Source organism: Mucilaginibacter sp. 320_HR (assembly GCF_059691875.1).
This window is the reverse complement of record NZ_JCAWAI010000005.1, coordinates 115,344-173,014: the sequence shown is the minus strand read 5'-3', so window position 1 is coordinate 173,014 and position 57,671 is coordinate 115,344. Positions and strand designations below refer to the sequence as shown.

General features: G+C 44.7%; 58 protein-coding genes (2 of these 58 cut by a window edge). 25 read left to right on the top strand and 33 right to left on the bottom strand.

Features of this window, described 5'->3' with window-relative positions; translation table 11 throughout:
• Window positions 1-731 carry the 5' end (the start) of a mechanosensitive ion channel family protein gene (locus AC59GT_RS18120; protein ID WP_497238953.1) on the bottom strand. The gene continues 1,117 nt to the left of window position 1, outside the view, so 731 of the gene's 1,848 nt are visible here — the first part of the coding sequence; the start codon lies at window positions 729-731; its stop codon lies off the left edge, out of view.
• 149 nt (window positions 732-880) lie between these two features.
• On the opposite strand from AC59GT_RS18120, the gene AC59GT_RS18115 reads away from it, so the two are divergent.
• Window positions 881-1,774, top strand: coding sequence for a DMT family transporter (locus tag AC59GT_RS18115; RefSeq protein ID WP_497238952.1), 894 nt, complete (start codon window positions 881-883; stop codon window positions 1,772-1,774).
• A gap of 1,057 nt (window positions 1,775-2,831) precedes the next feature.
• Here the strand turns inward: AC59GT_RS18115 and AC59GT_RS18110 are convergent.
• Together AC59GT_RS18110 and AC59GT_RS18105 are read right to left on the bottom strand one after the other, a co-directional pair.
• The gene (locus AC59GT_RS18110; RefSeq protein WP_497238951.1) at window positions 2,832-5,546 is read right to left on the bottom strand and encodes a PAS domain-containing protein; all 2,715 of its coding nucleotides are present in this window, start codon (window positions 5,544-5,546) and stop codon (window positions 2,832-2,834) included.
• Between the two features lie 109 nt (window positions 5,547-5,655).
• Window positions 5,656-6,774: a sensor histidine kinase gene (locus AC59GT_RS18105; protein WP_497238950.1), complete on the bottom strand. Its 1,119-nt coding sequence runs from the start codon at window positions 6,772-6,774 to the stop codon at window positions 5,656-5,658.
• A 545-nt stretch (window positions 6,775-7,319) separates the two neighbouring features.
• On the opposite strand from AC59GT_RS18105, the gene AC59GT_RS18100 reads away from it, so the two are divergent.
• From AC59GT_RS18100 to AC59GT_RS18085, 4 genes are read left to right on the top strand one after another with little or no spacing between them, the layout of a single operon-like run.
• Window positions 7,320-8,114: an alpha/beta fold hydrolase gene (locus AC59GT_RS18100; RefSeq protein WP_497238949.1), complete on the top strand. Its 795-nt coding sequence runs from the start codon at window positions 7,320-7,322 to the stop codon at window positions 8,112-8,114.
• Between the two features lie 6 nt (window positions 8,115-8,120).
• Window positions 8,121-9,572 carry a sensor histidine kinase gene (locus AC59GT_RS18095; protein ID WP_497238948.1) on the top strand — a complete coding sequence of 484 codons (1,452 nt, stop codon included), beginning with the start codon at window positions 8,121-8,123 and terminating at the stop codon, window positions 9,570-9,572.
• Between the two features lie 56 nt (window positions 9,573-9,628).
• Complete coding sequence (locus tag AC59GT_RS18090) at window positions 9,629-10,783, top strand: acyl-CoA dehydrogenase family protein (protein ID WP_497238947.1); 1,155 nt, start codon at window positions 9,629-9,631, stop codon at window positions 10,781-10,783.
• Between the two features lie 20 nt (window positions 10,784-10,803).
• Entirely contained in the window at window positions 10,804-12,297 is a 1,494-nt protein-coding gene (locus AC59GT_RS18085; protein ID WP_497238946.1) for a sensor histidine kinase, read from the top strand.
• Window positions 12,298-12,375: 78 nt separating this feature from the next.
• Here the strand turns inward: AC59GT_RS18085 and AC59GT_RS18080 are convergent, their stop codons facing one another.
• Window positions 12,376-13,566, bottom strand: coding sequence for a GAF domain-containing sensor histidine kinase (locus AC59GT_RS18080; RefSeq protein WP_497238945.1), 1,191 nt, complete (start codon window positions 13,564-13,566; stop codon window positions 12,376-12,378).
• Window positions 13,567-14,175: 609 nt separating this feature from the next.
• On the opposite strand from AC59GT_RS18080, the gene AC59GT_RS18075 reads away from it, so the two are divergent.
• The 13 genes from AC59GT_RS18075 to AC59GT_RS18015 all read left to right on the top strand — a co-directional run bounded on the left by AC59GT_RS18075 (window position 14,176) and on the right by AC59GT_RS18015 (window position 24,745).
• Window positions 14,176-15,033, top strand: a complete 858-nt coding sequence (locus tag AC59GT_RS18075; RefSeq protein WP_497238944.1) for a helix-turn-helix domain-containing protein — start codon at window positions 14,176-14,178, stop codon at window positions 15,031-15,033.
• A 72-nt stretch (window positions 15,034-15,105) separates the two neighbouring features.
• Window positions 15,106-15,927 carry a phosphotransferase gene (locus AC59GT_RS18070; protein WP_497238943.1) on the top strand — a complete coding sequence of 274 codons (822 nt, stop codon included), beginning with the start codon at window positions 15,106-15,108 and terminating at the stop codon, window positions 15,925-15,927.
• Window positions 15,928-15,970: 43 nt separating this feature from the next.
• Complete coding sequence (locus AC59GT_RS18065; protein WP_497238942.1) at window positions 15,971-17,170, top strand: alpha/beta hydrolase-fold protein; 1,200 nt, start codon at window positions 15,971-15,973, stop codon at window positions 17,168-17,170.
• Between the two features lie 22 nt (window positions 17,171-17,192).
• Window positions 17,193-18,491, top strand: a complete 1,299-nt coding sequence (locus AC59GT_RS18060) for a serine hydrolase (protein WP_497238941.1) — start codon at window positions 17,193-17,195, stop codon at window positions 18,489-18,491.
• A 78-nt stretch (window positions 18,492-18,569) separates the two neighbouring features.
• Window positions 18,570-18,776 carry a hypothetical protein gene (locus tag AC59GT_RS18055; RefSeq protein ID WP_497238940.1) on the top strand — a complete coding sequence of 69 codons (207 nt, stop codon included), beginning with the start codon at window positions 18,570-18,572 and terminating at the stop codon, window positions 18,774-18,776.
• Complete coding sequence (locus AC59GT_RS18050) at window positions 18,773-19,675, top strand: NAD(P)/FAD-dependent oxidoreductase (protein WP_497238939.1); 903 nt, start codon at window positions 18,773-18,775, stop codon at window positions 19,673-19,675. The genes AC59GT_RS18055 and AC59GT_RS18050 overlap by 4 nt, the downstream gene beginning before the upstream one ends.
• A 9-nt stretch (window positions 19,676-19,684) precedes the next feature.
• Window positions 19,685-20,278, top strand: a complete 594-nt coding sequence (locus tag AC59GT_RS18045) for a short chain dehydrogenase (protein WP_497238938.1) — start codon at window positions 19,685-19,687, stop codon at window positions 20,276-20,278.
• On the top strand, window positions 20,275-21,447 hold the full coding sequence (locus AC59GT_RS18040) for a sensor histidine kinase (protein WP_497238937.1): 1,173 nt from the start codon (window positions 20,275-20,277) through the stop codon (window positions 21,445-21,447). Before AC59GT_RS18045 ends, AC59GT_RS18040 begins: the two co-directional genes overlap by 4 nt.
• A complete protein-coding gene (locus AC59GT_RS18035; RefSeq protein WP_497238936.1) occupies window positions 21,440-22,135 on the top strand; it encodes a LytR/AlgR family response regulator transcription factor in 696 nt (231 codons plus the stop codon). The genes AC59GT_RS18040 and AC59GT_RS18035 overlap by 8 nt, the downstream gene beginning before the upstream one ends.
• A 116-nt stretch (window positions 22,136-22,251) precedes the next feature.
• Window positions 22,252-22,914, top strand: coding sequence for a porin family protein (locus tag AC59GT_RS18030; protein WP_497238935.1), 663 nt, complete (start codon window positions 22,252-22,254; stop codon window positions 22,912-22,914).
• Window positions 22,911-23,549, top strand: a complete 639-nt coding sequence (locus AC59GT_RS18025; protein ID WP_497238934.1) for a DUF4386 domain-containing protein — start codon at window positions 22,911-22,913, stop codon at window positions 23,547-23,549. The genes AC59GT_RS18030 and AC59GT_RS18025 overlap by 4 nt, the downstream gene beginning before the upstream one ends.
• A complete protein-coding gene (locus AC59GT_RS18020) occupies window positions 23,521-24,369 on the top strand; it encodes a CPBP family intramembrane glutamic endopeptidase (protein ID WP_497238933.1) in 849 nt (282 codons plus the stop codon). The genes AC59GT_RS18025 and AC59GT_RS18020 overlap by 29 nt, the downstream gene beginning before the upstream one ends.
• Complete coding sequence (locus AC59GT_RS18015; protein ID WP_497238932.1) at window positions 24,344-24,745, top strand: DoxX family protein; 402 nt, start codon at window positions 24,344-24,346, stop codon at window positions 24,743-24,745. The genes AC59GT_RS18020 and AC59GT_RS18015 overlap by 26 nt, the downstream gene beginning before the upstream one ends.
• Window positions 24,746-25,585: 840 nt before the next feature.
• On the opposite strand, the gene AC59GT_RS18010 is transcribed toward AC59GT_RS18015, so the two are convergent.
• From AC59GT_RS18010 to AC59GT_RS17930, 17 genes are all read right to left on the bottom strand, one after another.
• Window positions 25,586-26,488, bottom strand: coding sequence for an alpha/beta fold hydrolase (locus AC59GT_RS18010; RefSeq protein ID WP_497238931.1), 903 nt, complete (start codon window positions 26,486-26,488; stop codon window positions 25,586-25,588).
• Window positions 26,489-26,535: 47 nt separating this feature from the next.
• Entirely contained in the window at window positions 26,536-26,889 is a 354-nt protein-coding gene (locus AC59GT_RS18005) for a GIY-YIG nuclease family protein (RefSeq protein ID WP_497238930.1), read from the bottom strand.
• A 49-nt stretch (window positions 26,890-26,938) separates the two neighbouring features.
• Window positions 26,939-27,370 carry a MarR family winged helix-turn-helix transcriptional regulator gene (locus AC59GT_RS18000; protein WP_497238929.1) on the bottom strand — a complete coding sequence of 144 codons (432 nt, stop codon included), beginning with the start codon at window positions 27,368-27,370 and terminating at the stop codon, window positions 26,939-26,941.
• Between the two features lie 206 nt (window positions 27,371-27,576).
• Window positions 27,577-28,485, bottom strand: a complete 909-nt coding sequence (locus tag AC59GT_RS17995) for an NAD(P)/FAD-dependent oxidoreductase (protein WP_497238928.1) — start codon at window positions 28,483-28,485, stop codon at window positions 27,577-27,579.
• A 239-nt stretch (window positions 28,486-28,724) separates the two neighbouring features.
• Window positions 28,725-29,648 carry a DMT family transporter gene (locus AC59GT_RS17990; RefSeq protein ID WP_497238927.1) on the bottom strand — a complete coding sequence of 308 codons (924 nt, stop codon included), beginning with the start codon at window positions 29,646-29,648 and terminating at the stop codon, window positions 28,725-28,727.
• Between the two features lie 70 nt (window positions 29,649-29,718).
• Window positions 29,719-30,888, bottom strand: a complete 1,170-nt coding sequence (locus tag AC59GT_RS17985) for a DJ-1/PfpI family protein (RefSeq protein WP_497238926.1) — start codon at window positions 30,886-30,888, stop codon at window positions 29,719-29,721.
• 97 nt (window positions 30,889-30,985) lie between these two features.
• The gene (locus tag AC59GT_RS17980; RefSeq protein ID WP_497238925.1) at window positions 30,986-31,900 is read right to left on the bottom strand and encodes a GlxA family transcriptional regulator; all 915 of its coding nucleotides are present in this window, start codon (window positions 31,898-31,900) and stop codon (window positions 30,986-30,988) included.
• Between the two features lie 111 nt (window positions 31,901-32,011).
• Complete coding sequence (locus AC59GT_RS17975) at window positions 32,012-34,288, bottom strand: multicopper oxidase domain-containing protein (RefSeq protein WP_497238924.1); 2,277 nt, start codon at window positions 34,286-34,288, stop codon at window positions 32,012-32,014.
• Window positions 34,289-34,302: 14 nt separating this feature from the next.
• Window positions 34,303-34,797: a DUF3347 domain-containing protein gene (locus tag AC59GT_RS17970; RefSeq protein WP_497238923.1), complete on the bottom strand. Its 495-nt coding sequence runs from the start codon at window positions 34,795-34,797 to the stop codon at window positions 34,303-34,305.
• A gap of 86 nt (window positions 34,798-34,883) precedes the next feature.
• Window positions 34,884-35,612, bottom strand: a complete 729-nt coding sequence (locus AC59GT_RS17965) for a heavy-metal-associated domain-containing protein (protein WP_497238922.1) — start codon at window positions 35,610-35,612, stop codon at window positions 34,884-34,886.
• An 86-nt stretch (window positions 35,613-35,698) separates the two neighbouring features.
• Window positions 35,699-36,256: a helix-turn-helix domain-containing protein gene (locus tag AC59GT_RS17960; RefSeq protein ID WP_497238921.1), complete on the bottom strand. Its 558-nt coding sequence runs from the start codon at window positions 36,254-36,256 to the stop codon at window positions 35,699-35,701.
• Window positions 36,257-36,265: 9 nt separating this feature from the next.
• Window positions 36,266-36,667: a DUF6010 family protein gene (locus tag AC59GT_RS17955; protein WP_497238920.1), complete on the bottom strand. Its 402-nt coding sequence runs from the start codon at window positions 36,665-36,667 to the stop codon at window positions 36,266-36,268.
• Window positions 36,668-36,685: 18 nt separating this feature from the next.
• A complete protein-coding gene (locus tag AC59GT_RS17950; RefSeq protein ID WP_497238919.1) occupies window positions 36,686-37,114 on the bottom strand; it encodes a DUF2147 domain-containing protein in 429 nt (142 codons plus the stop codon).
• A 7-nt stretch (window positions 37,115-37,121) separates the two neighbouring features.
• Entirely contained in the window at window positions 37,122-37,475 is a 354-nt protein-coding gene (locus AC59GT_RS17945; protein ID WP_497238918.1) for a hypothetical protein, read from the bottom strand.
• A gap of 20 nt (window positions 37,476-37,495) precedes the next feature.
• On the bottom strand, window positions 37,496-38,668 hold the full coding sequence (locus tag AC59GT_RS17940; RefSeq protein WP_497238917.1) for a DJ-1/PfpI family protein: 1,173 nt from the start codon (window positions 38,666-38,668) through the stop codon (window positions 37,496-37,498).
• 257 nt (window positions 38,669-38,925) lie between these two features.
• Complete coding sequence (locus AC59GT_RS17935; RefSeq protein ID WP_497238916.1) at window positions 38,926-40,092, bottom strand: serine hydrolase domain-containing protein; 1,167 nt, start codon at window positions 40,090-40,092, stop codon at window positions 38,926-38,928.
• Between the two features lie 204 nt (window positions 40,093-40,296).
• Window positions 40,297-40,461: a hypothetical protein gene (locus AC59GT_RS17930; RefSeq protein ID WP_497238915.1), complete on the bottom strand. Its 165-nt coding sequence runs from the start codon at window positions 40,459-40,461 to the stop codon at window positions 40,297-40,299.
• A 709-nt stretch (window positions 40,462-41,170) separates the two neighbouring features.
• Here AC59GT_RS17930 and AC59GT_RS17925 point away from each other — a divergent pair.
• A complete protein-coding gene (locus tag AC59GT_RS17925) occupies window positions 41,171-41,581 on the top strand; it encodes a PaaI family thioesterase (protein ID WP_497238914.1) in 411 nt (136 codons plus the stop codon).
• 28 nt (window positions 41,582-41,609) lie between these two features.
• The gene (locus AC59GT_RS17920) at window positions 41,610-42,404 is read left to right on the top strand and encodes an isocitrate lyase/PEP mutase family protein (RefSeq protein ID WP_497238913.1); all 795 of its coding nucleotides are present in this window, start codon (window positions 41,610-41,612) and stop codon (window positions 42,402-42,404) included.
• 108 nt (window positions 42,405-42,512) lie between these two features.
• Here AC59GT_RS17920 and AC59GT_RS17915 read toward each other — a convergent pair whose 3' ends face one another.
• From AC59GT_RS17915 to AC59GT_RS17905, 3 genes are all read right to left on the bottom strand, one after another.
• Entirely contained in the window at window positions 42,513-42,902 is a 390-nt protein-coding gene (locus AC59GT_RS17915; RefSeq protein WP_497238912.1) for a GNAT family N-acetyltransferase, read from the bottom strand.
• 146 nt (window positions 42,903-43,048) lie between these two features.
• Window positions 43,049-44,125, bottom strand: coding sequence for a branched-chain amino acid aminotransferase (locus AC59GT_RS17910; protein WP_497238911.1), 1,077 nt, complete (start codon window positions 44,123-44,125; stop codon window positions 43,049-43,051).
• A complete protein-coding gene (locus AC59GT_RS17905; protein WP_497238910.1) occupies window positions 44,122-45,120 on the bottom strand; it encodes a GNAT family N-acetyltransferase in 999 nt (332 codons plus the stop codon). The genes AC59GT_RS17910 and AC59GT_RS17905 overlap by 4 nt, the downstream gene beginning before the upstream one ends.
• A gap of 66 nt (window positions 45,121-45,186) precedes the next feature.
• Here AC59GT_RS17905 and AC59GT_RS17900 point away from each other — a divergent pair, with 66 nt between their 5' ends.
• The 3 genes from AC59GT_RS17900 to AC59GT_RS17890 all read left to right on the top strand — a co-directional run bounded on the left by AC59GT_RS17900 (window position 45,187) and on the right by AC59GT_RS17890 (window position 48,119).
• Entirely contained in the window at window positions 45,187-46,599 is a 1,413-nt protein-coding gene (locus AC59GT_RS17900; RefSeq protein ID WP_497238909.1) for an aminotransferase-like domain-containing protein, read from the top strand.
• Between the two features lie 10 nt (window positions 46,600-46,609).
• Entirely contained in the window at window positions 46,610-47,446 is an 837-nt protein-coding gene (locus AC59GT_RS17895) for a helix-turn-helix domain-containing protein (protein WP_497238908.1), read from the top strand.
• A 100-nt stretch (window positions 47,447-47,546) separates the two neighbouring features.
• Window positions 47,547-48,119 (top strand): DUF1572 family protein, encoded by a 573-nt coding sequence (locus AC59GT_RS17890; protein WP_497238907.1) that lies wholly within the window; start codon window positions 47,547-47,549, stop codon window positions 48,117-48,119.
• A gap of 232 nt (window positions 48,120-48,351) precedes the next feature.
• Here the strand turns inward: AC59GT_RS17890 and AC59GT_RS17885 are convergent, their stop codons facing one another.
• The 6 genes from AC59GT_RS17885 to AC59GT_RS17860 all read right to left on the bottom strand — a co-directional run bounded on the left by AC59GT_RS17885 (window position 48,352) and on the right by AC59GT_RS17860 (window position 53,274).
• The gene (locus AC59GT_RS17885; protein WP_497238906.1) at window positions 48,352-48,954 is read right to left on the bottom strand and encodes a DJ-1/PfpI family protein; all 603 of its coding nucleotides are present in this window, start codon (window positions 48,952-48,954) and stop codon (window positions 48,352-48,354) included.
• A 222-nt stretch (window positions 48,955-49,176) separates the two neighbouring features.
• Window positions 49,177-49,707 (bottom strand): GNAT family N-acetyltransferase, encoded by a 531-nt coding sequence (locus AC59GT_RS17880; RefSeq protein WP_497238905.1) that lies wholly within the window; start codon window positions 49,705-49,707, stop codon window positions 49,177-49,179.
• A gap of 4 nt (window positions 49,708-49,711) precedes the next feature.
• Window positions 49,712-50,254 (bottom strand): YbhB/YbcL family Raf kinase inhibitor-like protein, encoded by a 543-nt coding sequence (locus AC59GT_RS17875; protein WP_497238904.1) that lies wholly within the window; start codon window positions 50,252-50,254, stop codon window positions 49,712-49,714.
• Between the two features lie 79 nt (window positions 50,255-50,333).
• A complete protein-coding gene (locus AC59GT_RS17870; protein WP_497238903.1) occupies window positions 50,334-51,785 on the bottom strand; it encodes an amino acid permease in 1,452 nt (483 codons plus the stop codon).
• A complete protein-coding gene (locus AC59GT_RS17865; protein WP_497238902.1) occupies window positions 51,782-52,711 on the bottom strand; it encodes a ketopantoate reductase family protein in 930 nt (309 codons plus the stop codon). Before AC59GT_RS17865 ends, AC59GT_RS17870 begins: the two co-directional genes overlap by 4 nt.
• An 83-nt stretch (window positions 52,712-52,794) precedes the next feature.
• Window positions 52,795-53,274 carry an acyl-CoA thioesterase gene (locus AC59GT_RS17860; protein WP_497238901.1) on the bottom strand — a complete coding sequence of 160 codons (480 nt, stop codon included), beginning with the start codon at window positions 53,272-53,274 and terminating at the stop codon, window positions 52,795-52,797.
• A gap of 113 nt (window positions 53,275-53,387) precedes the next feature.
• Here AC59GT_RS17860 and AC59GT_RS17855 point away from each other — a divergent pair, with 113 nt between their 5' ends.
• Window positions 53,388-54,836 carry an aminotransferase-like domain-containing protein gene (locus AC59GT_RS17855; protein ID WP_497238900.1) on the top strand — a complete coding sequence of 483 codons (1,449 nt, stop codon included), beginning with the start codon at window positions 53,388-53,390 and terminating at the stop codon, window positions 54,834-54,836.
• On the opposite strand, the gene AC59GT_RS17850 is transcribed toward AC59GT_RS17855, so the two are convergent.
• Window positions 54,820-55,197: a RidA family protein gene (locus AC59GT_RS17850; protein WP_497238899.1), complete on the bottom strand. Its 378-nt coding sequence runs from the start codon at window positions 55,195-55,197 to the stop codon at window positions 54,820-54,822. The genes AC59GT_RS17855 and AC59GT_RS17850 overlap by 17 nt on opposite strands.
• 5 nt (window positions 55,198-55,202) lie before the next feature.
• On the bottom strand, window positions 55,203-55,757 hold the full coding sequence (locus AC59GT_RS17845) for an aspartate/glutamate racemase family protein (RefSeq protein WP_497238898.1): 555 nt from the start codon (window positions 55,755-55,757) through the stop codon (window positions 55,203-55,205).
• A 322-nt stretch (window positions 55,758-56,079) separates the two neighbouring features.
• Here AC59GT_RS17845 and AC59GT_RS17840 point away from each other — a divergent pair, with 322 nt between their 5' ends.
• A complete protein-coding gene (locus tag AC59GT_RS17840; protein ID WP_497238897.1) occupies window positions 56,080-56,613 on the top strand; it encodes a GNAT family N-acetyltransferase in 534 nt (177 codons plus the stop codon).
• A gap of 272 nt (window positions 56,614-56,885) precedes the next feature.
• On the opposite strand, the gene AC59GT_RS17835 is transcribed toward AC59GT_RS17840, so the two are convergent.
• On the bottom strand, window positions 56,886-57,671 hold the 3' end of the coding sequence (locus tag AC59GT_RS17835; RefSeq protein ID WP_497238896.1) for an NACHT domain-containing protein. 3,510 nt of this gene lie beyond the right edge of the window; only the last 786 of its 4,296 coding nucleotides appear in the window; its start codon lies beyond the right edge, outside the window; the stop codon is at window positions 56,886-56,888.

The following is a 57,671-nucleotide window of genomic DNA, read 5'->3' as shown; positions in this document are numbered from 1 at the left end:
CTGATCTGAAGCCAATTAAATAACTTCCGAACGCCATAAATCAGCAATACGGTAATACCTATCACCAAAAGCGCCAGAAGGCTTTCTACTAAGATGGTTTGCCAGCGTGTTTCCTGCTGATGTGTAATCACTGCCACACCTATTTTTTTGCTGATCGATGCGGCAAGTTGTTCCCTGCTCGTATTTTGCCATAACGCATCCTGGTCAGTTATGGATATCAGCAATTGATCGCGGAATAAAATATCTGTCGTTTGTTCGGTAGTTACCAACTTTAAAGAATCAATCTCAAAACCATATTTTGAACTAAGCTGGGCAATGCGATTGCTGATTGCTTCAGCGCGGTCACGGGCCGTGAAACTGCCCTGGCGGGTAAATAAGTAAAATAGGGTATCACGAAACGGGATAACCGGGAACCCCTTGACAAACGCCCTAAGGGAATCAACCTGGTGTTTTTGATTAACAACGCGCAACGAATCTTTCTGACGCAGGGTTTCCAGTTTCTTCAACAATACGTTTTTCTGAATGTTGTCTGCACTGGAAAGCTGCTTTTGCAATTCTGATCGTTTCAATGAATCTGCCAAGCGCTCCTCAGAAAGCTGTTTTACCTTTTTCTGCTGCAGTTCCAGTTGGATGGTCAACAACGAATCTTTCTTTCGTTGAACGGTATCCTGCTGTGCAAAAACCGGATGAATAAAGATAAAGCATATAATTAAACCCAAAAAGTACCTCATGAAAATCGCAGGATAATGAATAAATTTAAATGTAAGAATTTATATCAAGCCGAAACAATAATACCTGGTCCAATCGTACTCTTGCTACGAGCAAACATAAACACCGTTGCATTGTAAGTTCAGTAGTAAATGTAAATCATTCCAATCCTATGAAGAATCTAAAGACATACCTCATGCTCTTATTAGGGATGGCCTTATTTGGCAGTGCAACTCCGTTGAGTAAACTGGTAACAAAGGATTTTCCGGTTTTTATTGCCGGCGGTTTCAGGGTTTTGCTCGCCTTTATTGTATTGGCTCCTTTTATTAAGCTTTCCAATATTCGAAAATATAAAGGGAAAGATGCCTGGCTTTTAGGAGGTATTAGTTTAGTTGGTGTATTGGGATTTACAGTATTAATGCTCTATGGAATGCAAATGATCTCCGGTGTTACAGGCAGCGTAATCATGAGTGCCACGCCAGCACTTACCGCATTATTGTCGGTGATTTTTTTAAATGATAATTTCAACTGGAAAAAGGGAATCGCCATTGCGCTTGCCGTTGCAGGAGTGGTGGTTATGCAATTGGGCAGCGGTGCGGATAAACATGGAAAAAACGAAATATTAGGAATTGTGTTGGTTATAGCTGCCATTTGCTGCGAGGCAGGATATACCTTAATGGGCAAGGCGCTGACAAAAGATTATCCTCCGGAAGACATTGCCACCTTTTCGGCCATTATTGGTTTCCTAGGGTTTATTCCTTTTATGATCTGGCAGTTTCATGAGTTTTCCTTTGCTAACATTTCTACTCAAAGCTGGGTATACCTTTCTTTATACGGCGCTGGAACTATGGGGCTGGGTTCGGTACTCTGGTATAAGGGTATCCAACAAGTAGAGGGAAGTACAGCCGCGACGTTCATGGGTGTAATGCCTATCAGTGCTTTAGTCTTGTCCTACGCACTATTAGGTGAAACATTCAGATGGGTTCATCTGATTGGATTTGCACTCGTGTTTTCTGGAGTGCTGCTAATTATTAGCGTTCACAGGCAAATGAAGATGAAGAGTTAGTAACAAGGTTAGTTATTTATTTTCATCTACATAAGAATATTCAATTTGTTATAATTCCAAAGGATTGTCTGATCAGGGCACGGGTCCAGGCTTAGGACTGAGGATTACCAAACGTTTAATTAAAAAACCAGTGATATCTTAAAGTATTTTATACTCCGGGGAAAGGCAAAGAATTTAAGATTTACCTGAAGTCACACAATTGACAAACTTTGCAATTCCGGTCAATTATGTAATTATATTGATTTTAATAATTTGTCAATTCGATTAGTATATTACTCCTAGAAAGCGGGCATTTAGTCAAACGTGCTCTGAACCAAATAGATTTAATGTAAGAATAAAAAAACTTCTCTGCCACATCAAATAATGAAACATGTTTAGCCAATTAGCTTAGTGGGGAGTTGGTTGCTTCGCCGGGGTGAGATTCACAATTTAATGCTAATACTTATTTAACTCGTTATTATCTCTGAGCATACGAGGCCCTTGATCATTACGGGGGCACAAAATAGCATAGGCCAGTTATAAGACTGCCAGTTCAAACTGTTAGTAATATTCCAAACCCAATTTGAAAAACGGTGAATTGCGTGATCGTTATTAGCCTAATGTAGTTGCCAATATCGGTAAAGCAATGGGCAGAGCTGAAACATAATTGCAAAGGAACTAATATCCCTGCCAAGTAAGGGAAGATGACAATCAACATGCAGGCACCGACTAATACCCGGATGATTGGTAGTTAGGATTTGCCTATTCCGAATAATCGCGAAACATTAGCTGACCTTTTCAATTCAGTTAGTGATGAATTAAATAACTTAATTCACAACGCGCAGGGAACTTTCTGACGCGGCCTATACAGTTTTTTATTCATTCATTTATTTGTATATTATCTGCTGCAGAAAGCTCGTTCTGAAACAACTTGTGATAAGATCTCCGGCAGGCCTGAGAATAATTTTGAAAATATTTTTCCAAGTTTTGTCAAACAGATATATAAAAAGGATAAGAACCGGTGCGAGCTTGTAGCGGGCTTTGGAAAGCCATGAAAGGTATTATGACGATTTAAAAATTAATTATAAGGCAAAGAGAAATAAAAAATACTTCCTTTGCCAAACTCGCTGTCTACCCACATTCTGCCTTCATGGCGATGAATAATCTCTGCGCTCAAATATAGCCCGATCCCAAAACCGGAAATAAGCCTGGTGTGGTTTCCTTCAACCCGATAATATCGGTCAAAGATCCTTTCCATATCAGCAGGTTTAATTCCTATTCCGTCGTCTTTGATGCTCACTATTATTTCATTGTTGACTTGAATACACTCAACCTCAACAGACTTTCCTTTTGGCGAGTATTTGACGGCATTTCCCACGAGATTCGATATTACAGACATAATCTTTTCTTTATCAGCATATGCAATCAATCCTGGGCAATCGTTATAATAAATCTTATGAGAGCTAACTGTCAGCGTTGCTTCAGCAATAACCTCTTTGATAAGGTCCGATATATTAAACCGCTTTTTTTCGATATGAATTTTACCAGATTCAAACCGCGACAGATCAAGGAAGCCGTTGATCATGGCTGTCATTCGTTTAACCTGTACATTTGCTTTTTCCATTGCGTCCGCTAAAAATCTATCTTCACTCTTTTTCAATTTCAAGTGTGCAACCTGCAGCAAGGCATTTAGCGAAGTAAGCGGCGTTTTAAGTTCATGACTAACCATTCCGATAAAGTCATTTTTCCTGAGTTCGTCTTGCTTGATGTCGCTGATATCCATAATTACACCCGTAAACGCTGCGCGGCCTGTTGCGGCGTCCTGACTCAAATTTCCAACGGCTCGAAGCCATCTTAGCTTTTTGTCATGAAAGCCTTCCACGCAATAGATGACATCATAGTGGCCGCCATTCTGAATCACGTTTTCTACCTCCGAAATCACGTGTTCCCGATATTCCGGGGTAATCTGATTGATACAGCCAGCGAGAGTTACTTCCTCATCACTTTCAAAACCAAAAAGTTCTTTCAATCTCGGTGATGCATTAAACGCCCTTGTTTCCGCATCTATCATCCAGGTTCCGACATTTGCGGCTTCTATCGCCAGACGAAGCGTCAATTCCGCCTGTTCGATCCGCTTACGGGCATTTACCTGTTCAGTGACATCTACTGCAACTACCAAAATATCGGTAGTTTTACCCGGATCGATTTGAATTGGCTGGTATACTGCATTGAAGAAAAATTCCTTTAACTCTCCCTCGTGCTCAAGGAAAGCCCGGATCTCATTCGCACTAAACGATTTGCCGGTTGTATAGACGTCGTCCAGTATCTGCAAAAAAGGTTGCCCATCCAGTTCCGGTAATGCACTTGCCAATGGCAGATTGATAATAGCTTCACTTTTACCCCATACTTCGAGAATCTTCGCATTGGCGGACGTAACATGTAGCTCTCTTCCGGTCAATATGCCAATAGCCACGGGTGCCTCCTGGATGAGGTACTTAAAACGCTGTTCACTAAGTGCAAGTCCCCAGTTGCTATCTGTCAGCCGGTCATTTATCACCTGGAGCTCGTCAGCATAACGTTCCAGCAATTTCCGGGATGTGACGCGATCTGTGATCTCGAAAGACATCACTAATACGCCGTTTCTTTCACCGTTAAGATCGGTCAATGGCTGATAGGTATAATCCACAAAAGTTTCTCGGATCGTCCCATCCTCATTCTCGAAAAGTACGGGGCTTTCTTTTACATCAATAACTTCGCCCGTGGCCATAACCCTGCGGAGCTGGCCGGCGAACGGCTGGTCAGCCAGATCAGGTAAAATATCGAGAAACTTTCGGCCGATCACCTCTTCTGCCGTTTTCTGCCAATAGTTCAAATTCGATTGATTGATCATCTCGATAACCAAATCCTCTCCGCGAATCACGACAACAGATGCTGGCAGCATATTGATCAGCTGCTGCATTTCCTGGTCTTCTTCCTTGATCCGCTGGATATCGGTGGTTGATCCCACCCACATGGTAATCTCCCCTTTTTCATTTAAAACAGGCGAAGCAATGTTAAGGTGCCAACGGTAATTACCGTTTTTGTCCTTAAACCGCATTTCGGTCTCTAGTGCTATCCCTTTAGCAGCTGCTTCGGCCAGTTGCTTTTGAAAGACAGGAATTTCCTCGGGATGCATCATTTGGTGGTAGCCGAAATCCCGCATTTCCTCGAAAGTTAAACCTGCATAATCCAGCCATTTTTGGTTGAAAAAAGTAACCTCTCCGCTAGGCAACGCGTTACTGATCTTGGCAGGTACAATATCTGCCAGGTGCCTGAAATGCTTTTCGCTTATTTCCAGTTTTCGGTGCTCCGCTATTTGCTGCGCCATTGCTTCGTCTGCCAGCACTTGTTCCGTTACATTATTGGCCAGTTGGATGATGTAATGGATTTCTCCTTCATCATCGAATACCGGTGTATGGCTTGGATCCCAATAACGCTGAATGAATTTACCAGGGTTATGGATATCCGGAACGTCGTAGCGTTGGATACGCATATAATGCGGCTTTTTCGTTCTTAGCACTTCCTGCAACGAAGCATTGATATTTTGTACGCCGTCAGCATCAGGCAGGTCGGGATTGTCCGGAAAAGCTTCAAAGATGTGTTTGCCCTTAATTACATCCCGCTGGTTATTTGTTGCCTGAAGATAGAGGTCGCTGGCAGTAAGTATATACAAGTCCGGAGACAAGATCAGATATATATTTGGCGCTGATTCAAGCGCTTTTAATGTTTCTGGACCTGGCGGAATGTAAGACATTTAATTTCTAAGTGATTTTTTTTCCACCAAGGTATGAATTAATGACGAAGTTCGTCAATAGTTCTATTGATATGGCAGTTTCTCGTTTCAGCGATGATCAGAATCAGTTTTAGACAATAGGAATTGTGAACCAAAATGTTGATCCATGGCCAATCATGCTATTCACGCCGATTTTGCCTCCATGCCGATGAATAATATCTGAACAGATATAAAGGCCCATTCCGAAGCCGGATTGATGATGTTTTGTGTTGTCAACCTTGTTAAACCGTTTAAATATCGTTGAGATATCTTGTTCTGAAATTCCAATCCCCTTATCAGTTACAGATATTTTGACTTCGCTATCCAAATATTCTATTCCGATAGTAATGTTTTTCGATGCAGGCGCAAATTTTACGGCATTGTTTAACAGATGGAACATGACCTGATCAATCTTGTGACGGTCAGCAAATAAGGTTGTTGACATATCCCCTTTTTGTTCTATAAGGTAGGAGCCGTTCATCAAGATGTGGTTGCAACAGTGGTCTATTACCTCGGAAAATGGGAACGAGGTCTTGTTCAGTAATAATTCCTCATTCGTTAAAATCGTTGTGATTAGGAGATCATCAACTAACGACCCCAATCTTTTTGCATTGCGGTCTGCGCTCTGGGCTAAGTGAACGATCCGTTCATCTTCTAGCTGCCTGTCTTTTATGATCCTGTTCATTAATTGAAGCGTGGCCCGCAAACTGGTAATCGGCGTCCTTAACTCGTGGCTGGCCAAAGAAGTAAATTCGTCTTTTTGCTTTTGAAGCTTTAACTCCATAGCAATTGATAGTTCTTTCTGTTTTCGTAAAGTGACATCGTTTTGAACGCCAATGTAATGTGTAACCTCTCCTTGGTTGTCCCTGATCGGGGAGATATAGAGCTCATTAAAGAACATCGTGCCATCCTTTCTATAATTTGCAAGTTCGACATGGCAATCAGATTTAGTTCTCAATGCCTCCTGCAACTTAAACCTACCGATCTGTTCGCGGTCGTCAGCCTGAAGGAACCGGCAATTTTTCCCTAGTATTTCGTCTTGATGATAACCGGTCATATCTTCAAACGCCTTATTACAAAAAATGATGGGATCATCCTCCTGACGACAATCGGTAATAATTATTCCACTGATGGAGGCTCTAATTGCCGCGATCAACAATTGGTCTTGTCCTTCTATTCTGTTTAGTAACGATGAGTTGCTAAATTCCATGATCTATTCCTATAGGTGACCCTATTTTAACAACCAATTATTCGTTTTGTGACAAAATCTTAATCAAAAATTAATAAACTAGTGCACGCTTACTTTCTTTACTTTTCTCTGCCGGTTAGGGTCTTGCAATTACTTAGTTACTATTCCGCCCAATTGATGTTTTAACCAGGTGACTAATACGTGATGAATGCCAAATCGTATCATAATGCTTCGTTTTGGAGGTCGGCTTTTACCCACTTTGTTAAGCGCCGAGGTGCCGGCGATAACAATGAATATTGAAACTTCCCGCAGGCTTCAATATCATAAACAAACCTCATAAATAAACGGTAGAACAGTCTTTTACGTCAGAAAAAATTATACAATCGTTCTCACTATTTAATTGAGCCTGTATATAGTGTTAAGATATCTGCCTGAAATGTTTAACTTCGACGGAAATTGGCTAAATTTTGCGAAGATTTTAGGCTTTCCGCTGCCACTTTTTTAGTTAAGACACGCCTTGCGGGATCAGCACAGCTTCGATGCGTGTAAGTATAGTTAGTATTCATATGGAAAAAATTCTGAAAAGAAATAATGTTAAGGTGATCGGTAACGGCAAAGAGGTCATCCTGTTCGCACATGGTTTCGGTTGCGACCAGAATGTCTGGAACTGGCTTGTAGACGCTTTCCAGGATGAGTACCAGCTGGTGCTTTTTGATTATGTAGGTGCCGGCTGTTCGGACCTGAGTGCCTACGACCCGGAAAGGTACAGCAGTTTACATGGCTATGCTTTAGACATTATAGAGATCTGCCAGGCGCTTGATATCAGCAATGTTATCTTCGTCGGACATTCGGTCAGCAGTATGATCGGGATCATTGCAGCCAACCAGGTGCCGGGCCTGTTTAGAAAGCTGGTATTGTTAGGGCCTTCGCCGTGCTACATCAATGAAGATGGTTATCATGGGGGATTTAACCGAAAGGATATGGAAGACCTCCTGGCCGTGATGGACAATAATTACCTGGGCTGGGCACGGGCGCTTGCGCCGCAGATTATGGGTAACGGTGACCGTCCTGCCCTTGGAGAGTCACTTACAAATAGCTTTTGCGCAACCGACCCTGAAATTGCTAAGCAGTTCGCGCGGGTTACTTTTCTTTCCGATCATCGCGAAGAATTACCGAAAGTCAGTATTCCAAGCCTCACGCTGCAGTGCTCTAATGACATTGTCGCCCCTTTAGAGGTGGGGAATTACGTCAACCGGATGACGCCCGGAAATCAACTGGTTGTACTGAGCGCAACCGGGCATTGTTCACACCTGAGCGCACCCGACGAAACGATCGGCGCGATCCGGGAATTTATTAAATAGACCATATTGAAAGGCAAGAGCGGACATGAGTTTTTATCCTCGCTGATTGACACAGAGACGCTCTACCACAACGCGCCCTGCGGCTATTTTTCTATGTTACCAGATGGTACGATCATCTCTGTTAACCAGACCTTCCTCGGCTGGCTGGGCTATGCTGCGGAAGAAGTAAACGAACAGATGAACGTTACCGGCTTTTTTTCTAACGGCGGGAGGCTTTACTACCAGGTTTTTTATTGGCCGCTGCTGCAATTACAGGGAAGGGTTAATGAGATCAATTTCGACATCTACCGAAAAGATGGTTCGTTTTTCCCGGCGCTGCTCAATGCCAACATGATCAAGGATGAGGCGGGAAAGGCAGTCGCCGTCAATGTGGTGGTCACTGACATCACTGACAGGAAAAAATACGAAACTGAATTACTTAATGCTAAGGTTTTGGCTGAAGCGGAAAAAAGCAAATTCGAAACCGTTGCCGCGCACATTCCGGAGATGATCTGGACCGCCAATGCCGATGGCAGGATCAACTATGTCAACAAACGGTTTGCCGATAATTTTAACATAAAGCAAGTAACTGAGGTAGATCAGATAAGTAAATTAGTCCATCCGGAAGATAGACTTCAGGCGCTCAGAACATGGGTTAATGTGATAAGTCAGGGTGAGAACTTTAGCCTGCAGGTCAGATTGAAAAATCAACTAAATCAGTTTCATTGGTACCTGTTTAAGGGTACGTCTTACCGTTCGGGAAATGATGGTGCTGATAAGTGGTTGGGCTCCTGCCTGAATATTCATGATCATGTACTCGAACTGGAGCGTCGGGATGAGTTTATCAGCGTTGCCAGCCATGAATTAAAGACACCGGTTACCAGCCTGAATTTAAGCCTGCAACTACTGAACGTTACTAAGAAAAGCTGGCTCGAAAAAGAAGCCAAGCTCCTGGAACAAGCCACCAGGAACGCTAAAAAGATACAGAGCCTGATCGATGATCTGCTCAACGTGAAGCGATTGACGGAAGGACAGCTTTCATTGCGTTTGCAGCAGGTTAATGTGGCGGCCCTGATTAATAACTGTGTCCGGACATTTCTGACACAAAGCAATTGTACGATCAACATTACTGCCGATGAGTCGCTAATGATAACTGCTGACGAGCATCGTATTGAACAGGTACTGGTCAATTTTATTAACAATGCCATTAAGTATGCGCCCGGTTCAGCGGTATCGATAACAGCAGCAAAGTTTGACGGTAAGGTTAAAATAACGGTGGCAGATGAGGGACCCGGTATATCCGGCGATAAGTTACCACGCTTATTTGAGCGCTATTACCGTGCGGATCATTCCGGCGAAGAATATTCGGGATTAGGGCTCGGCCTTTACATCTGTGCCGAAATCATTCAGCGACATGGCGGGATGATCGGTGTAGACTCCCAACCGGGGGAAGGAAGCGCTTTTTGGTTTACCGTCTAAGTACTTTAATAAACTTATAATATAATAAATAAATTATAATTCACATATTAGCGATAATGGATATTGAGAAGCTGGTACGCCAGGCAGCCGTAATTGGCAAGGAAGTAGCTTCCCAAGAAGCGTTGCTGGCGGACAGACAGGGCACTTGGGTGGAAAAGTCCATGAGAGCACTGCAAGCGTCGAAACTAACCGGCTTAGTAGTGCCGGAAGCCTTTGGAGGCTTGGGACAAGGCTTACTGGCGCTGGTTAAAGTTTCCGAAGAATTGGGTAAATCCTATTCCTCGGCAGGTCTGTGTTTCGGTATGCACTGTGTAGGGACAGCGGTGATCGCCGCCAAAGCCACGCCCTTTCAGCAGGAAAACTACCTGGTGCCCATTGCTGAAGGCAGGCATATTACCACGCTTGCCCTGAGTGAAACCGGCACCGGCGCACACTTTTATTTTCCGCAAACACCGCTGATTGCGGTGACAGAGGATGAGTTTCTGGTGACGGGAAATAAAAGTTTCGTGACCAACGGGGGCCATGCCGATTCGTATGTGGTGTCAACACTGGGTGCCAGCGCTGAGGCAGAGGCTGATCAGTTTTCATGCATCCTGATAGATGGGCAGACACCGGGCCTTTCCTGGGGAAAACCATGGGATGGCCTGGGCATGCGCGGCAATTCGTCCAAGATCATGCACCTGGAAAATGTACAGTTATCCGGCCGGCAAATATTAGGTGAAAAAGGCGATCAGCTCTGGTATGTGTTTAACGTGGTAGCTCCTTATTTTCTGATGGCTATGGCCGGCACCTACCTGGGTATTGCCGAGTCCGCCTTAATGGAGGCCAAAACGGCTTTAAGCAAGCGCAATTACACCCATAACGGCACATCACTTGCCGGTGTATCATTGTTACAGCACCGATTGGGCATGCTTTGGTCTGAGGTAGAACGAACGCGCAGGCTCGTTTATCATGCAGCAAAGGCCGGCGACCGCAACTCAGCAGATGCCATGCTTGCCATGCTGAGTGCCAAAGCGGAGGTTGGACATTGTGTTGTAAATGTGGTCAATGAAGCCATGACCTTAACCGGAGGACAAGGTTATCAAAACAATTCGCACCTGGGAATGCTATTAAGAGATGCAAGAGCAGCGCACGTCATGTCACCAACTACCGATCTATTGTATACCTGGATCGGGAGAGTATTATTGGATCAGCCTTTATTTTCCGATTAAATAAGTTTAGCGACAAGCCGGTGCCTAAAATACTTTATATAGGATTTGGAGAGATGATGAAAAGCCTGCAAAGCAAGCTTACTTCCAATGCTGCTACAGAGTTTAAGGAGATCCTGCAACTCGGCTCAGAAGTGCAAAGTAAGGCACTCAGCGAAGCAGATGCTTTTTTGATCGGCCCCTACACCCTTGACCCGGTAAAACAAGTGCAACGGGCCTATCAGCAAGAACCCGTTGTATCTATTGTATTGCTGATCTTCCCTGACCACTACCAGCAGATCAAGCAGCGCATTCAGTTTGCTTATAACGTTGGTAAACATGTAGTTTTTGTGCCCTATATAGCTGGCAAAGAGATCACCAACGTACTGGACAATGCCGTGTTACGCACACAGCAGCGAAGAAGTTTCGCCAGGCTGCAGCAACAGCAGGTCTATCCGGCTCCTTTGCAGCGCGAAACGACGTTTCAAAACCTTGGCATATTCCTGGAAAACGCGCCGATTGGAGCCATTGTATTTGATGAGCGCAAGAAGGTATTATCTGCCAACTTTCGCGCGAAACTGCAATTTCCGGTTATTACAAATCAGCGCCACCGGGAGCTTAGCTGGTCGGATCTGTTTCCGGAAGAAAACCAGTTTCCACAAATACAATTAAGAGACGCGCCGGGCCAGGAGCCGTTGCATGATATCATCAAGGTCAATAATCAGTTTCTGGAGATCAACATTTCGCCATTTCAGTTAGAAAAGGGACAGCCTTACTATCTCCTGTTAATCAATGACGTTACGGACAAAACCCGTATGGAGAACCAGTTAAGAAGTAAGATCGATGAATTAGAATTTCTCAACCAGGAACTGGACGAGTTCGTTAATGTGGTTTCCCATGATTTTAAAACGCCGCTGACTTCTATTAGCCTCCTGGCAGAGATGGCCTTAAGAGAGAAGTCACCGGAAAAGCAGCTTCATTTTGTAAGTCAGATCAAGCAGTCTTCCACTAAGCTGAGAGAGCTGTTTAAAGGGTTAGCTACACTGGTAGACACCAAAAAAGAAAGAGCAGAAAAAATGGAAACGGTGGTGTTTAGTGAAAGGCTGGAAATGGTGCTTTCCGAATACCAAACATTTTTGCAGGAAAATGGAGGCGTAGTTTGCGCCGACTTTTCACAAGCCCCCAAAATGATTTACTTCAAGGCGCATATTGATAGTTTTTTAAGTAACCTATTGACCAACGCCATCAAATATCGTCGGCCTGATGTACCGTTTCGAATAGAGGTAAGCAGCAGGAAGGAAAAAGAGTACCTTATACTAAGCGTAAAAGATAACGGAACGGGCATCGACCTGGCTAAAAATTTGAACAAACTTTTCCAGCCTTTCAAAAGGTTAACCAATCAGGGAACTGGTTCAGGACTCGGTTTAAGCATTGTAAAAAGGATGATCGAAAAAGACCAGGGCTACCTGGAGGTTTTCTCAGAACCTGGAAAGGGGACCGAATTTAAGGCATACCTGAAAGAACAAATCATCTCCTAAAACCACCGGTTAATTCAAGTATTGTTAGAAAGGAATATCCAAAAGCGCTTTATTACAAATTAGCTAAACAGGATTATTTCACTCTGCCGGCATTCGCAGCGTAAAACAAGTATGTGTTTTATCGCTCGTTACCTCAAGCGTTCCGCCATGTGCACGGGCAATTTCAGCAGCAATATAAAGTCCTAAGCCTAAACCGTGCTGCCCCGGCTTAATCTCTCCACGTGAAAAAGGATGAAACAACCGTTCTTTGATCGTCTCGGGAATTGGCTCACCCTGATTACTTACCGATAATAAAAAGCCATCTGCATCCTGTCTGGCACTAACCTGAACTGCCGCCTCCGGGCTGCCATGCGCAAGAGCGTTACCTAACAGGTTGGAAAACAGTTGTGCAATCCGACTGCTGTCGCAATTAACGCAATCCTGCAAATTGAATTTAGTGTTGATAACCCGGTCTGGCCAGATCACTTCCAGTTCTGTAACAATATGGCTTAACACTTCCTCCAGGTCTTCATGTGCCTTTAAGTCCAGAACAATCCCTTCACCTAATCTTCCCCTGGCAAAGTCCAGCAAATTTTCAATAAGGCCGGTGATGCGGTAAGCTGCATTTTGTACGATTACCACAAAACGCTCGGCCTGCTCCGGGAGGTGCATCTTTTGCAATACGCGCGCACTGTTGGCTACAGCACCCACCGGATTTCGAAGGTCATGTCCTAGGATAGCAATGAATTGCTCGCGCAGGGTGGCGATTTCCAGTTCTTTGGCAAGGCGGTCTTTTACCATATCCAGTTCGTACAGATTGTGCAGGTGTTGGGCGATCAGGTTGGCGTAAAGCTCAAACATACCTACTACCTCGGGTGAACTTAACCGTCTCGGCCGGGGATCGATAGCACACAACGTCCCAAAAAAGACACCGTTATTCAAAACAATGGGCACGGAGATATAGCTTTGAAAGCCATAAGTGGCCGGTGTATGGTGTTTGCAGTAAGTAGCGTCCTCTGCGACATGGTCTATGACAATCGTTTGATGATGCTGCCTAATCTCATTGCATAGCGTCGATTCCAGCTGAAGTTCTCCTCCAGGCTGCAATCCAAATGCAATCTCATCCTGCACTGCGCAGGCTACCCATTGGGAATCAGTTACCCTGGCAATAGCTGCAAAACCCATACCCGTAGAACGACAGACGACATTCAAAATAGAAGGCACGACTTCAATGCGTCTGATCAAGTCGATATCTTCTGGAATGGAACGATCAATTGGCTTTGGTGGCATTCTGTTGCTTTCGGTAGGCTAAGATAGGAAAATGCACTGCAATCTTACGACTTGAAAAGAACGGGTTTGCTAGTCTCGAATTAAACATTCATTACGGCATCGGTTCCCCTGCGTTGCAAATCATGGTTACATAACAGTGCTTTGTACATTGCTTGTCTTTACCATGCGATGGATAAAATTTGCTTCATCGCATATAGACGAAAGCCCGGTGCTGTTTTGTATTAATATCGTTCGGCTTATAAATCTGTCAGCTTGCTGTTAATTGGAATTGCTTAGTTGATCATTCGGCTTTCGTGGCCTTACTTTTGGCAATTGTTATTTTCCATTTAAGCATCCAGAAAGAATTTAGGCGTTATTTATCAGGAAGTTATAGGATTTTAGTACCAAACAAGCAACAAAAATTTCGTCCTTTTTAGGCCATATTTGTTCCTATCTTGTTTCCCGAGTGTTGATAACTTGGCAATACTAAGAATTATTTTCAAAAGGACGTTAATTATAACAAATGGCATAATATTTTGCTAATAATGAGTTTGAAAAAAGCCTTCGCTCAGTAATTACGGCGGGTACACCGCCTTTAGATCAATGCAGAATTTTCGTTAGATTTGGTTCATGACAACGATCCCCGTCAGGCACATTTCGGCCAGTTCGAAAGAACCGGGACTTACCAATTTGTTTAGCATCCGTAATCTTTCGGTTCTGCTGTCCGACAACGACATGGTTCAGGAACTGCACCGCCATGATTTCTTTTATGTGCTTGTTTTAAATAAAGCTGCCGGTCAGCATGTCATAGATTTTGTCCCTCATACTATTGCCGGGCCGGAGGTTTACTTTATGCGACCGGGACAAGTGCACCAACTGGAACTAGCGAAAGGAAGCACCGGCTTTTTGATACAGTTCAGTACCGAGTTTTATTTTCCAAAGGATAGCACAGCGCACCTTCTCCTGCGCACCGCCAGCTCATCAAACCATTATCCATTGAGTGCCGCAAGTTTCAGTAAACTGGAATCGTTTCTAAATCATATTGAGCGGGAGTATCTCGAAAAAGGAGAACGGTGCGAGGAGGCGATCATGGCAGTTATGAACATATTTTTTATTGAGCTAGTCCGCCTGAAGAAAGTTAAGTTGCCGGCAACAGCCAATCTTTATAACCAAGAACGACTTGATCAATTCCGGGAACTTTTGGAGACGAATATATTTACCCATAAACAAGTATCTGAATACGCGGAAATGCTCCATCTTTCGGTTTATCAGCTTAACGCCATCGCCAAAGCGACTTTGGGTAAAACCTGCTCGGAGCTTATTAATGATCAAATCATACTTGAGGCGAAACGTTGTCTGCTGGCCACCTCCAGGCAGGTCAATCAGACGGCCTACCGATTGGGTTATGAAGATGTTTCCTATTTTATCCGGTTCTTCAAAAAACAGACAGGTTATTCACCTGAGGCATTTCGCCAGCAATACCAGTAACCTTGCAGACGATCCCGGTGCTTTGGCATAATAACTTTCTGCGTCCATTCACTACAGCTTACATTTAACCCGATGATACCATTACCCGAAGAAGTTAAGCAAGTAATAGACCAAACCTTTCCGGGCGGCACCCTGGATACAACCGAAGTATTGTCAGGCGGCTTATCCGGCTTGCCTGTTTATAAGATTTTCGTTGATGGCAAACCATACGTTTTAAAATTGGCTATACCATCGGCTTGTATGCTGATCGCTGCGGAAGCAGGTATTGCCCCAGAAGTCATTTCCGGCAAAGGCGCGGCAGTATCCATTTCGGCCTATATTGAAAATCAGCCGAACCTTTCCCTACTTGAATTGGCGCACACGATCAAGCGCATCCATAGCTTACCCGCATTTCCGGCAGGCCCACCTTTGTTGTCCATGGTCGATGGCCTGATCGCACAGTTCAATGCTACCGGGCTTGAAGAGTGCCTGTCTTTTTATAGCGAGATCAGGAAGCATTATCCCTGGAATGACGACGACCGGGTGCCGAGCCATAACGACCTTAACCCCGGCAATATTATTTTTGATGGGGAGAAGATATGGGTGATCGATTGGGATGCGGCGCATCAAAATGACCGCTACGTCGACCTGGCCATAGGTGCGAACTTTTATGTAGTAAACGAGGAACAGGAAAGGGTTTTTCTCGCGACCTATTTTGGTGATAGTGTAACTGCTTACCAATTTGCCCGCTTCTTTTTAATGCGGCAGGTCTGCCGGATCGTTTTTGGCATACTCCTGTTTGATAAGGGAACGCTCGGGCAGTCTTTGTTGAATAGTGCTTTGACCGATATGCGTTTGCCCCGTTTCGCAGATGAAATCAGCAGGATGGCAGACAACCAGGCTATATTGGCATAATAAAATACAGTGCGTCAATCGTATAGCGTAGGTTTGCGCCATCATGAAAATAACACTCAGCCTGTTTATCCTTTTATTTTCCGCAGTACAGGTCAGCGGCCAGTCCTCCAGTAATTTTAGTTTAGGCTTTGCGGATAGTGTCCGGTCGGACGTTTTAAAAGAACAGCGTCCTTTGCTGATCTACACGCCGTATCAAGGTAAAACCCAAAGCAGCTACCCTGTGCTTTACGTATTGGATGGCGAAAATAATTTCCGATCGGTGGCAGTCACGGTGGAACGTCTGGCTGATATGGGCCTTTGTCCGCCCATGATCGTAGTAGGCGTCCCAAATACCGACCGGAGCCGGGACCTCACACCAACGACGGTAGCCAACAACAGCGACGGGGTGAAAAACTCCGGCGGCGGTGAGCGGTTCCTGACTTTTATCGCAAAAGAACTAATACCCTATATCGATAAGCATTATCCGACCACGTCCTATAAATTATTGATGGGGCATTCACTGGGCGGATTAATGGTCGTACAGGCCCTGGTCCATCATCAAAAAATATTCAATGCCTACATCGCCATAGAACCCTCCATTTGGTGGGATAGCCACAAATTGCTGAATGAAGCGAAAGAGGCTTTAGTGAAAAATTCCTATGCCCAGAAAACACTATTTCTGGCCTTGGCCAGTCATGCAGAGCCAGGCGTAGATACGATAGCTGTTCAGGCCGATACTACAGAACAAACGCAATTGACCAGGTATAATATAGATCTGATCCATCACATCAATAAACATCCGGAGTGTAAACTTCGGTTTGCAGAAACGTACTATCCGAAAGACAATCATGGAACCGTTCCGTTGATCGCAGCTTATGATGCGCTGCGCTTTGTTTTTGATTATTATGTCTTCCCGCGGGATTCGAGACATACCATCACTAATCCTAATTTATCAGCAGTGATCACCGCTCATTACGAAAAGATCACCGACGAACTGGGTTACCGGGTACTACCGGATGAGTCCTTGGTCAATAACCTGGGCTATTACGCATTAAGGGAAAAGCGATTCGATATGGCTGGGGAACTGTTCGCGTTAAACGTGCGCAATTATCCGCTTGATGCCAATCCGCTGGATTCTTATGGGGATTATTACCTGGCCATAAATGATAAAAAAAATGCACGCCTGAACTTCCAAAAGGCCTTGGCGATTAGAGAGATTCCTGAAACAAGGGCTAAACTGAATTTGCTTTTAAAAGACAAATAGCAACATGAAAAATTTATCCTTCATGCTGGTTCTGGCCTGTCTCTTTTCTTCGGCTTATGCCCAACCTTACGAAAAGCAAATCGATTCCCTGATCCAAAAGGCGATCCGTCTTAACCGGTTCAATGGTTCAGTACTGGTTTGCAAGAATGGGAAGATCGTGTATGAAAAAGCATTTGGTTACCAGGATGCGGCGAAAAAAATACCAAATACTACCAATACGGTTTACCAGATCGGCTCGACTACCAAGGAGTTTACGGCCGGTGTAATTTTGAAGCTGGTCGAGCAAAGCAAATTATCATTGAACGACAAGCTGAGTAAATACTTTCCGGACTTTAAGCGTGGCAATGAGATCACGATCAAACACCTGCTGACGCATACTTCGGGCATTTACGAGATCCTGCGGGATACCAATGCCGTTACGGAAAGTACGAAACCAAGGAGTAAAGCGAGAATGCTCTCTTTCTTTAAGGATAAGCCTTTAGATTTTGATCCGGGTACGCAATATGCTTATAGCAATTCGGGCTATATGCTGCTGGGCCTGATCATTGAAAAGGTGACGCATCAACCGTACGAACAGGTAGTACGCCAGCTTATTTTAAAGCCTTTGGGTATGAGCCATTCCGGATTTGACTTTGTCAATCTTAAAAGTCGCAACAAAGCAATTGGCTATTCCAAATACATGCAATCGGTTAAAGAACCGTCAGCGATGTGGGATTCGACGGCGACCTATTCCGCAGGTTCTTTATACAGCACGGTCGGCGATCTTTACCGATGGCACCAAGGCGTACTCCATCACAAAGCCTACAGCGCAAAAAGTTTGGCAATGGCCACTACACCATTCTTAGAGGGCTATGGTTTAGGTTGCTGGATCGATACCATCTATGGCAAAAAAGTGGTATCGCATGGTGGAAATATTTTAGGATTCACGGGGTATTACGGGCGTATCCAGGAAGAAGACGTGAGTATCATTATCCTTAACAATATTTACAACCACCAGATCGAAACCATCGGGCAGTCCATTCTTGCCATACTTTATGATAAGCCATATCACTATTTTGATGAGATCACGCTTACGTCAGCTGAAGCAGCGCAATACGTCGGTGACTACGAAATAAATGATCACGATAAAGTGACTATCAGTAGTGCTGGCAACCGTTTGTTTATCCAGCGCAACAACAAGGATAGGTTCGAGATCTTTGAATATCAAAAGAACGTCTTCTTCCGCAAGGACGATGATATCCGCATATCCTTCAAAAATGATAGAATTACAATAATTGAAGGGCTGAGCACCAAGCGTGGTGATAAGGCCAATTTGAGATAAGTCCTATACATCTCTTTTCTCGTCCTATCCGGCGGCGCTGGCCGCCGGTACCTTTGTGGTAACAAAAGAAATTCCACAATGACCACAAAAATCAAGCTAATCACCATGCTCAAAATCTGGCTGGTGATCTACCCCTCCATCACACTCTTTCTCTATTTCTTCGGACAGCACCTGGCTGTTTTGCCTTTATATCAGCGTACCCTTTTACTTACAATCGTATTAGTGCCCTGGATGGTATTTGCCGGTCTGCCATTTATTAACTGGGTAAAATCGAAATTGATATGAACCGCATATTTGACGTCATTATCATCGGCGGGAGCTATTCAGGTATGGCGGCCGCCATGGCTTTGGGCCGGGCAAGAAGAGACGTGCTGATCATTGACAGCGGCAAACCTTGCAACGCTCAAACGCCCCATTCTCATAATTTCCTGACTATGGATGGGGAAAAACCTGCCGAGATAGCCGCCACAGCCAAGCGACAAGTTTTACAATACCCAACAATCACCTTTTTAGAAGACGTTGCCATTAAGGCGACAAAAACGGCGAATGGCTTCGAAATCAAAGCCGCCTCGGGTGAAACGTACGCGGCAAGTAAACTGGTTTTCGCGACCGGCATTCGGGATATGCTGCCTGCAATTACGGGCATAGCCGAATGCTGGGGCATTTCTGTTTTGCATTGCCCATTTTGTCACGGTTATGAAGTTCGGGATGAACAGACCGGCATTTTCGGGAATGGTGAAACCGCTTATGAATTGGCCAGCCTAATCACGAATTGGACTGACGACCTTACCATATTTACGAATGGACCATCTACTTTGACACCCGAACAAAATACCAAACTGGGCAGTCACAGCATCAAGGTAATCGAAAATGAAATCGACAATTTGGAGCATAGCGCAGGCTACTTGAAACGCCTAATCTTTAAAGACAGCACCACAGCCACTTTAAAAGCCGCTTATGTCCGTAATCCTTTCCGACAGGTTTGCCAGCTACCCGAAGCGATGGGTTGCGAAATAACGGAGGATGGCTATATCAAAGTGGATCCCATGCAGGCCACCACAGTTCCCGGCATTTTCGCCTGCGGAGACAACACCAATAAGTTGCGTACCCTCGCAAATGCCGTCGCTACGGGAACTACCACTGGCATGGTCATTAGCAAACAACTCGTTTCATCAGAATTTTAAGATCATATCATGAAAATTATAATTGTAGGTGCCACCGGCACTATGGGGCAGTATTTAGGTACTGCATTTGAAAAAGAACACGAGATCATCCGGGTCGCTTCCAAAGGCGGCGATATTCAGGCGAATATTACTTCGAGGGAATCCATTGAACAAATGTATAAACAGGTCGGCACGTTCGATGCGCTGATCTCTACGGCTGGACCGACCTATGTTGGGCCCTGGTCGAAGATGGGAGATGCTGAGTTCTGGAAAGGCGTGGAAGGCAAAATGATGGGGCAGATCAATTTAGTAATGATCGGTCAGCATTATATCAATTCTAAAGGTTCGTTTACTTTAATAACGGGCGCTTTGACGGAACACCCGCAAAAGAATTTCGCCAATGCTTCGGCAGCTAACGGAGCAGTTGAGGGCTTTGTACGGGCCGCGGCTATTGAACTGGAAAACGGCATCCGCATCAATGCGGTCAGCCCGACCGTGATTGAAGATTCGCCGCAGTATTTTCCTTATTTCCCCGGCGAGATCCCAACCACCATGCGACAATTGGAGTACGGCTTCCGAAGAAGTTTGTTCGGCGCACATACCGGGCAGATCATCAAACCATGATCATCTTATTGAGCAAACCGATCCATTGGCAGACATATATGGGCGGTTTGCATATTATAATGCTGCAATGCCGGAATAAAGCGACACATTTACAGGTGATTATGAAAAAATATTTCGCCGTCATTCTGAATATTGGCTTCTGGGCCTGCTATTTCCTCCTGATCGGCATACTCATCGCGCTGTACAATAAAAGCAGCCCGCCGACCAGCGATCATGTCGCAAGGATGGTGAACGCGTTTAAAAACCTTTTTTTGTTTGCCCTCCTGCCATCGGCAATTACTTATATCCTTTATTATTTTCTGTTGTTTCCAAAATACTTGCAACAACGAAAGTTCTGGCTTTCGCTTTTTTGGGGTTTGCTGATCGCTGTTGGGGCGGCCGTGTTATCTTATATCCTGCACCGCTATTTCATAGAAACCGGGAAAGTTTTAGATATGGACGAGGGTGGCAAATACGGGCGAAGTACGGCTGGACGGGTCATTATGGTGACTTCCTTTATTAACCTGATCGCCGGTGTGATCGCTTTAAGCATCAAAGGTTTTGCCACCTGGGTTTCCGAGATCCGTCTGAAAGAGCTGTTAAAGGAAAAAAACTACGAAATGGAAATGGCATTAGTCAAATCACAGCTTGACCCGCATTTGCTGTTTAACACTATCAATAATATCGACGCGCTGATCTTAAAAGACGCAGTTAAAGCCTCCAATTATTTGAATCAGTTATCGGGGATCATGCGCTTCATCCTGTATGAAACCAAGACCGAGCTGATCTTGCTGCATAAAGAAGTAGAATACCTCGAGAAATACATCGCCCTGCAAAAGATCAGGACGGCCAATCAAAAGTATGTAAGTTTTTCCGTGACCGGCGTGATGGGTAATAAACAGATCGCACCAATGGTTTTTATTCCTTTCATCGAAAACGCCTTTAAACACACCAACAATAAAAAACTGGAGGATGCTATCACGATTGAAATTTTCGTGAATGACGACAATATCCGTTTGCTCTGCGCCAATAAGTTTGATCCGCGGCCGTCGGCCCGGCAACCCGATAGCGGCTTGGGCAACGATTTGATCCGCAAGCGGCTGGAATTGCTATACAAGGGTAAACATAGCTTGCGCGTGGATAAAACTAACGAATTATACACGATTGATTTAATGATCCCCAATGGATAAACTGAGCTGTATTATTATCGAAGACGAGCCACTGGCACTGGATAAGACTAAAGATTTTATCGAAAAGATTCCCTTCCTGGCGCTTGCAGCGACCTTTGATAACGCGCTGACCGGGTTAGCCTATTTGAATAGCCATAAGGTCGACCTGCTTTTCCTGGACATCAATATGGATGAATTGACGGGTATTGAATTGCTGGAAAGTTCGAAAATTACCAGCCAGGTTATCATTACCACCGCGTACCAGGAATATGCTTTGAAAGGCTACGAACTGAAGATCACAGATTACTTGTTAAAGCCATTTACTTTTCACCGCTTCCTGCAAGCGGTGAATAAAGCCCAGGACAACCTGGCTCCAAAAACGGGCGATGCTGCGCCTGATTTCATCTTTGTCAAAACTGAGAACCGGCTGGAAAAGATCATGATCAGTGAGATCATTTATATCGAAGGGATGCGGGATTACCGGCGTATCCACACCACCACTAAAAAGGTGATGACCTTGCAGAATTTTAGCGAGTTCGAGCGGTTGATCCCGGCCAGTTTGGTTTGCCGGGTGCATAAGTCATTTATGATCGCAGTAAGCAAGATCGAATCCATTGAGCGCAGCCGGATCAAGATCGCCGACCAGCTGATCCCGGTTTCCGATACCTATAAGGAAACGTTCTTCCAACTCATCAATACCCGGACTTAGTTTGCAGACGAATACGCGCCTTAGGCAGACATCTAAGGTTACTTGGCATATCGGAATTTAGCAAGTTAAGTCATTCATATACTTTTGGTTAAGAAAAAAAATTCAAACAAAAGAAAATGAAAAAAACCTTATTTACCGGCCTCTTTTTAAGCCTATCGTTTTTTGCAGTTGCGCAAACGACCGACACGGCCAAAACAACAAAAACCTATTTGGACCCTCTGCTTAACCTGATCAGCACGAACCTGAACTATGGTGATGCGAACAGCAAATTGAGCGATTACAAAAAATCTGTACTGGGAGCCCAGGTCGGCATGTCCTTCCAGGCTGGTATCACTCCGGCATTCTCATTGGTATCTGAATTGTATTTCACCACCAAAGGTGGCAAACTGAAAGATGCTAACCCCTTAACCACCCAGGCTTCGACAATTCGCTTATATACATTTGAATTGCCTTTACTGGCGCGTTTTCATTTATGTGAGTTTCATATTAATGCCGGGCCATCTATCGCTTACAATTTTTATGGTACTAAAAACATTAATGACCAAAACAGCGATCTTTCCTTCGGTTCAGGCAATCACAGCTATAAACGCTTTGATGCCGGCCTGCAAGCAGGTGGTGGTTATACTTTCCATACCAAAACCAAACGGATCGCGCTTGACTTGCGCTACAACTATGGCCTGACCAATATTTCCAATGGGCAGGAAATGTATAACCGTAGCTTTATAGTGAGCATTCACGTTTCTAAGGCTTGGAAAACCAATCCATTCGCCAAGAAATGAGCCCAAATCGTAAAACTGCATTGGTGGCAGGTATTTGCTATTTGCTCACCTTTGTTTCGATCCCGACCATTGCACTTTATGGCACAGTGCACGCTGCGCATTTTAATGGCCCTGCTACACCTGTTTTAATTGGGGGCATACTGGAGATCATCGTGGCACTGGCCGGTATAGGTACCGCCATTGCTTTATACCCGGTACTCAAAAAGCAACATGAAGGACTGGCGCTGGGCTTTGTTGCCTCCCGTACACTCGAAGCGGCTACCATATTTGCCGGCGTCGCTTTCCTGCTAACTGCGGTAAGCCTGCGGCAAACCGGGATGCTGGTGGTGCTTTATGACCGGATGTTCCTGATTGGGCAGAGTTTGATACCTGCGATCAATGCCGTGCTGCTCGGCTCCTTATTATTTCAATCACGCCTCGTGCCTCGCGTATTACCCATGCTGGGCTTTGTTGGCGCTACACTGCTAATCATTTCATGGGCCGCTACCTTATTCGGGCTAATCGGCAGGGTTTCGCCTGTGGCGGGTATTATGGCATTACCGATTGCTGCCTGGGAATTTTCGCTGGGGCTCTATCTCGTTATCAAAGGATTTAAAAACATTAACTATGAAAAAAATATTAACCCATCCGATTAGCCGGATCACTCTGGGTCTGCTGGCCTGCCTGATCGTGTTTATCGCAACACAAAATATCAGTGCTTTCCTGCTTAACGAAACGGGCAAGGAGATTAGGAACCTTGTAAAAGGAGTACTCGCGTCTATTGCTGTAATTGTAACCTATCGAGTGTTTTTCAAATGGATCGAAAAACGTCCGGTTACCGAACTGTCGAACTGGAACCTGTTTAAAAATTTAGTTTGGGGGATCTCGATTGGCGTGAATATCCAATTGCTAACGATGCTGGTCATTTACCTGAACGGCAGCTTTAGGATTATCGCGGTTAACCCGATTTCCTTTATCATTATCCCGCTGGCGATCGCTTTTACCGTTGCCATCTTCGAAGAAATATTGATACGGGGCATCATATTCCGGATCATCGAAGAAAAATTAGGTAGTTACCTCGCGTTATTTATTTCCGCATTGATCTTTGGCGCTTTGCATTTATTCAACCCTCATGCGACCATTATCTCAGCCTTCTGCGTAGCTGTAGAAGCCGGTCTGTTGTTAGGCTCGGCCTATATCTATTCGCGGAGTTTATGGCTACCAATCGCTATTCACTTTGCCTGGAACTTTGTGCAATCGGGGATCTTCGGCGCGGTCACTTCGGGAAATGACGGCACGTCCGGATTCTTAACCACGCAACTATCGGGACCGGAATGGATCAGCGGTGGCCAATTCGGGCCGGAAGGTACGGTACAGGCAACCATTTTTTGCCTTGTCACTGCTGGTATTTTCATGTATTTAAACATCAAAAATAACAAGTTAATCCCTTATGGAAACTTCAAAAAAGCACAATAAAATATATTGGACCTTGCTGATCTTGCTAAGTATCTTCTTTTTGATCAGCGGATATTTGGAGGTTACGAAAAATCCGGTAACCTATTTAAAAACGCTGAAAATGGGTTATCCTCCGTATTTTATTCTGGCCTTGGGCATCGCGAAGTTTATGGGCGTTAGCGCCTTACTGCAACCTTGGTCCAAACGGTTAAAAGAATGGGCGTTTGCGGGCTTTGTGTTTGACGTGATCTTCGCCTTTATATCGGGTTTGGCCATCGCGAGTTATGGCGATTGCTTTAAGTCCTCTTTTGTATTTTTTGTTGTGATCGTGACTTACTTATTACATCAAAGAAAATGTTTGAAACTTACAATTAAAGCAGATACTGATTGTGGATAGATATCTCTTTCTTGAGCATAGCGGCTATTAATTTATCGACCGTTTCAATGTATATCCATTTATCGCTTGCCAAGCGATGATCGTTGTGCTCGCCACGCTGGCCATACGCCCATTATTAAAGGAAATCTTTAGGAACTTTTAAAACTTTTAATACTACAACGGCGATACAGATTTTTATATTTTAGTAAGAACATACTATCATCGGACCTATAAACACGCTTCAAAACTCTACTAAAACAGAAAAGCCCTTAACAATTAAGTTAAAGGCTTTTTGCATTTTGCGCCCCATGATGGAGACCCTTTAATTACATCCATTGAAGCATGCTTTGTGGACCCTAACAATTTGGTGTTTACACCGGTTATAAGAAAAAAATTTACAGGGTATCAGAACGTAACGCATTGCCAATCTCACATACAATTGAAGACTTAACAAGGATGTTTTTCAGCAACACCCGTTACAAAAGACGGTTAATTTCCAAAAAATTGTTAAAGATTTTCAATAACGATTTCATAAAATTGATTTTTAAAACCTAAATTAAACTGACAGCGAGCGAATCTGTTAACAGCCCCTTGGCACCTAAGTAAAAATCTAAATAAAAAATAACTAATAACATATAATCCACTTTCGCACCGAGAAACTATAAAGATATTAAATATCACGTCGTTAGAGTTTTCAATAGCAAAATAGAAAACAAACGATTGAATTATCTTTATGCTACTTTGAAGTCGTCTACCCATTTTGAATTATTAGCAGGAGAATCATTCATGACGGAATCGCGAAGGAGCGGCTTAATATGCTTCAAAGACCCAATTTATCATATTAGATGACGCATATGACGATCATCTGGACGAACCCCTAATCGCATTGCGGAAAATTGCCTCGGCTATTGGCGGGTATAATAGTGATGGTATATGGTGGCCCATACCATCTATAAGCATAAATTCCGCCCGTTTTATTGTCCGTGCAGTATCTATGCCACATTCCGGAAGAAAGATTGGATCGTCAGAACCATGAATTACTAAAGTCGGAGCCTTGATTTTCTGTAAATATTCCTTTTTATATCCAGTTGTAATGATTGCCAGCAGTTGTCTCCATAATCCACCGCTCTGATTTTTGGACCGGACGAATTCCTGTTCGATCATTGCAATTTCCTCCTTTTCATCCAAGCTAAATTTACTACCGGCTATCCTTTTAGCAAATGCGAGACGCTGATTTAAATTTGCCTTTTTATCATAGGCGGCATCTGGCTTTGGCGCTATCATCATTGCCATGACATCTGCCTCGGTTGGAGGAAGAGCGGGATTCATGGAAGTGGACATAATTGATGTCAATGACAAAACTCTTTCCCGATACTGGCTAGCAAATAGCTGCGCAATTATCCCGCCCATTGAGCGTCCGACAATATGGGCTTCTGTGATCGATAAGGCATCAAGAAGCCCGACTACATCTTCCACCATGTCAAACAAGGTATACGGGGCTAATATTTCCTTGCCTGATCGAAGCAATTCCAAAAAATTATTTGAATCAGGAACCTGCTCGTTGGCTAAAAATGTGGAGCAGCCGGAATCTCTATTATCAAATCTGATGACTCTAAATCCTTTTTCCGCTAATAACTCGCAAAATGGAGTCGACCAGCTAATCATCTGCGTCCCGAGGCCTGAAATTAAAACCAGATTATTAATGTTTTGCTCACCTGTAATAGCATAACACAGTTCTATATTTTTAACTTTTGCCGTAACCATATTATGCTATGTTGTATCTAAACTTTATTAAAAAGTGACTTTGAGATTTATTTCGCTACTTCATTATAGAAATCTGAATGACATTTCTTTAAAGTTGTCTTTTCCAGTTTCAATACTTCTTTGCGATAATTGACAGAAACAGAAGCATCATATACAATTTCGCTGATGATCTCAAACAAAAAACATTGTTCTCCTATTTCATTCCAGTCTTCCTGAAGTTTTTTATTTCCGAATTGTCCGCTGTTTAATGAATATCGTATTCTATTTATTAAGGCTCTGGCATTAATAGAGCCTTCGATATATTTCTTATTAGTAAACTTATTTTCTATTGATACCAGGCCTATAACAGGCTTGTCATTTCGCATGTCTTCTTTTATTTGCTTCCTTAGCGACTTTTCCATTCCTTGATATTTGTTAGCTGATTAAACATGCAACTGCTGTTGATCATGATTAATAAAGATTTCCGCCAAGAGCGGATAATGTTTCTGATAAAACTTTTAAATCCTTTTCTTTTAGTGAAGGTAAAAGATCTTTGGCTATCAGCTCCGCAGTTATTTTGGCTTCTTGAAGTAATTTTTTTCCGGCAATTGTAAGAACTACGTAGCTTACACGTCCATCTCTTATATATGATTCTCTTGCAATCAGACCAGTTTTTTCCATTGGCAAAAGAAGCCTCGTTACACCAGAAGCAGTGAGCCCTATTTCTTCAGCTAAATCTATTCTCCTCATTTTTTCACCAGGAGCATTCTCTAATATATTAAGAATAATAAAATCACTAAACCCAAGCCCGTGTACGCTCAACCGATCAAAGCGACGAGCGAGGATTGACTGAACTTTCATTATATTCATTAATATTACCAATGATCTGTTTATTGTTGACATATACTTGAGTAATCAATTATATTGCAAATATAGATTTAATTATTGAGAATATTCATACACAATAAATTCACCTCCTGAAGAAAAGAAAATAGTGTTCCCGGTTTGAGATCTGAAAGTGCTCTTTTAAAAAATTTATTCGGTACAGTGTCATAAGCGTATTCCGGTAGCAATAACGATCATCCCAAAATTATTTCTTTGTTGTCTGTTTAAAATTGTTCAGTGATCAATTGACGGCTAACCGTCATGCCTGCAGTAGTACCCGATGCTATCGCGTTGGCTACCGTTCTGTTTTTAGTGGTATTGTCGCCGCAGGCAAAAATGCCAGGTACGCTGGTAGCTTGTGAAGCATCTACCTGTATGTAACCTTCTTCGTTCAACATACAGCTCAAAAATTCAGGTAACGGGCAAGCCTGCCGGAACGGGCTGCGGATATAGGCAGCCGTCAGCGCTATTTTAGTATTATCTTTAAATTGAATATGGCGCAGGTTGCCCTGCTCATGCTCCAGTTGGACGATCTGTTTTTCAATAATGCTGATTTGGCGTTCAGCAAGCTTTTTATTTTGTCCGGTTGTAAAAGCTGCCGGGCCATTGGTAAAGATGGTCAGATCTTTAGTCCAGTTGCTGATCAACGTGGTCAATTCGTAAGCGGCATTGCCATTACCAATAATGCCCGTCTTTTTGTTCCGCACTTCATAGCCATGACAAAACGGACAGTGAAGCACAGAAATTCCCCAGCAGGCAGCCAGACCGTCATTAGCGGGCAGCATGTCCCTGATACCGGTAGCGAATATAAGTTTAGTGGCGTTAACGGTTCCACCGGATGCCATACCGATCTCAAACCCGTTGGCTGTCTTTGCCGCTTTAATAACTACGCCGTTCAAAAAAGTTACACGATGATATTCTTCTACCTGTTCACGGCCGAGCTTTGCAATGGCGGCCGGCGTTTCACCATCCCGGGTCAGGAAATTATGAGAAACCGGGGTTTGGGCATTGCAGGGCTTGCCGCTATCGATGATGAGTACATTGCGCAGTGCTCTGCCTAAAGCCAGGCCTGCTGCAAGTCCGGAATAGCTGCCGCCGATTATTATTACATCAAATTGAATTTGCGTTTTCATATTGTTTTTCTTTACTATACAAAATTACGGGTGACACCACAAGGCATATAGGACGATAAAAAAGTTGAATGGAACTTAACTCAAGATATTGCGAATCCGGCGGCCAGAAACTATCGATGTTCAATCTATATGAAACTCAGGCCAGGCGCTTAAGCAAGGTTATAATGCCTTTATCGATTAAACATATTGCTGTTGGCTAATATTTATCATAGAGTAAGATGCGGTAATCTCAGATATAGTTAACTATCAGCAGATTTTCTTCTTTTGTCATTAATCCGTATCAGAAAAACTCCCCCAAGGATAAACACCAGGCAACCGATTTGGGACAGTAGTATTGATTCTCCATACCATGCCCCCCATGTCAGCGCGATAAAAGGTATTCCATAACTGGCGCTTGCCGCAAAAACGGTATTGGTGCGTCTTGCGAGTTCAAAAAAGATCACCCAGCCCAAGGCTGTACCAAAAATACCCAACGCTGCGGCCGACAAACATCCTTTTATATAAACCGGCTGTGATAGTGGCATTTGAAAGAAGCCTGTCAGGAATAATATCATCAAACCGGGAATGGCGACTGAAAAAAGCGAATATGCCACTACAGCGAGTGAACTCAGCTGTTTCAGGCATCGTGCTACAAGGGCCATATTTAAAGCATAGCAAATCACTGCCACGATGATCAGGCTGCTGTATAATACGTTATGATTTCCGGAATTGTGCCCTGATAAAAACAGCAGCAACACGCCGCAGAAACCTGTGAGAATTCCCAGCAGCTGGTATTTAAATATCCTGACCTTAAAGAATACTGCGCCGATCATGATAGTAAATACGGGAGTCAGTGAATTTAATGTACCTGCCAAAGCGCTGTCGATCCGCGTTTCTGCAAAACAAAACAGCAGTGCGGGTAACAGGGTTCCGACAATACCGGATAAAAAAATGTAGCCGGTCAGTTTTTTTGGAACAGATGACCACTGACGAAGAATAACAGGAAGCAAAACGAGCGCGGCACAGATGATGCGCAGGGCCGCGACCTGGTACACATTAAACAGCTTGTTTCCGTGACTGTCGAATAAGGCAAGCTTCATAAGCACGAATGAACTTCCCCAGATCAGGAATATCAGGCAGAAAAGTATCCAGTTAAATATGTTTTTATTTTCAGTCCGGGGCATAAGATACGTTTGCGGCTATGATTAAAATTTGTCCAATACCGGTGAAACCCGGTATAGGACTGGCATCTGCTTAGTTATAATCGAGCATCAGCTTTACAATGTTTTGGAAAGGGCTGCCGTAAAGCTCACCGATGCGTTTCAGGCATACGTCTATCGGATATTGTCCTTTCTGGTCATAAGTCACCAGAACAGCCTTGCCAAAGCCTGAAACGGCTGACTGACCAGGAGCGGTCAGCAAATGGATCTCATCAGCTTTTGACGGGTCATTATCTCCGGTACTCAGGATGGTAAGTCCGTATCGGGTATGAACCGGCATACCGTCGGAGGTATAACCTTTTATAACTTTTGGGAATGAACGTCCGTAAGTATCAAGTATGCTTACCAGCTCAAATTCATTAATTCCATTGTGAAGAAAAACCCCAAGTTTCCGGTTCTGGCTGCTCACCGGTTTTATAGCCGAATTAAATTCGCTGTCAAATTTAATGGCAGTGCTTTGATGTGCGGTCTGGATCTCCGGATGCGGATAGCTGATGACCGCAGCCGCTGTTTTCATGACTTCCGGGCCGAACAGGTCATCGATTACTGTCAGGCTGCCTTCGACCGCATTGGAAACACCGGCAGTGCTGTACAGATTACCGCTATGGGCAACGCTGACATCTTTGATCCACCGGGGTTTACTGAAATGAGAGCTCAACATTGCAAAGTCAGACGCGTGACAAGTGATGGGAAGACCATCGTACAGGCCGGTAGCTGCAGCAGTTGAGGAACCGTCACATACGGCCAGCAATCTGGTGATTCCGGCATAGTGGTCTTTGATAAAAGAGACAACGGCCGGATCCTGTTTATCATCCCGCTTTGAAAGCGCCGGAACTACAATTACTGAAGCTGTCAGTCCGAGGGAATCGGCTTGTTTAAAAGACAGCTGCGGAAGTACATACAGATCCTTTTTGATGAGAACGGGCGCTTTTTCTTTTGAAACGATGAATACGTTCATTTTTCCCGTAGAGCTGAAAATATAGAAAGGCGCGAGCAAATCGAACATTTCAGTCGATTTGGGATCTGCAATAATCAGTGCGGTGGGTTTTGTCTTGTCATAGGCAGGCATATTCCAGACAATATCCTTTTCATTGAGATTCACTGACTGACCTGCGGCGGGGCGTGTCCCACCCAATACTGTCAGTGCTGCCGCCAGGCAGAATGCAAGCCGGCCGGCTGTTTTAAAGATCTTTAAAAATTTCATTTTGACTATTTTTTATAGTACAAAAATCCATCTTTCGGTTTCTGCTCAAATGACAATCAGCCGTCAGATAAGGACAAGCTGATTCTTTAAGAAAGATCTATTTTTTCAGTATGCGCTGCAGCTGTCTGGCTGTTTTGAAACCGCATTTCGCAGCTATGTAATCCATCGTAAAATCCGGATTATTCAGCATGGTGCCGGCAAACTCCCTCCGCAGCGCCGTATGGTATTCCAGTATGGTAGAACCGGTCTTTTCCTTGAACACCCTGCTGAGGTTGCGCGGGCTCATGTTCACCAGGGCGGCAAGAGTCTCTATGTTATTTTCTTCTGACAGATTATCGATCAGGTAATCCTGAACCTCATGAACCTGCGGGTTGATATGGTTACGGTAATCGAGGTAAATACTTTGCTGGCGGTGTTTGCCGCTCCTTCTGTGGTATACCACCAGGCCGCGGGCGACTTTATGGGTAAACAGCGGACCTTTCAGATCTTCAAGGATCGCGAGGGCAAGGTCAATTCCGGCACTGATACCGGCACTCGTGTAAACATTGTTACTTTTTACGAACAGGATTTCACCAAGTACCCTGGCGGTCGGAAACTCCTTTTGCAGGGCATCAACGCGGCGCCAGTGCGTGGTACATTCGGTATTGTGCAGCAGTCCCGCACGGCCGAGGGCAAAAGCACCGTTGCAAACTGAACACACGGTTATTCTTTTATCTGAACATGATTTGAGCCAGCTGAAGAAATCACGCTCGCCGTTGAACGAAATGCTGCTGACATAATCGAAGTCCATGCCGGGAACAAATATAAAATCGCCTTCCTTTAATGCGGCCTCTGAAAAATGAGCAAGTTTACCGAACCCCAGTCCGGATGTCGATACGGGATCAGTGCTGAAAGTATAGTATTCAAGTTCAGTTTCGAAGCCGTAAAATCTGGCCTCCGTGAATACCTGAACCGGACCCGCCAGGTCTAATATTTCGACGCCCGGCGGTATGATAAAAGCGATTTTTCTCATGGTTGAAATTAAGATTATTTCGCAAAAGTAAAGGGATCGCGGCCATAAACAGAGACAAACACCTGTCGTAAACAGACAGGTGTTTGTTAATGCGGAAAAACCGGGAAGCAGTTAGTAATTTAGTGTTATACCGGCGCCGAGCCCCATGTCGCTGTCATAATGGGACGAGATGCCGAAATACTTGGTGACCACATATTTAAAACCAGCCATGTATTCCTTGTCCGTATTGACCATAAAGTTAAATCGCAGTCTCTTTGACACCGGCACATCTTCCCTGGCCAGCTGCAGCCTGATCTTCCCGTAGGAATCAAACCTTACATCACCTTTAACCAGCAGCGGCAGGGTATATTCGACACCAACGCAAAAAGCGCTCCGGCGATCCGCTCCGCTAAGCTGCCCGAACAGGTTTTTCTCCGGTTCATCTACTTTGCGATACCGTAAATCCCAGCCGACATACGGGAGAAGCCATTGCATCTGACCGAGATATTTCCCGAAGTGGCTTTCCGTTTCATAGCCGTCACGGTTGTTCAGGCCGATTCGCCATTCCGTCTGGAGCTGGTAGCGTGTATTGGCCAGCATAACTTCCCCGTCGCTGCCGGTGCTTTCCAGCCCCACCTTTGACATCAGATAAAATTTGCGGTCATCAGCATATATTTTACGTATCGCGGCGGCGGGGTCAGGTATTTCCGGATTTGCGGGGCTGTTCTCATAGCTGAAGATCCTGCCCATACCGGCCATCATGTGGTAAAGAATATGGCAGTGAAAGAACCAGTCTCCGCTTTCGGTCGCCGCAAATTCGAGTGTATCAATTTCCATGGGCATAATATCTGTAACCGTTTTTAGCGGTGAACGGTCACCCTGTCCGTTGATCAGCCTGAAAAAATGGCCGTGAAGGTGCATAGGATGTCGCATCATGGTACCGTTATACATGATTATGCGGATATTCTCGCCTTTTCTGATCAGAATTTTATCAGTTTCAGAAACTGTCTTATTGTTTACAGACCAAACATACCGGTTCATATTGCCTGATAAGTTGAAATGCAGCTCTCTTACGGGCGCGTCCGGCAGCCTGGTATCTTCCGTCGCACGGAGCATGCTGTAATTGAGGGTTGTTATCTGCCGGCTTGAGTCGGCGGTTTCGGGGTACATTACCGTATTCATATCCATCTGCTGCAGGCTCATGCTCATTCCCATATCATTCATATCCCCGTTCATCCTCATCATATCGTTCATCATCTTCATACCCTCAAAGTATTTCAATTTTCCGAGAGGGACGGAATTTACCTTGGGGCCACTGCCGAGCCACAGCGATGTAGATTTGGTGCGGTCTTCCGCAGTTGCCAGAAATTCATACCTCCTGCTGTCAGGAACGGTAACCATAATATCGTAGGTTTCAGATACACCAACGATCAGCCGGTCAACTTCCACGGGTTCAACATCTTTTCCGTCATTGGCCACAACCGTAATTTTGCTGCCGGCATACTGCAGCCAGAAATAGGTGGACGAGCTGCCGTTGATCACCCTGAGCCTGACCCGGTCACCCGCTTTTAAACCGGGCGCGGCTGCTGCGGGCTTGCCGTTACTGAAGAAATGGTCATAGTATACATCGCTGACGTCCATCGCAGCCATTCTTTTCCATTCATTGATGAATTTAGTTTTAAAATGGCCGCTGCGTATCGCTTCAGCGTAGCTCTGCGTGCTGCCCTTGCGTATCCCGTACCAGTCGGTCGCATTGTGCAGGGACCTTTCCACCTGATCCGGAATTTCGTCAGTCCAGTCACTGAGCAGCAGCGTATATTCCTTTTGAAGCGGTTCGTGTTTTTTGTGAATGACAATAGCACCGTACATACCGCTCTGCTGCTGGTTCATGGTATGAGAGTGATACCAGTAGGTACCGTTCTGTACAACCGGAAAAGTATAGTAATGTGTTCCGCCCATCAGGATCGGCGCAGTAGTCAGGTATGACACACCGTCGTAGCGATTGGGCAGTATGAGGCCGTGCCAGTGGATTGATGTCTCCATCATCATTTCGTTATGAACGTATATCTCTGCAGTATCTCCTTCTGTGAATGTCAGCGTCGGGGCGGGAATGCTTCCGTTGATCGCTACCGCAGGCCTTTTCTTTCCGGTATAATTTACGGTAGTATCGGTGATGTACAGGTGATAGATCACGCGGTTGCCGATTTTTTGATAAAAGGGCTTGCGCCGTTCAGGCATCTGCATATTCATGCCCATGCTTCCGGTTTTGGGCATCAGCTGTTCACCTGTGGTTTGTTTTTTTGCCGGTGCAGCATCCATACCGTTACCATGCATATTCATTCCGCCTTCCTGACTGAACGCAATTGCCGGCAATAAAAGCCACATCAAAAAAGAGAAGATACTTTTCATCAGATTATAAATTGTTAAGGATTGATCGTTTCGGAGACTTTACCGCAAGTCAGCATGGCGGCTCCGTAGTAAGGGTTTTTAATAGCGGGCTCAGCTGAAAGCCAGTAGCTTTTTTTCATCGGGCAGTACGCCTGATAGATGGGTTTGTCAGAAAGCGGCAGTGTTTTGGCGAGGCTGTATATATCAGCAGATAATGCAGCAAAACCGCTGCGCTGCCTGTTCAGGTCTTTGGTAGCGCCTACCGACTGTGCATCTGCAACCAGCCTGCATATTATTGCTTTGATCGCCGGAGCCCTGTCTGCCTGGGAAATATTTGTGTCAAAATCTGCGGCCAGTTTTGCAAGAGCGGATGCCTTTTCAGCAGTGAGGTTATTGTCGGACCTGACGAGCGCATTTTTCACTTCATAATAAGAACCGAGAACCTGGGCAGCGTTAACGCCGGCCTTTTGTGCTTTCACATGAAAGCCGGCAGTAAAAATAATTGCGATAAGAATCTGTAAAGTTTTCATAAAATTCAATGGGTTAAAAGTATGTTGATTAAAAGCAGCGGCTGGGACATTGATGCGTCAGATACGGACATTGCCGCTGCCGTTTTTTACATCAAAAAAAGCATAAGTGCGCTCATCAGGATCATCAGTGCATCCTCAAAGATTGTCAGCGTGCTCATCGGCAGGTTGAACACCGAACCCAGGCAGGCGCATTTGATGGCATGTTTGTTCAATACGCTCCTGAGGACACCGGCGATACTCACAGACAATACAGCGAGTGTAACCCAGTTTGACACTATTGGAAGAAAATTAACGGCGAATGCGATGCCGAGAACAAGCTCAAGTACCGCATAGATGTAGCCCCATACCGGATACCTGCGGGCGATCAGGTCATACATCCGGTAACTTTCAGCAAAACCTTGCAGGTTGAGCATTTTGAAAAAAGAGAACGTAAGGAAAAAACCGGACATAAATATGCGCATCGCTTTCAGCAGCCGAAAGTGCTCCTGCTCTGTAGAAACCAGTACCGAAACGACAGTTATATAAATAAAAATGAGAATGACAGGTTTATACGTCTGAAACCAGGATCTGTCAGGTGCCTGCTCTGTCACCTCTTCGCGGTGATGAATAATTTCACTGATCTGGTACCGCGGGTAATCCCTGAAAGCGTTTTTAAATGTTTCAGTTGCGATATGGGCGCTCATACTAATAGCTGCCGTGCCTGCTTCCAGGTCAAGCGAAACGGCGCTAACGTTGGGTATTCCGTTAAGGATCTTTTCTACTTTGTCCCGGCAACCGGTGCAGGTCATTCCGGAAATCTGATATGTGTGTGTCATGATTAATTTTTTATGACACAAAAATACCGGCACTTCAGGCACCGGTATTTACACAATTAAGGGTAGTATTTATATCCTATTGACGATCAGACCTGATCAAGGGATTTGCGCAGATGGGTATGCTGGGCTTTGAACCGGCTTGGCGTAAGCCCGGTGACTTTTTTAAACTGTGAAGATAAGTGAGCCACGCTGCTGTAATTGAGCCGGAATGATATTTCATTGAGATTCATCTCCTTATAGGCAAGGAGTTCTTTGACCTTCTCAATTTTTTGAAGGATCACATACTGCTCAATGGTAATTCCTTCCGTTTCTGAAAAAAGTTTGCTGAGCACTGAATAATCTTTGTGCAGGGCATCTGCAAGCACTTCTGAAAACAAAAATTTTTCATCTTCGCGGTAATGGACATGCTCGATAATAACAGACTTTATCTTGTCGATCTGCTGCTTCAGGCTGTCATCAAGCAGCTCGAATCCCAGCTGTCTTAAGTCGTTTTCCAGCTGCACCATACGCGCTTCATCCAGGGCTTCTTTCAGCACAACTTCGCCAAGGTGAATGTAAACCGGGACTGCCCCGAGGTTAGTTAAAACCTGCGTAACCGCGTTAATGCAGCGAAGGCAAACCATGTTTTTAATGTAAAGTACCATCTGCCAAAATTAAGCTGTTACGATTGTTTTTCCTGTTTTATAATGCAGAATCACGAGATAAATTCCCATTGTAAAATCAACAGACAAACAGAAAAGATCATAATGAGGAGGCATCAGTCCCGCCGCAGGGAACAGGTCAAAGAGCAAATCCCAGATACCGTGCAGGAAGTAGCCTGCGGCAAGAATCAGTAAACTTTTTTGTATACCGGCACAGGCAACAAGTACGAATACAACTGACTGAACAGTACAGATCACGAGCAATACAGTGTCGCTCCAGTTATAACCTACATAGAGGTAAGCTATGCCGGAAAGGACGAGCGCATAAATCAGCGCCCTGTTAAACTGTTTAAGCAGGTTGATAAATATCACGGCAGCTATGCCTGTAATGATTCCTGTAATAATTGCGGTCATAACTTAAATTACAGTTGTTTAATTGATACGTTTAAACACCTCAGTCCTGCCAAGGAGCGAGATGCCGATATAACCACGTACTTTAAGATCCTGACCGGTCAGCTTCATTTTGCAGTCATAAGTCTTTCCGCTTTCGGGGTCATAGATCTTTCCGCCTGTGTAATCGCCGTCGTCATAAATAAAATTGGTCAGCAGTTCAATTCCCAGCACCGGGCGTAACTTTAAAGCCGCATCGGGATTTTTATCATCCTGTCTGGGTATGGCTACCCAGACAGATTTACCGAAAAAACGCGTTCCTTTTTTGTAAATTTCAATTTTGGCGTCTTTTTTAGGAGACCAGTATGTGCCGGTGATCCTGTCAGCTGCCTGTTGGTCGGTTTGGGCAAATGCGGTACCGGCAAATGGGAAGGCAAGCAGAATAAGCAATAAGCATTTATAATTTTTCATGGTTTGATTAGTTGTTAAGTTCAGATTTCAAAAAGACCTTGCGAAAGGCAAAGTGATAAATTACCGTATTACCGCCGGTCACCGGGTAAGCATTGATGAACATCCAGCCGTCGCGGCCCATAAAATTCAGTGCATCGATAATCGTGTTGAATTTGCGGACGGTGCCGGAATAACTTTTCAGGCGTGTGTCCCGCCAGTAACTCTTCTCTTCGCCGAAATCAATATCAATACTCACTTTATTGCTCAGAAATTTCGGTGTGGCTACGATCTGGCAGTATTGTTCGACTTTTGTGCTGTCGCTCTGTGCGAAGGAGATTTTAGCGCCAATCAGCAGTATGGCGATCATTATGATTTTTTTCATGACTTTATAGTTTATCGTTATTAATTGTAATCCAGGGTCAGTTTAACAGCGTTGTAGAATTTGATACCGTAAACAGATTTTATCCTTTCCAGGCATACCTCTATCGGATAACTTTTTTTGAAATCATAGCGGATGATTTCAGTGCCTTCAGCCGGTTCAGCTGTTACAGCTGCAGAGCCGATCACATGGATCTCGTCGAGTTTCCTTTCGGCTTTGCCTCCGCTGTGAACCAGTGTCAGTCCATACTTTGTGGTAACTGTACTGTCTTTGCCCGTAATGGCAGCAAAGGTGCGCGGAAAAGTTCTTGAATAGGTATCCAGAACACTTGCCATTTCGAATTCGCTGATCCCGTCGCTGATCACAAGGCCTATTTTTTTGTTTTTGCGGAAGATTATTTTATTGAGGATCGTCATATAGTTGCCAAACTTCAGCGGGGTGCTGTTGTGCGAATTGCTTACCGTGCTGTGAGGATAGCTGATGCTGTCGGCAACAGCCTTCATGGTATTTTCATCCATCATATCCTTTATAATGGCCAGCGTGCCTTCTACGGCATTGGATACGCCGGCAGTACTGTACAGATTACCGGTACGGCTGACGTTCATGTTCTGAACCCAAACCGGCTTTTTAAAATGATCCTTCATATGGTTGATATCCGAAGCATGGCAGGTGATCGGAAGTCCGTCATAAAAACCTGTTGCAGCGCCGACTGACGCACCATCACATACTGAAAGCATACGGGTTGTATCCGTAAAATGTGATTTAATAAACGACATGACTGCCGGATCCTGGTTCTCGTCGCGGTAAGATGTTGCAGGAAGTACGATCACGTCTGCGGGAATTTTCAAAGAGTCTATTTCCCGGAATGTGAACTGCGGAAGCACGAACAGGTCCTTTTTGATAAGGATCGGGGACTTTTCCTTTGCCACGATGAAAACATTCAGCTTCCCGGTGATATTGAACAGCGTGAACGGCGCAAGCATGTCAAACATCTCAGTTACCTTGTTGTCCGCAACAATGATAACAGTCTTCTTTGAAGGATTATAGGCGGAAGACTTCCATTCAAATTTGTTGTCGCCGCTGTACGGGTTATACTGAGCAAAAGAAAGCAGCGGTTGCAGCAGTACGAACAGGATCACACCAACAAGTAATACTGCCGGTACAGTGATCATTAAAATTTTTTTAAGTTTTTTCATTGCGATTTAAATTATATATCACAAAAGTGCAGTCATTGCGGTCACCGGAAGTGACAATGACATGTCAGATACGGACAGAAACGGGATGGTGATTTGCCATTGAAAACCCCTGGAAAACGTGCCCATTCTGCACATCGGCGAATGCGTTAGTGTAAACACGAAAGCCGGGGGAAATTTGCTGCAGAAAGGCGAATTAATGCGCTGTTTAAAGTATCGTCAGCGAGAGACGGGCATTTGGCCAGAGCAGTCCGTACCTGTTATAAGGTACGAACAGACGGAAGAATATATTTAGTTAAGATCACGTAAGGGTTATTGTCAGCTTTATTATAATTGCCGCCTGTAGTGATTACCATTAAGTTAAGGGATTTACAAAAAAATACAGACTGTCCTCCGTTTCCCTTGGCTTCAGCTATATCGAATGTCCGGCCGTTCAGGCTGCAGGTGAAAGTCCAGAACTGATAACCGTAAGCGCCGTCAGGCAGGTTATACTTGCTGAGATCAGGCCGGCTGATAAACGGTTTGAAAGAATCCCTTACCCAGGCAGAATCGACGAGCTGTTTGCCGTTCCAGTTTCCTTCATGACAATAAAGAAGACCGAATTTCATCAGGTCCCGCGGAGTGAGCCTTAGGCCCGAAGCGGCGGCAGGGATATGTTTGAAGGTCAAACCGATCCATTCATAATGAGTGATGCCGAGCGGCCCGAACAAATACTTTTCTGCATATTTATCGATAGTCATTCCGCTTTTACGGAAAATAATTTCTGCGAGCAGTTGTGTATTGCCCCCATTGTAATTCCACTGAGTACCCGGAGCCGCCGTGATATTCCTGCTTAAAACGTATCCAACAGGATTAAAGGAGATATCCATCTGCGTTTCGCTGTTGAAGAAACTGCCGTAACTGCCGATCTCCTTCCATTTGAAACCGGATGTCATTGTGAGCAGATGCCTTATGGTAACCGATGCCTTAACGCTGTCTTTTATTTCAGGAAAATAATTTTTAACAGGTTCATCAATACTTTTAATCAGCTGCTGTCTCAGCGCTATACCAATACAGGCCGATACAATGCTTTTTGAAATACTGCGGCAATCATGCAGCTGTCCGGATGCATGATCGATAACGCCGAGCTTTTTTCCGTGTCTCTGGTCTTTTCCCCGAAAATACTGCTCATAAACAAGTTTATCGTTCCTGATGATAAGGAGACTGTGAACGTTGGAAAGACTGTCTTCAGCGATAAGACGGCTCAACTTTAAAATACAGGAAGAATCTATACCGGCATTAGCCAGACTGCCGCTATTCAAAGTGTCAGGTCTGCTGCGCAGGTTCTCAGGAAAATCATGTGTTGCCGGCTTTGCAGGCTGACCGCAAGCCTGGACAGCTGACAAAAGGAACAAAAGCACTGCAGGTAAGAAAGAGGTATTTTTCATACAAGTTATTTGAGCAACAAAAGTGCAGCTTCAAATACTTAATAATGAGACAGGGAGGTGTCGTATGCAGACAATTTAAAATGTCTGAAAATGCATTGCAACAGCTTTATACGCCTTAAATTCAATCATAGTTGAAGCTTGTCGTGACATACAAAGACAAAAAAAGTCAGCAATCAGGACAAATGGATGAGCATGTTACCATTATTATTTCCGGAGGTCTGAGAGACCGGCTATTTCGTTAAAATTTTCCTGAAACACATCCTGATCTCTGTATTGGATGATAACCTTCAATACCTCCATACGTTTATAAGGGATAGCTCTTCCCTTCTGTTCCACGGTAAGTTTACTACAGGGATCGTTCAATCTCATTGCAGTTTTTTGCGGAGGCATATTCCTAAAATGCTCCGGGCGACGGCTGGAAAACGATATTCTTTCACAAGGGTAAGTTAGGTTCAGAAGAATACGGTACAACTTTGAAATGTTTTGCCCACTGCCTTTCCTGCGCCTGCTTTCTCGAAAGATCCCAGTCTCCCCCTGACGGGTACCAGTCCCGTTCGCCCGACACTATATATACGGTGAAACAGTTTCAGTTAAGTCATTGTGTTGAATGAGATTGTAACACGAGTCTGGCTATCATCTGCTATGGCCAAAATAACAGATTCTGTATCTGTTAACCTTATTTATTTCCTTTCATTTTTGTAAATGACGAAGATCAAGTTATATGAATTGCATCCTGTACTTCTCATTTACAAAAATTTAGGCTGGTTTGGGGTGATCAATATTTATTGCAAGCATTTCAATAGCATTAAGAACTGTTTAAACCACGAAGCTATTTCGAGTTATCAATAAATCATCAATTGTGAGTGGAATTAAATGGAAGCTAAATGCTTGGTATCGCCGAAATATCCTTATAGCGGTAATCACCAAATGAGGTTATTGAACAACATTCGCGTATACTGGCGCGCATTTCAGTAAGGTAGATCGGTATTCAACCATACATAACATTAAATTAAAAATGGCCAAAATTTCTATACTCGAATATTTGACACGTCAGTTGGAAGGTACTCTTACGCATGATATGAGAACCAGCATGAATTATCCTACAAAAATCTCCAATACGTTGAAGATGGAAATTGTAGCAGTCGCACTTGGCACAGCTACTGTTGAGATCAATGCTGATGCGTCAGTCCATGGTAACCAGCAGGGAACCGTGCACGGTGGACTAATAAGTGAGCTTGCAGACGCCGCTATAGGTACCGCTCATTCTACTTTAGCAGACGAAGGCAGTTCTTTTACGACCATTGAGTTAAAAATTAATTTTTACAGACCAGTATGGCGGTCAAAACTTCATGCTTCAGCCCGGCCTTTACATAGCGGAAACACGATTTCGCATTACATCTGTGAGGTCAGAAATGAAGATGGTAAAACAGTTGCCGTAGCTACAAGTACTATCATGAACCTGTATAATGATAAAGCAGTAGGTAGATAATCTTTAAAATTTACTTTAAATTTTTGCGATGAACAATTGTGAATATTTTGCGCAAAGTCAGAAAGCCGATTCATTCAGTTCTATGCACGAGCATAAGCGGCTGTTGGTTATTGGAAACGCCTGGGACGCTGGTTCTGCCAAGGTGCTAACTTCATTGAACTTTGACGCTTTAGCTACCACCAGCGCAGGTTTAGCCTTGTCGTTAGGAAGACGGGACGGAGAAGGGCTTCTGTCACGTGATGAAAGCTTATTCAACGCCAGTGCTATTGCAGCAGCGACACACCTTCCGGTCACTGCAGACCTTGAAAACTGCTACGGTATTGATCCGGACGAATGTGCAGAGACTATCCTATTAGCATCCCGAACCGGTGTGGTTGGCGGTTCAATCGAAGACAGTACAAATAATTCGGCAGATCCGATATTTAGCTTAGAAAAAGCGTTAGAACGGGTTAAGGCCGCCGTTGAAGCAGCAAAAAGCCTTCCTTTTAAATTTACCTTAACTGCCAGAGCAGAAAACCTCTTCCATGGACGCAACGACCTTAAGGATACTCTTCGCAGACTTGAAGCTTATGCGGATGCCGGGGCAGATGTACTTTTTGCACCTGGTCTTAAAACCAGACAAGAAGTTGAAGCAGCTGTTAAGGCGGTATTTCCGCTGCCGCTCAACGTAATGATGGGGATGCCAAACTCTAATTTTACACTCAGTATGCTCGAGAATATGGGTGTGAAACGCGTGAGTTTTGGAGCTTCATTTTTACGAATCAGCTACAATGCGGTACAAAACGCCGCCCTTCAAGCACTAAGAAAAGAGACTTCCCTTTAGGGAAACCGCAGCATCTATAGTGGCCGATCGGAATTGCTGCAACCAGCCCTGGAAAATAAAATTGGCTGCTTGCTCAAACCTACTCGCGGAGTTAGACCTAAAAGGTCATCATGTTTTGTGCAGGTAAATTTTATACAAAAAATGCAGTTGTGGTTCATCCCGGTAAGGGGCTACTTTCTCTTCGCCAACTTTAATTGCACCTAAGCGGGTGATAGCAATCTGCGAACGTAAATTACTTGCCCCGATATGGAAGTAAACAATGGAAACAAATTTAGAAAGGTATCTGAACATCAGATCTTTTACGCTGGGGTTAATACCTGTGCCCCAATACCGTTTTGCGTAAAACGTATAACCGATAAATATACTAGCCGTACCTGCATCATGGTCGTAAAATCGTGTACTGCCAATGACTTCACCTGTTGCCTTTTCTATAATTTTGAATGCACCCCGGCTCTGCAGAGCCCCATCAAAAATGCCTGAAAAACTTCCCTCTTCCACCGGTCTTTGTTAGGATGCTGCTCCCAGACTGCCGGATCCGAAGCAACGGCAAATAAGGCTTCGAAATCGGTTTGTTCCAGCGGCAATAAGGTCACCCTGGCATTTTCCAGCGTTGGCTGTAAGTTTATAACCATATTTATCCCACATTAACATTCAATTGCCGCCAATCGGACAAACCGGTTCCAGCCGTGCCGGTCTGATTGCAAACCCGTACGGATCGCTTGCAATTCATTACGCAATTCGGCTGCCAGCCCATGCTCCGATACCTTTGGAAAAAAGCCTTTACCCAATATATCAATTTCGCGTATTTGCGTAAGCACCGCTGCTGTTCCAACGCCAAAAGCTTCGATTTCGGCATTCTGCTCAAAGGCCTCAGCCAGTTCAGCATGAGATATACTCCTTTCTTCAGTTTTAACACCGCGATCTCTCGCCAGTGTTAAAATAGAGTCTCTGTTAACGCCGTCAAGTATGGTACCTGTGAGCGGCGGGGTAATCAGCACTCCATCGATAACGAACATGACATTCATGGTTCCGGATTCTTCAATATATTCGTGATGCTCGCTGTCTGTCCACAAAACCTGGTCAAAACCCGCTGCCCTGGCTTGTCGCGTAGGCAAAAAAGCTGCACCATAATTGCCACCGTTTTTCGCAAAACCAGCCCCGCCTTTAGCTGCACGGGTGAATTCCGTTTCAACCTTCACGCGCACACTGCCGTTGTAATAGTTAGCCATAGGCAGCGCAATGACCATAAACCGGTATTCTTTTGCCTCCTGAACGCCAAGTCTGGCTTCAGTAGCGATAACCATTGGACGGAGATATAATGAGTTGCCAGGGAGACCAGAGACCCAGCCTTCATCAGTCGCCACCAGCAAGTCCAGCGCATTCATAAATAGTTCCTCAGGCACTTCGGGCATACACATCCTTTCCAGTGAGCGGTTCAACCGTATAAGGTGTTTATCAGGGCGAAAAATACTGACACTGCCATCTGCCAGGCGAAAAGCTTTCATACCTTCAAAAACTGTTTGTCCATAATGGAGGCACAGGGCCAGCGGACTGATTTTGAATGTTCCGAAGGGCTCTACAATTGCATTCTGCCAGTCGCCATCGCTATACTCAGCGGTAAATAAATGATCAGTAGCTGTTGGCCCGAATTCAATATTAGAAAAGTCATAAGCAGGCAGACCGCTAACGCTGCTGCGTTTCAATTTTATCGTATATTTCATATAATGATATTTAGTTCCATTTTGATATTGGCACGCTTGTAGCGGCTGTCCGTGATTGGGATCTCAGCAAAGCCGAATCTGCGGTATAAGCTAACCGCCTGAGCATTAGCTCCTGTATTTGAGTGTAAAACAAGTCGGGGGATTCCCATTTCACGGGCTTTGTTGATAGCTGAACGTATGAGCAAGCTACCGATTCCCCTGCCGCGGGAACCCTCATCTACTGCCATTTTGATCATTTCCCATTCACTGCCATTTACCCGCTGCAGGGCTACCGTACCGATTACTTTACCACCGTTTTCAGCATAGAGAATTACCCCTCCTTTATCAAGAATGGCTTTCTGTGCATTTTGGAGGACATAAAGGTCGTCTGGCTCTAACGAAAAATCCTTTTCTATCCATGCACGGTTCAGGCTTTCAAAAAAAGGCAGATACCCGGGTTTATTGATCACAATTGTTGGCAAGGATGAACTCACCAGCTGAAAATAATAGTCTTTTAAAAACCGGATATGATGGACCGGATGTCCGGACAGCAGGAAACCCAGCGCCAGTACCGATACCGGGATGTCCGAGCAGGTGCCGGTGCGCTGCAGCATTTCGTTTGTGAAGGATTGAAAAAGTCGTATGGTCGACCGGCGAACCAGATCAAACTCTTCCAGCAGTTCAGCGACTGACCGGCGCTGAACTTCGGTATATTTGCTGTAGGAATTTTCATCAAATCCCGGAAATGCGGACTGGTCATTCCGGGCAATACACACAGCTCTGTAGGATAAGACACGTTCGGTATCTACAAGGTGCTGTAAAATGTCCCGCACATTCCATTTTCCGGGAGCATAAGTCCGGTCTCCTAATTGTTCCAGTATTCGTTTGTCTTCCGCTGTGAACAGATCGCTATGTTTTTGCAGGGCCTCAATGACCGGTAACTCCTCAGTAAGCCGGATGTAACGCTCATGCAGCGGATGTAAACTATGTAACAATGGGATTTCTTTCCTGGTCATGCTACAAAAATGCAATAAGTTTTAATACCTGTACAGATGCAGAATTTGTATCTTTGACCATAGCAGATGAAAAATAGAATATTACTATACCACAAGATCGCCGCAGATATCGAGCAGCAGATTACTCAACAGGTATTGCGGGTCGGAGATAAATTACCCTCACTCCGGGTGATATGCGAACGGTATAGTGTTAGTCAAAGCACGGCCCTGCAAGCTTATTATGAGCTGGAATCCAAATCACTGATCGCTTCAAGACCGCGATCAGGCTATTTTGTACACCGTTCTCCAAAACGCAGTTTATTATTACCTTCGGTCTCCAGGCCCGGACAAACTTTAGCCGGTACCCTGCATGAGATGATCAGCCGGGTTTACGGCGATATGGGTCACAATGAAAACGTGCCCTTGTCGCTTGGCGTACCGGCCCTGGAGTTGTTACCCGTCGCAAAACTCAATAAATGCCTATTGCGGGCCACGCGAACGCTCCCCGGAAGCGGCCTGGAATATGAGCAGGTGCAGGGTAACGAAAACCTTCGGCGTCAGATTGCCGGTTTTTATTCGGGAAAAGGGTTACCCCTGCTTTCAGACGACCTGGTGATCAGCGCCGGCTGCATGGATGCATTATCCCTGGCGCTGATGGCCGCTACCCGTCGCGGCGATACGCTGGCCGTGGAGAGCCCTGTCTATTTTGGCATTCTCCAGCTGGCACAAAGTCTGGGGTTAAAAGTGATCGAGCTGCCCACCCATCCGGAGACCGGGGTAGAGATTGATGCGCTGAAGAAGGTTTTAAATGACGGTAAGGTAAATGCCTGTTTACTGATAAGCAACTTTAACAACCCGCTGGGCAGTTGTATGCCTGATGCGCATAAACAGGAGGTTGTCCGTCTGATCCAGCACTACGGTATTCCGCTGATTGAGGACGATATATATGGGGAGGTTTATTTTGGTGAAGAAAGGCCAAGGTCCTGCCGGTCATTTGATGACAGCGGGCTGGTGCTGTGGTGTAGCTCCGTGTCTAAAACTTTGGCACCTGGCTACCGGATCGGCTGGGTGGCACCGGGCAAATACAAAGATGAAGTGCTTCGCCTGAAACTCTATCACAGCATCGCCGGAACGACGATCACCCAGGCTGTTATCGCTGATTTTTTAGAGACCGGACGCTACGCTCACCACTTACGACGGCTGAGACACACCCTGCAGTCCAATGCACTTCGGTACAGCCGGGCTATTGCCGAATATTTTCCTGAAGACACCCGGATCAGTCAGCCTCAGGGCGGCTTTATGCTATGGGTAGAACTGTCAGATCAAACCGATACAGTAGCGCTTTATGAACGCGCCATGCGGCAGCAGATTAGTATCGCGCCGGGCAATATGTTCACGCTGCAGGATCAGTACCGAAACTGCCTAAGGTTAAGTTATGGGATGCCCTGGAATGACAAACTGGAAAATGCGCTTCGCCAACTCGGAAGATTAATTATTTAGATAAATGCAAATGGATATAGTACGTGTACCTGAAGCTACCGGCCAACAACCGCAGCTCCGCTCAGGTGATATCATTTTTATGGATTACAGTGATCGCGGCGGACCGTTCCGTAACAGCGTACTGTTTGACACTTATGCCTTCAGCTTTGTTCAGAATGGGGAAAAGCAGATCTTCAGGGCTGCAGGAAGTACGATTCTTAAACCCGGAAACGGAATGCTGATCCCGGAAGGGAATTCGATCATCGCCGAACACAGCGATACTGCATCACCCTATCACAGCGTTATCGTATTTTTTCCCGGGCATATTGGAAAAGCATTTATTGCATCCCGCTCTGCGCGGATGGCAACAAGGTCAGCCCAAACCCCATACGTTCATTTTGAAACGAATGCTTATATCAATGAATACGTACGGCATGTGCAGGCTTTGATCTCCGCAGGACAGCAACTGTCTGAAGAACTGGCTGTTCTTAAAGTGCATGAGTTACTCACAGCGATCTATGAGATCGCTCCCTCAATGCTGGCAAGCGTGTTAGGACAAAATGCTGAACTGAATCTTAAGCAGCTGATCGAAACGAACCTGCACAATGGCCTTACGCTTGAAGAACTGGCTTTCTTAGCTAACCGGAGCCTCTCTTCATTTAAACGTGATTTCGAAAAAGTTTACGGAGTTTCTCCGCAACGGTATCTGCGTGACAGAAGGTTAGAACTGGCAGGAAAAGAATTAGCCAGCGGCAAGCAGGCTGGTGAAATTTACATGGATTACGGCTATCAGCACTTGTCCAATTTCAACACAGCCTTCAAACGCAAATTCGGGGTGTCGCCGTTTGGTTACCGGCCCGGCAGCTAAGCTGGACTTCTTACAACACATATTGAGCTTTTTGCAATATATCGAAACGCGTAGAATCGTCATATTTGTTTGTTTAAATCATTAAATTAACCCTTTTATTATGGAAGACATGTATTTGGAAAGTGTGATTAAACAATTCGAGTATTATAAATTATTGGGGGAACAATCCTTCGCTCAGGTTACGGATGAGCAGCTCTACTGGCAATTCAATTCCGAAAGCAATAGTATCGCGATGATCGTTAAACACCTGTCAGGGAACATGCTCAGCAGGTGGACCGAATTACTCGCATCGGATGGCGAGAAGGCATGGCGGGACCGTGAAGCAGAATTTGAAAACGACATCCGCTCAAGAGCCGACATGATGGAGCTGTGGAACCAAGGTTGGCGGGCTTTGCTGGATACGCTTTATTCTTTAACAACAGCCGATCTTGAAAAGATCATCCTCATCCGTAATCAGGGTCATACGGTTCAGGAGGCGATCAACCGGCAGCTGGCACACTACCCTTATCATATCGGACAGATCATTTACATTGGTAAAATGCTCAGCCCCAATTGGAGGTCACTTTCTATACCCCGCGGTGAGTCACAAAAATTCAATGCGGAAAAATTCAGTGCTGCGCCGCACCGGGAGCATTTCGCCGATGAGATCTTAAAAAAGACAAGGGATAAGTAACCTGATACGAACTGCTTAATCCCTGGTCTTCCTTATACAGCATGTTCACTACCTTGCCGTCCATGGTTTTGTAATCGTTCGAGGTCATTCCCTCTGCCTTAAAACCATTTTTCCGGCATCCTTTTGCTGCTTTTTTTCTTTGAGGATACGAAGCTATAATTTGAGAAATACGACTTCCACGAGAAATGGCTGCGATCAGCAACAGCCATGTCTTTATACATTGAAAATAATTTTAATAAATGCACACCTGACCTTTTCCAACGGGCAGGACCGAATTTATCACATCATCGGCTGTTTCCTTATCATATAATTTTTCGATAGCCCATGCCATCAAATCCATTGCAGCCAGGCATCCTGCCGCCGTGCCGATATTACCATGGGTTACTAAATGAGAATTCTCCATCACTTCGACATCATAATTCCTGAGTGCCTCGAATGCGGATGGGTAAGTAGTAGCAGAAAGATTTTTCAGGTGCCCCAGGGCAGCAAGAATTAGCGCGCCGGAGCACATGGAGCAAATGATTTGTTTATTGGCGTCGAGCGATAAACGGTTAAGGTACGAGTTGTCCGCAATAAGTTTTCTGGTGCCGGGCCCGCTGCCGAAGAAAACAAGGTCTGCTTCTTTGCAGGACTCTATCTGACCCTGCATATCCAGGTCGATGCCACACACCGACTTATGCGATCTTTCGGTACCAACAATTTTCACATCGAATGCTGCATCTCTGAACTTAATCCTGTTTAATAAATCCCAGGTAAAAAATATATCGACGTCTGTAAATCCGTCAAAGGCCACAATTACTGCTTTTTTCATATAGCTTATAATTAAATGTTTCAAATATTTATCTGGTAACGATTAAAAAGTTGTACGATATTTCCCTTTCCATGTTCGACAGATTATTTACCCTGGTGAAATACGCAGTACAAACCGGATTTCATGTTTTATACTCCGCGGTGAGTCACAATTTAACACGAAAAATTGGGTTCTGTGCCGTACCGGACGCACTTTGCAGGTGAGATCTTAAAGTGAGCAATGGACAAGCAACCTGATACTAATTTCTTAATTCCTGGTCTTCCCGTAATACAGCATATTCACTAACTGACTGCTTCCGGTTTTATAATCGTTCCGTATCTTTCCCTCGACCTCAAAATCATTCTTTTCGGCTACCTTTCTGCTGCTATAGTTTTCCTCATGGATACGAAGCAGTAATTTGCGAAACCCTAATTCCACCAGGAAATGATCGGCGATCAGCTGCAGCATTTGCTTACCGATCCCATTTCCGGTATGATCTTTATCCACGAAGTAACCGATCTCTCCTTTGGGTATATTCCAGTCTATATTTTTAACCTCGATATACCCGACCAGCTTCTGACTACCTGTATCAGCCACGATATATGGAAAATGTGTTTTTTCTGCTTCGTTTTGCACTAAATTACCGACGAACGCTTCAGTATCCGTCAGGGTCATTGTTTTAGAGACGATCCCGGCGACGAAGTTTTCCAGCTGCTGCGTATTATCTTGAATTAATTGAAAGTAACACGCAGCATCCGTTTCTTTTAAAGATCGTACCTCATAGTTCGCGAAACGCATCAAATTAACGTTTCAGGTAAACCATCATGGAGGCTTTAGCGATAGCCTGTTTATTTAGCATAAATCCTGACAAAGCAGCTGTCGAAGCGCTAGTTGTACCCAGCTTTGCAGTGTTTAACGCGTAAACCGTGATCAGGTAGCGGTGTGGCTGGTCGCCTTCGCCGGGACAAGGACCTTGATAGCCTGCCTGACCAACATCATTGATGCTTTGCAGACAGCCAGCCGGAGCCAGCCCGCTCTTCACGTCACCTGCGCCCTGTTTTAATCCCTTTACATCAGCTGGGATGTCAACAACAACCCAATGCCAGAAACCACTGCCGGTTGGCGCATCCATATCATACATTGTAACCGCAAAACTTTTTGTGCCGGCAGGCGCATTTTGCCAGTTCAGTGCAGGTGACTTATTAGAGCCGTTACAGCCAAAGTTGCCGGCGACAAATTCGTTAGTGAACTGGCCGCCAAGATCGGGGCTCTTTAAGGTGAATGTCTGACTATAGCAACAGTTCAGACTAAAAAAGGTAACGAGGGAAATTAGTGATGTTTTCATACGACAAAATTCTTAAATCAGATTTTGGGGTACGAATGGGAATAGCTCAAAAACTATTGCGAAAAGCTCATAATTTCTTTCACTGATCATTAGGCGCTGACGCTTGCCTTATTTTGGAGTGTTTCATCCCGTAAGTATAATAAACGAATAGTCCGATCACCATCCATGCCGCCAGCCGGATCCAAGTGTCAGCAGGTAACCCTAGCATCAGTACAAAGCAGATCACCATTCCCGCGATGGGAACAAAAGGCAGCCACGGTGTTTTGAACGGCCTGGGAAGATCTGGATCGGTCTTCCTGATCACCAGCACACCAGCACAAACCAGCACGAAGGCGAATAAAGTACCGATAGAAACCATTTCTCCCACCACGCGTACCGGTATAAAGGCAGCGAACAAGCTGACAAAAAGGGCGAAAAGAATATTTGAACGGTACGGCGTTTTGAATTTCCGGTGCAGCTTTCCAAAGACCGGCGGCACCAAACCATCTTTGGACATGGTATAGAAAATGCGGGACTGACCCATTAACATTACGAGGATCACTGAAGTGTATCCAGCCAGGATCGCAATGATCAGTGCTTTCTGCAGCCAGGCGTAAGGTGTTTTAGCGATAGCAACTGCGACAGGTGCGGCGGAGTCTTTAAATTCTTTGTAGTTGGCCACGCCGGTCATGACGTGTGAAAACAGAATATACAGAATAGTACAGATCACCAGCGAACCGATAATACCGACCGGCATCCCGGTTTTAGGATCTTTAGCTTCCTGTGCAGCAGTAGAAACCGCATCAAAACCGATGAAAGCAAAGAAAACTACCCCGGACCCGCGCAGTACACCTGACCAGCCAAACTCGCCGAACTTGCCCGTATTTTCAGGGATATAAGGGGTATGGTTAGCCGGATTGATATACCCCCAGCCTACCGCTATAAAAATAAGCACAACGGCAACCTTCAGGATCACTAAAAAATTATTGATGAAAGCGGACTCTTGCGTTCCGCGGATAAGCAGCAGCGAGAGGCATACCACAATAAAAACAGCAGGTAAATTGATCCAGCCGGTAACGAGGTGACCATCGGCTAAGGTGACATGCTCCCAGGGAGACATTGTCAGCCGGGGGTTAATTGTGATATCAAAGTAGTGCAGAAACTTGATCAGATATTGCGACCAGCTGATAGATACTGTTGCTGCTCCCAGGGCATATTCCAGCACCAGGTCCCAGCCGATGATCCACGCCATGAATTCTCCCATAGTTGCGTAAGAATAGGTATAAGCGCTTCCGGCGACGGGTATCATGCTGGCAAATTCCGCATAACACAATCCGGCGAATGCGCAGGCCACCGCGCCTATAATGAAGGATATGGTAACTGCCGGCCCCGCATTATTTGCAGCGGCAAGCCCGGTCAGGGAAAACAGGCCGGAACCAATAATTGCACCGATACCCAGCGCAATGAGGTTGAAACTGGTCAGAGTACGCTTTAAGGAACTTTGGGCACCAGCTTCCTGGCGCAATGAAGCTAAGGTCTTTTTAAATTTCATTTAAAGGTTTTTAAAGTTAATTCGCTTTTCAGTCTGGTGATCTCACCCAGTAAACGGGTGCCCTGCACCAGGTGCCCCATTCCAAGTTCATCAGCCATTCCGGCAATAGCCAGGTTCAGTGTTTCGATCTCTGTCCTGCGGCCTAAACGTATATCCTGCAGCGTAGAAATCAGCTGCCCGTCAGAAAAGCGGCTGATACGAATCAGGCTTTCCAATACCTCTTCATGACTGACCTGCACCCCTTTGGCCGCTGCAATGATCAGGCATTCTGCAATGATCCGGTTGGCGATAGCCCGGACCTCCTCATTACGCTGAAAAATACCATTGTCGACCTCCAACAGCGGACAAACTGAGTTGAAAACACAGTTGGCAATTGCTTTTTTCCAAATGACGGGCTGTATATTCTGTTCTGCTGTAAAAGCGAAATAATCCGTGGTGAGTTGCCCGGCGATGGCCGTTAATTGCCTCGTATTACCGGATACTGTTCCAACAGGACAATCGGCAACGGGTTTAAACCTTACTTTGCCATCGTCCAGCACCTGGCTCGTCACAAATAATACACACCGGTAGATCCCGGAGAACCCCTGTTTTTCAAATGGCCTTTCGACGCCAAGGCCGTTCTGCAAAAGTACAACCGGCGAGTCACCTGATTTATTTTTTAGCGCAATGGCCAGACCTTCATTACCAAATGACTTACAGGTTAATATGATAAGACCGTCAATTGAACGGAAATTACTTAAAGAGCTGATCCGGACCGGGGCTTCCACTTCCGTTCCCTCAAGCATCACCGTGATGCGTTCTGTATAAGTCTCTGCCACGTCTTCACTGCCGCGAAGTAAGGTGACAAACCGGCCATTTAGCTGGAGGAATACCGCAAGTGCTTTGCCAATGGCACCCGCGCCGATGATATAAACGTGATCTTTCATTGGAGCCAAATCTATGAGATAAAAAAAAGCTTAAACAGGTACAGTTCCTTCAATTTCGTGGAGAGCAGTTAACTATGGTTTTGCTATCTTGTTCTGATCTCCTTAATTCTTGATTCAAAACCGGTCTCCATCGGCAGCGGATGGACGATCTGCTCAAATAATGTTAACAGATCCGCTGAATGCGTATGGGTGGATTGTTCAACCACATTGAAGTGAACCAGCTTCGTCCACATCAACACTTTTAATGCTGTCTGATCATGATTCCACATTAGTCCTTCAAACAATAAACTTTTCTTTGTGAAAGTGATTAACCGTGTCTGGATCGTGACCTCCTCCATCAGGTAAGCGGGAACCAGGTAGGAGATTTGCGTCTGGGCAGTAACCCAGCCGACACCCTGTTCCCGTCCCAGCCTGTAAATATCCAACCCGTAATGATCCTTTAACTGGTCGGCTCTTGCGGTAAGTATATAGTCAATATACCTGGAGTTATGCAGGTGGTTAAACGGGTCACAGTCGTGAAACCGGATCTTTGTCCGGCTTTCCAATATTTTCTTTAAAATCATAGCTGTGTAGTAGATCGTCCTATCTTTAATCAAAACTCCTCAAAAAAAAATATTGATAGCAGATGCAGTTTTTTTATTTTTGTTGATAGCAGTTTGTAACCCTGACCCATCAGATGATTAAAAATAATTTTATCTATTTAAAGATTGCCGGCCTGATAGAGCAGCAGATTCTCAACAATATTCTGCGTACTGGAGATAAACTCCCTTCTTTGAGGACAATCTGCAGGGAGCATGGGATCAGTCAAAATACTGCGCTGAACGCTTACATTTATCTGGAGAATAAAATGCTGATCGAAGCGCGCGCAAAATCAGGCTACTTTGTCAGATACTCCAGGATACGCGTACCCTCTGTCCCAGAAATTACCAGTCCTGCCGGCATAGCAAACTATGGGGAGAGTGAGATGCTGGTCAGTAAAGTTTATCAGAACCTTGGTGAAGACCTCTACCTGCAGTTATCTCTGGGGACCCCGGCAAATGAGCTGTTACCAATCGCGAAATTAAATAAAGGCTTAATGCTTGCTTCAAGGGAACTAAAAAACAGCGGCGTGTCTTATGAAAAAGTGGAAGGCAATGAAAGGCTGCGGCGACAGATAGCGCGTTGGGCGTTTACCATGAATTGTGATCTGAAAAGCGAAGACATCATTACGACAAGCGGCTGCCTTAACGCATTATCCTACAGCATGATGGCTGTTACTCAAAAAGGCGATACCGTGGCGATGGAAAGCCCGGTATCATTCGGAATGCTTCAGCTTGCAATTGCGCTCGGACTGAAAGTGTTAGAACTTCCTACACATCCGCAAACCGGGGTTGACCTGAACGCACTGGAAGATGCTATGAAAAATTCAGCCGTAAAGGCCTGTTTGCTGATTTCCAACTTCAGCAATCCTCTGGGAAGCTGCATGCCCGACGAGCATAAAAGAACGGCGGTAATATTAGCGGAAAAATACAATATTCCGCTAATCGAGAATGATCTAAACGGTGATGTCTACTTCGGCCCTCACCGGCCAAAATCCTGCAAAACATACGATACCAGCGGCATCGTTTTATGGTGCGGTTCCGTATCAAAAACCCTGGCACCAGGTTATCGCGTGGGCTGGGTAGCTCCGGGCCGGTTTAAAGAACAGGTGCTGAGAATGAAGTTATACCATTCTATTTCAGCGACGCCCATTACTCAGGAAGTAATTGCCGGTTTTCTGGAGACCGGCCGTTATGAAAAACATCTTCATCAGTTAAGGCACACGCTTCATGGTAATTTTCTAAAATATTCAAGAGCCATCGCCGAATATTTCCCGGATGGTACAATGGCCAGCCGGCCGCAGGGCGGGTTTGTAATTTGGGTTGAGCTGCCTGAACCGATGGACACGATGGCTCTTTATGAAAAAGCGATCACCAGGAAAATCAGTTTCGCTCCCGGCCGTATATTTACGCTTCAAAACCAGTACAACAGCTGTATGCGACTGAATTACGGATTAGTGTGGAATGAACGGCTGGAAACGTATCTAAAGGTATTAGGCAACCTGGCTAAAGCAGAATTAAAGGAAAAACTCATTTATGAGCAATAACTGAGATCTCGATCTTTACGTCTCCCGGGAGCTTGGAAACTTCAACCGTTGCCCTGGCGGGCGGAGTTTTGTTGAAAAAAGTTCCGTAAACCTTATTGACCTCATTAAAATCATCTAAATTTTTTAGGTAAAGTGTCGCGAAAAGGACCTTGTCAAGGCTGGAGTCTCCGCATTCCAGAAGGGCTTTTACATTTTCCATCACCTGACGGGTTTGCAGGCCGATTTCCTGACTGATCACTTCGTTTTTCCCGGGAATAAGGGGTATCTGACCTGACAAAAAGATTAGGTCACCATAGACAGTCCCCTGGCTGTAAGGTCCAACCGGATCGGAAGCGTTTTTTGTTTGGATAATTGTTTTCATGTACATTAAGCGAGAGAAAAATTAACTGCAGCTACAGCATGAGATTTAGTGAGATCAATAATAGTAAGAGGACATTCCTCTTGCTTGATAAGCAGGGGCAGCTCTGTACAGCCAAAAATCACAGCTTCTGCTCCCCGTGTATAAAGTTCGCTGATCATATGCAGGTATTTCTGCCGGGTTACCTCTAAGAAAATACCTCTTCCCAGTTCGCTGAAGATCGTCTCCTGTATATAATCACGCTTCTGCGACTGAGGGATAAGTACCTCGATACCCTTTAAGCGCAGTTTATCTTTAATAAATAATTCTTCCATCGTAAACTTTGTCCCCATCAGGGCTACTTTTTTTATTCCCTTTTCCGTCAATTCATCTGCGACAATATCTCCTATATGAATAAATGGTATTTCAATAGCCGCTGTGATCACTGACGCGATCTTATGTGGAGTAGCCGCGCAAAGAAGTATGCAAGCCGCACCAGCGTTTTCAAGGCCCCTTGCCGCTTCAACGTATTTATTGGCGATATCAAGCCATTTATCTGCATCAAGCAGCGCCTTAAATTCCATGGTTTAAGGAGTGGATCAAAAGCTCGGCAAAGTTCAACCCGCGTTTTCTTCTGTTAACTTCTTCATTGATGATCCTATAATATTCAATCGTGGATACCCAGCTCGTTCCACCGATCAGCCCAATTGGTTTCATATCTGAGATTTATGAAAACAAAGGTTCTAAATTGTCAGATCAGAAAACAGGTGCAGATTTAATAATATCGACCATAACAACAGATTCTTAAACAACTACGCTGCTTCTGCAAGTTAGCGAAGAAAGCTTTTATTCTATATTTGATCCTATTTATTAGTTTATGGTTCTTAAATAATTTACTGTGGAAAAATGAAAGTCATTATTCAGACCGAAAGATTGATTTTAAGAGAGATAGTTCAAACAGATGCAAAAGATATGTTCGAACTTGATTCAGATCCTTTAGTGCTCTCTTACTTGGGGCAAAATCCTATCTCAACGATTGAACAAGCTGAAGAAACAATAGCCTATATAAGAAAGCAGTATTTAGATAATGGGATTGGCAGATGGGCGATTGAAGAAATAGAAACAGGTAGATTTATCGGTTGGGCTGGTTTCAAATATATCACAGATGCCGTAAACGATCATATAAATTATTTTGATCTTGGGTATAGATTAATCAGAAGGTATTGGGGTAAGGGATATGCGAGCGAAGCGGCATTTTCTTGTGTAAAATACGGCTTCGACGAATTGATGATTCCCGAAATTTTTGCTATAGCTAATATATCGAATATAGGGTCAGTGAAAATTTTAGAACGAATCGGGTTTAAAAGGAATGAAACTTTTACTTTCCAAAACGAGCAACATTATTGGTTTAAGTTACAAAAGGCAGAATGGAACCCATGAGTATAGTCAATACTAAATGATACATTCAGCCGTTGGCATTACAGGCAGTTCCTGTAAGGACGGCAGCATGAAATAACAATTATGACCGAGACGTTGATGTTCAAATTCATGAAACATAATGAAGCATAGGGCCGCTAAATAAATCGAGCTGCTTTTTTCAGTATACTCTTCGCCATGATTAATTTCTGGATTGGGAAAATGAAAAATAATTCGCGGGTATATTTATTTTCAAAGAGAGTGCCTCCTTGAAAAGGTCCCACGCTTCTGAAACTTCAAGGGTAGTTAAACGGTATAATTTTAAAGTGCTTTGTCCATTCCCTTTCTTTGGCCTGCTTTCGGGACATATCCCACTTTCCTCCCGGAGGATACCAATCTCTTTCGCCTGAAACTATATAAAGCATCTCCAATTGATTATCTGCCAGGAACTTCTCCAGCAGATCCCTTCTGAGGTAGGCAAAGTTTTCCTGATCAACGTAATCATTGTTCAGGTAATGATGCAGGCTTGCTGACTGTCCGAATTCATCAACGAGTTCATTTCGGCTGTTACCTTTTCTCAGCCGGCAGTGGTCTATAATATTTTTACTCGGATAACTTGCCCCCTCAATAAACCTCACCGCGTGCTGTATCTCTATAGGTTCGCAGTCCGAATCCTGTTCAATTTTAATCTTTTTCTTTTGGACTCTCATTTCCACATCATTATCTGCCAAAAATTTTTCTAATGATTTTGAATGCTCTCCGGTTCTCACAAAACGGACAAGTTTCGGGGCTACCCCTGGTACAAAATCTTTTGAAACGCGGCGTATTCCCATCTCTTCCTCCATTTTATGCCACATCAGATCGGAAACCTCCGCCCTCATTTTTTTCCCATCCCGGTAGAAAACCCATTTGGAATGCCATAATTCTACTATTTTACGTTTCATCGTGTAATACCATTCCGTGAAATCGTTGTGCGGTATGGCTTTACCATCGGGAATTTCCATGACATGCACGTTCTTTGAATAAGGTAAGGAATCTCCAAAGCCCAGGTTGGTAGCCAGCGGAAAATCCCTGACAGCTCT

Coding starts and splice junctions, on each gene's coding strand:
- AC59GT_RS18115 (WP_497238952.1), top strand. CDS start 881: ATGAAGAATCTAAAGACATACCTCATGCTCTTATTAGGGATGGCCTTA.
- AC59GT_RS18110 (WP_497238951.1), bottom strand. CDS start 5,546: ATGTCTTACATTCCGCCAGGTCCAGAAACATTAAAAGCGCTTGAATCA.
- AC59GT_RS18105 (WP_497238950.1), bottom strand. CDS start 6,774: ATGGAATTTAGCAACTCATCGTTACTAAACAGAATAGAAGGACAAGAC.
- AC59GT_RS18100 (WP_497238949.1), top strand. CDS start 7,320: ATGGAAAAAATTCTGAAAAGAAATAATGTTAAGGTGATCGGTAACGGC.
- AC59GT_RS18090 (WP_497238947.1), top strand. CDS start 9,629: ATGGATATTGAGAAGCTGGTACGCCAGGCAGCCGTAATTGGCAAGGAA.
- AC59GT_RS18080 (WP_497238945.1), bottom strand. CDS start 13,566: ATGCCACCAAAGCCAATTGATCGTTCCATTCCAGAAGATATCGACTTG.
- AC59GT_RS18075 (WP_497238944.1), top strand. CDS start 14,176: ATGACAACGATCCCCGTCAGGCACATTTCGGCCAGTTCGAAAGAACCG.
- AC59GT_RS18070 (WP_497238943.1), top strand. CDS start 15,106: ATGATACCATTACCCGAAGAAGTTAAGCAAGTAATAGACCAAACCTTT.
- AC59GT_RS18065 (WP_497238942.1), top strand. CDS start 15,971: ATGAAAATAACACTCAGCCTGTTTATCCTTTTATTTTCCGCAGTACAG.
- AC59GT_RS18060 (WP_497238941.1), top strand. CDS start 17,193: ATGCTGGTTCTGGCCTGTCTCTTTTCTTCGGCTTATGCCCAACCTTAC.
- AC59GT_RS18055 (WP_497238940.1), top strand. CDS start 18,570: ATGACCACAAAAATCAAGCTAATCACCATGCTCAAAATCTGGCTGGTG.
- AC59GT_RS18050 (WP_497238939.1), top strand. CDS start 18,773: ATGAACCGCATATTTGACGTCATTATCATCGGCGGGAGCTATTCAGGT.
- AC59GT_RS18045 (WP_497238938.1), top strand. CDS start 19,685: ATGAAAATTATAATTGTAGGTGCCACCGGCACTATGGGGCAGTATTTA.
- AC59GT_RS18040 (WP_497238937.1), top strand. CDS start 20,275: ATGATCATCTTATTGAGCAAACCGATCCATTGGCAGACATATATGGGC.
- AC59GT_RS18035 (WP_497238936.1), top strand. CDS start 21,440: ATGGATAAACTGAGCTGTATTATTATCGAAGACGAGCCACTGGCACTG.
- AC59GT_RS18030 (WP_497238935.1), top strand. CDS start 22,252: ATGAAAAAAACCTTATTTACCGGCCTCTTTTTAAGCCTATCGTTTTTT.
- AC59GT_RS18025 (WP_497238934.1), top strand. CDS start 22,911: ATGAGCCCAAATCGTAAAACTGCATTGGTGGCAGGTATTTGCTATTTG.
- AC59GT_RS18020 (WP_497238933.1), top strand. CDS start 23,521: ATGAAAAAAATATTAACCCATCCGATTAGCCGGATCACTCTGGGTCTG.
- AC59GT_RS18015 (WP_497238932.1), top strand. CDS start 24,344: ATGGAAACTTCAAAAAAGCACAATAAAATATATTGGACCTTGCTGATC.
- AC59GT_RS18010 (WP_497238931.1), bottom strand. CDS start 26,488: ATGGTTACGGCAAAAGTTAAAAATATAGAACTGTGTTATGCTATTACA.
- AC59GT_RS18005 (WP_497238930.1), bottom strand. CDS start 26,889: ATGGAAAAGTCGCTAAGGAAGCAAATAAAAGAAGACATGCGAAATGAC.
- AC59GT_RS18000 (WP_497238929.1), bottom strand. CDS start 27,370: ATGTCAACAATAAACAGATCATTGGTAATATTAATGAATATAATGAAA.
- AC59GT_RS17995 (WP_497238928.1), bottom strand. CDS start 28,485: ATGAAAACGCAAATTCAATTTGATGTAATAATAATCGGCGGCAGCTAT.
- AC59GT_RS17990 (WP_497238927.1), bottom strand. CDS start 29,648: ATGCCCCGGACTGAAAATAAAAACATATTTAACTGGATACTTTTCTGC.
- AC59GT_RS17985 (WP_497238926.1), bottom strand. CDS start 30,888: ATGAAATTTTTAAAGATCTTTAAAACAGCCGGCCGGCTTGCATTCTGC.
- AC59GT_RS17980 (WP_497238925.1), bottom strand. CDS start 31,900: ATGAGAAAAATCGCTTTTATCATACCGCCGGGCGTCGAAATATTAGAC.
- AC59GT_RS17975 (WP_497238924.1), bottom strand. CDS start 34,288: ATGAAAAGTATCTTCTCTTTTTTGATGTGGCTTTTATTGCCGGCAATT.
- AC59GT_RS17970 (WP_497238923.1), bottom strand. CDS start 34,797: ATGAAAACTTTACAGATTCTTATCGCAATTATTTTTACTGCCGGCTTT.
- AC59GT_RS17965 (WP_497238922.1), bottom strand. CDS start 35,612: ATGACACACACATATCAGATTTCCGGAATGACCTGCACCGGTTGCCGG.
- AC59GT_RS17960 (WP_497238921.1), bottom strand. CDS start 36,256: ATGGTACTTTACATTAAAAACATGGTTTGCCTTCGCTGCATTAACGCG.
- AC59GT_RS17955 (WP_497238920.1), bottom strand. CDS start 36,667: ATGACCGCAATTATTACAGGAATCATTACAGGCATAGCTGCCGTGATA.
- AC59GT_RS17950 (WP_497238919.1), bottom strand. CDS start 37,114: ATGAAAAATTATAAATGCTTATTGCTTATTCTGCTTGCCTTCCCATTT.
- AC59GT_RS17945 (WP_497238918.1), bottom strand. CDS start 37,475: ATGAAAAAAATCATAATGATCGCCATACTGCTGATTGGCGCTAAAATC.
- AC59GT_RS17940 (WP_497238917.1), bottom strand. CDS start 38,668: ATGAAAAAACTTAAAAAAATTTTAATGATCACTGTACCGGCAGTATTA.
- AC59GT_RS17935 (WP_497238916.1), bottom strand. CDS start 40,092: ATGAAAAATACCTCTTTCTTACCTGCAGTGCTTTTGTTCCTTTTGTCA.
- AC59GT_RS17930 (WP_497238915.1), bottom strand. CDS start 40,461: ATGAGATTGAACGATCCCTGTAGTAAACTTACCGTGGAACAGAAGGGA.
- AC59GT_RS17925 (WP_497238914.1), top strand. CDS start 41,171: ATGAGAACCAGCATGAATTATCCTACAAAAATCTCCAATACGTTGAAG.
- AC59GT_RS17920 (WP_497238913.1), top strand. CDS start 41,610: ATGAACAATTGTGAATATTTTGCGCAAAGTCAGAAAGCCGATTCATTC.
- AC59GT_RS17910 (WP_497238911.1), bottom strand. CDS start 44,125: ATGAAATATACGATAAAATTGAAACGCAGCAGCGTTAGCGGTCTGCCT.
- AC59GT_RS17905 (WP_497238910.1), bottom strand. CDS start 45,120: ATGACCAGGAAAGAAATCCCATTGTTACATAGTTTACATCCGCTGCAT.
- AC59GT_RS17900 (WP_497238909.1), top strand. CDS start 45,187: ATGAAAAATAGAATATTACTATACCACAAGATCGCCGCAGATATCGAG.
- AC59GT_RS17895 (WP_497238908.1), top strand. CDS start 46,610: ATGGATATAGTACGTGTACCTGAAGCTACCGGCCAACAACCGCAGCTC.
- AC59GT_RS17890 (WP_497238907.1), top strand. CDS start 47,547: ATGGAAGACATGTATTTGGAAAGTGTGATTAAACAATTCGAGTATTAT.
- AC59GT_RS17880 (WP_497238905.1), bottom strand. CDS start 49,707: ATGCGTTTCGCGAACTATGAGGTACGATCTTTAAAAGAAACGGATGCT.
- AC59GT_RS17875 (WP_497238904.1), bottom strand. CDS start 50,254: ATGAAAACATCACTAATTTCCCTCGTTACCTTTTTTAGTCTGAACTGT.
- AC59GT_RS17870 (WP_497238903.1), bottom strand. CDS start 51,785: ATGAAATTTAAAAAGACCTTAGCTTCATTGCGCCAGGAAGCTGGTGCC.
- AC59GT_RS17865 (WP_497238902.1), bottom strand. CDS start 52,711: ATGAAAGATCACGTTTATATCATCGGCGCGGGTGCCATTGGCAAAGCA.
- AC59GT_RS17860 (WP_497238901.1), bottom strand. CDS start 53,274: ATGATTTTAAAGAAAATATTGGAAAGCCGGACAAAGATCCGGTTTCAC.
- AC59GT_RS17855 (WP_497238900.1), top strand. CDS start 53,388: ATGATTAAAAATAATTTTATCTATTTAAAGATTGCCGGCCTGATAGAG.
- AC59GT_RS17850 (WP_497238899.1), bottom strand. CDS start 55,197: ATGAAAACAATTATCCAAACAAAAAACGCTTCCGATCCGGTTGGACCT.
- AC59GT_RS17845 (WP_497238898.1), bottom strand. CDS start 55,757: ATGGAATTTAAGGCGCTGCTTGATGCAGATAAATGGCTTGATATCGCC.
- AC59GT_RS17840 (WP_497238897.1), top strand. CDS start 56,080: ATGAAAGTCATTATTCAGACCGAAAGATTGATTTTAAGAGAGATAGTT.